This is a genomic window from Enterobacter sp. 03-F-07-AD-ECC (genome assembly GCF_047530935.1).
Lineage (GTDB): Bacteria > Pseudomonadota > Gammaproteobacteria > Enterobacterales > Enterobacteriaceae > Enterobacter > Enterobacter cloacae.
Genome location: NZ_JBLKBZ010000010.1, coordinates 1 through 56,914, shown reverse-complemented (window position 1 = coordinate 56,914; position 56,914 = coordinate 1). Strand labels below are relative to the sequence as shown.

Genomic DNA, 56,914 nt, shown 5'->3' with positions numbered 1-56,914 from the left:
CCATCAGCGAAAAGTGCAGCGGCAGGGTAAAGCCCAGGATGACGCCGTTACTCAGAATTACGATCAGCCAGAGCGTCTGATGCGCCGGGCCGCCGGGCAGGAACCACATGCCAGCCGCGATCGCGGCGAGCACCAGGTTGGTGTAGTAGTAGAGTTTGACCGTATCAACACGGCGAGAGAGGGGGCTGACGATCACCGCCCCGAGGATCGCTGCGAAGGTCACCATGGTGAAAAACAGCGAGGTGTAGGCGGTACTGCCCTGAAGCACATAGGTGATGAAGTACATGTATCCGCCGCCACGGATATTGAAGACGTTGATCAGCAAAAACGACATCACCAGCATCAGCAGCAGCTGGTCATTTTTGCGCAGCCCTGCCAGGTGTTCGCGCAGGGTGAATTTACCCATCAGCGCCAGTGGGACGCGTTCACGGACCCAGAAGAAGCAGCAGAGAAACATCACCACGGCGAGGGTGCACAGGACGCCAACGCCCAGCTGATAACCCCGGGCGGCGTTGCCTTGCCCCAGCGCTGCCACCAGCCACGGCAGGCCGACGGAGACCAAAAATCCCGCAACGCCGCACAGCACAAAGCGCCATGACTGGCAGGAAATGACCTCGCTGTGGCGGGTGGTCATGGTGTTGATCAGCGCGCAGTAGGGCACGTTGATGGCGGTATAGCCGACGGACAGCAGCAGGTAGGTGCCGAATGCCCACGCAATCTTCACGCCCATGCTGGCTTCAGGTACGGTGAAGGTCAGCACGCCGATGATGCCAATAGGGAATGCCACCCACAGCTGCCAGGGACGAAAGCGCCCCCATCGGCTTTGGGTGCGGTCGGCAATCACGCCCATGACAGGGTCAGAAATCGCGTCAAATACGCGCAGGGCAATAAACAGCGTGCCGACAAGCGCCGGGGTCAGGCCAAAAATATCGGTATAGAAAAAGGTCAGGAAATTCATTATCAGGCAGGTAATTACTGTGCCGCCCGCGTCGCCCAGGCCGTAGCCAATTTTCTCGCGAACGGACAAACGTTCTTCTCTCACCCGTTGTGCAACGTCAGACTCGGTAATCGGTGTGGAAGTCATGAGATAACTCCTCGGTAATCGATTTTTATCGTATTTGTGCAAGGTACCTCATTCATTCTGCACTGAACGCAAAGGGCAACAAGGGGAGGGGAAAGTATAAAAAGATGACGATTCCGACCTGATGAAGAAAGTGTGAGTTTGATCGGGCAGCTATAACGTTAATTGTTAATAATCAATGGATAAGTCAATTAAATGCGGCAATAAAAGCGGAATGGTGAATATCCATGCTCGAATTATCCATAGCGCTTCCGATTAAAGTGCAAAACGGCGGATTGTTTATTTCGCGGGGCGTGGGTCGCCACCCGGCGCGTAAATTAACGTCGTGGGAAATCATTTTCGTCGAAAAGGGGACATTAACGATCCAGGAGGAGAACCGTCTTTTTGAGGTGAAGGCGGGGGAGAGTTTATTGCTCTGGCCGAAGCGGCGGCATGTGGGTACAGAAGATTTTCCGGCCGATCTGCGATTCTACTGGCTGCATTTTGAGGTGAAACCTGGGCCTTCTGCTTTGCCGGAGGCTTCTCCGCTGACCATTGAACAACATTGCTGCGTGAGGGATGTCCCGTCGGTGATTGCGCTTTTTCGCCAGTTCCTCAGCGAGCAGGAAAAATTACAGCGCAGCGTGGCGCTGGAAATGCTTTTGCTACTGATTTTGCAGCAAATATCCCTCTCAGCAGGGTATGAGGACCGCCCCGATGAGGCCGGTGCAGCACTGGCCTGGAAGGCAAAACAGCTTATTCGCACGCAGTTTCATTTACCGCTCTCCACCTCGCTGCTGGCAAAATCGCTGCACTGTAATGCCGATTACCTGGGGCGCGTGTTTCGTCGGACATTTCATTTAACCCTGACGGAGGCGATTCATCGCCAGCGCGTCAGGGCGGCAGAAAAAATGCTGCTGAATGACTCAGCGTCATTAACGGAAGTGGCCACCCGCTGCGGTTTTAACGACGTGGGGTATTTCCGGCAGATATTTTCGAAGCATACCGGGTTAACACCCGCCGTCTGGAAACGGCGGTACTGTAAAGAACACATTAATTCCGGTTGATCACTGCCCGTAATAGGCATGCGCACCGTGCTTGCGCAGATAATGTTTGTCGAGCAGTTCCTGCTGCATAACCGGAAGCTGCGGCGCAAGCTGGCGCGAAAACAGGCCCATGTACGCGCACTCTTCCAGCACCACGGCGTTGTGTACCGCATCGGCGGCATCTTTACCCCATGCGAACGGTCCGTGGGAGTGCACCAGCACTGCCGGGATCTGCATGGGGCTGATGTCGCGCTCTTCAAAGGTTTTGATGATCACTTCACCGGTCTGATACTCGTAGTCTCCTGCGATCTCCGCCGTGGTCATCCGCCGCGTGCAGGGGATCGCGCCGTAGAAGTAGTCCGCATGCGTCGTGCCCCATGCGGGCAGATCCTGACCTGCCTGAGACCAGATGGTGGCATGGCGGGAATGGGTATGGACGATGCCGCCAATCTCCGGGTAGCGACGGTACAGCGCAAGATGGGTAGGCGTGTCTGACGACGGTTTCATGCTGCCCTCGACCACCTCACCGGTGGCAATATTCACCACCACCATATCCTCCGCCGTCATCACGTCATACTCCACGCCGGACGGTTTGATCACCATCAGACCGCTGTCGCGATCCACCGCGCTGACGTTACCCCAGGTGAAGGTCACCAGCTGGTGGGCGGGCAGTGCCAGGTTGGCTGCCAGCACCTCGGCTTTGAGTTGTTCTAACATGTCATGCCTCCTTCCTGCATACGGGCTTCAATCCAGCGGCGCGCCTGGATAATCTCCAGCACCGGCTCTTTTGCTTTTTCGGTCCACATTTCAATCAGAAACGCGCCGCGGTAGTTCAGCTTATTGAGCGTATTAAACACGCCAACGAAATCGACGCAGCCCTCGCCAAACGGCACGTCGCGGAACTGTCCTGGGCTTTGTGCCGTGACGGGCTGGGTATCTTTCAGGTGAATTGCCGCGATGCGGTCAATGCCCAGCGTCAGTTCGGCGGCCACATCGTTACCCCACGCGCTGAGGTTGCCGACATCCGGGTAAACGCTAAACCACGGCGAGGCCAGCATCTCGTCCCACTTTTTCCATTTGCTGATGGAGTTCATAAACGCGGTGTCCATGATCTCAACGGCCACCATCACCTGCGCGGCGGCGGCCTGCTCGACTGCCCATGCCAGCCCTTCAGCGAAGCGTTGCCGGGTGCCTTCATCATGCTCTTCGTAATACACGTCATACCCGGCCAGCTGGATGGTGCGAATACCCAAATCACGCGCCAGTTTAATGGCGCTGGACATGATCTCCCGGGCGCGGGCGCGCACGGTTTCATCCCGACTGCCAAACGGGAAGCGGCGGTGGGCAGACAGGCACATGGAGGGGATCGACACACCGGTCTCCAGCATCGCTTCCACCAGCGATGCACGCTGTGTGGTGCTCCACGCCAGGCGCGACAGGCGTTCGTCCGTTTCATCTACCGACATTTCAACAAAATCAAAGCCACAGCTTTTTGCCAGCACCAGGCGCTCCGGCCAGGTGAGGGATTTCGGCAGCGCTTTTTCGTAAATACCTAACGGATGCTGACGCATGATTACGCTCCCCAGATGTCACGGATTTGCGAATGGAAGGCCTCGGCCACCTGCGGTGGATTGGCAGCGTCTGCCAGTGCGCGACCGGCGATAAAGGCTTTGACGTTGATCTGCTTAAACAGCGGCAGGTCGGCCGGGGTGATGCCGCCGGTGACGGACAGCTGCAAACCAATGTCGGAGAGCGCTTTCATTCGGGCGAGATCTGCCTCACCCCACTGCTGGCCGCTGGCCTGCGCGTCGCGTCCCCGGTGGTAGATAGCCTGCTTCACGCCGATGCGGTGCCAGGCGCGGGCATCGTCCAGCGTCCAGTTGCCAAACAGCTCCATCTGAATTTCCCCACCGCAGCGCAGCGCCACCGCGTGGCCTTTTTCAACCGTGGCCAGCGGCGCGGCGCAGATGATGGTCATCCAGTTCGCACCTGCGCCAAACGCCTGCTCTGCCAGCGTTTCTCCGGCATCGGCCACCTTCCAGTCCGCCACGAGGGTTTTCCCTGGACACTGCTCGCGCAGCGCACGCACGGCGTTAAGCCCTTCGGTCAGACATAAAATGGTGCCCGCTTCGATAATATCGACGTGATCGGAAAGCCTGGCGACATCGCGCTGGGCAGCCTGAAGTGAGGTGTGGTCGAGCGCCAGCTGCAGTAATGGTCGGCTCATAGGTCGTGCTCCTTAACACGGGCGTGATAACCCTGTAGTGCTGAAATCAGTAACTGGTAGCGCTGATACTTGCGCTGATAGGCCGCATGGGCGTGCATGTCGGGTTCAATGACCCGAATGTCGTGTCTGAGCGCGTGCTGCGCTGCGTAAAAATCGGGATAAACGCCGGTGCCGACCAGGGCGGCCAGCGCCGCGCCGGAACAGCCAGTCTCTTCCACCTGCGGGAGCGCAATCGCCAGACCGCTGACATCCGCCAGCATCTGCATCCATACGTCAGAGTGGGTCGGGCCGCCGGTGACGCGCAGTGCCTGTACGTCGGTAAAGCGTTCGAGCATGCGGTTTAGATGGGTCATATGGCTGAACACCACGCCTTCGTAAACTGCCTGTAAAAGATGCGCGCGAGTATGCAGCGCCTGCATGCCGTAGAAACCGCTCGTCATCTCCAGCCCGGCGTTGCTGCCATAGAGAAACGGCAGAAATAACAGATCGCTTTCGGCTTTCGGCAGGCTGGCCACGGCGCGGTTGATCTCACTGAAAGACATTTCTCCCCACTGGGCGGTCAACCACTCAAGGTTGCCGGAAGAGGTGGGGCTGGCTTCGTGGACGATGTACTGCTGCGGGTGGACGTAACGCCCATAGACATAGGGATGCGGTTCGTTGTCCCGAAGCGCATTGGCAATCCCGCTGGTGACGGCCCAGGTGCCCATGACGGCGTTCAGCGTATGTTCGTCGTGCAGTCCGGCACAGATCGCGGTGGAAACCACATCAAACAGCCCACCAACGACGGGGGTTCCCGTCGCGAGACCGGTAAGTGCGGCAGCCTGAGCGGTGATTTCCCCGCAGATTTCTGCTGAACCGACAACGGGCGGCAGAGCGTTGTCGATTTCACTGATACCCAGCCAGCGTGTGATCTGCGGATCGTACTGGCCGGTGTTCATGTTGTAGAGATTGGATTCAGAGATGTTGCTCTCTTCGCAGCCTTTTACGCCGGTGAGGCACCAGCGCAGGTAGTCGTGCGCCATCATCACGCAGCCAATCTGCTGATAGCGCTGTGGTTCATTCTCTTTGACCCAGCGCAGAAGTGAGGCCGGATGCCCGGTCCAGAGCGTCTGTCGCGTGTGCGGATAGAGTTTTTCGGGAATACCGTCCTGCTGCCAGCGCTGCACGATGTCCAGTGCCCGACGGTCTGAGGAGAGCATCGCATTGCCCAGAGGACGATCCTGTTTATCGAGAAGAAACAGCCCCTTGCCCTGCGCTGAAATGCCCACGCCTTTGATCTGCTCGCCGCTAACCCGGGCGTTGTTGAGCAGAAGAGCGACGGTGGTGTGACACTGCTGCCACAGCTGGTTCATGTCCCGCTCCGCATAGCCTGCTCGCGGGCTGAGCGTGGCAACCGTGCGGCGTTCAATACAGACTTCTTTGCCCTCGCGGGTGTATAAACCGGCTTTCAGATAAGTACCGCCACAATCGATACCCAGCCAGAAGGGTTCTTTTTCACTCATCTTTGACTCTCTCGTCTTGCTTCCTCTCCCCGTGGGAGAGGGCGGGGGTTCTCGTCTTGCTCCCTCTCCCTGTGGGAGAGGGCTGGGGTGAGGGCATCAGGCCGCACGCTTATGCGGATTCACCGTAGGGTTAGGCTCCGCACCAGCATCGCACTTCGCCGGTAGAAGCAGGGCCAGCAGAGAGGCCAGTGCCAGTGACACAGCCAGGCAGTAAACGCCCGCATCTTTGCTGTACAAGGTGATCAGCACGCCGACCGCATAAGGGCCACAGAACCCGCCGAGGTTACCCAGGGCGTTAATCACACCCCGCGCACCGCCTGCCATCTCCGCGCTGAACAGGCGTGCCGGAATGGTCCAGAACACGCCCGCCGCCGACTGCAGGAAGAACCCACACCCCACCAGTGCGGCGTAGGCCAGCCAGGTATGCTCTTTCAGCGCCACGGAGAGGAACATGCAGAGCGCAAAACCAATCAGCGGCAGGGAGACAAACAGTTTGCGCTTACCGGTACGGTCAGAGAGCGAAGAGAAGAGGAACATACCCGCAATGGCCCCGATATAAGGCAGGATCGCGAGCACGCCTACCTGGCCGATGCTGGTGTGCGTGAGCTCTTTGAGAATGGTGGGTAGCCAGAGGGTGTAACCGTAAATGCCGGTCTGGTAGAAGAAGTTCAGGGCAATCAGCTGCCACATGGTTTTGTCGGACAGCACCGCGCTCAGCGAGGCGTTTTTCACCTCTTTACCGGCAATGGCCTGCTGTTCTGCGGCCAGGGTTTTGACCAGATAATTTTTTTCCGCTTCAGAAATCCAGCGTGCTTCCTGCGGGCGGTCGTACACCGTGAAGGCCCACAGCACCAGCACAACGATGGACATCAGCCCTTCAATGATGAACAGCCAGCGCCAGTCGAGTGCGGTAATAATCCAGCCCGACAGGGGCGCGGTGATGATCCCGGCAATGGGGACGAACATAATTACAATCGCATTGGCACGACCGCGTTCAGCGTCAGGGAACCAGTTACTGATCATCGTCAGCACAACCGGCAGCATCCCGCCTTCTGCTACCCCGAGTAAGAAACGCAGCACCAGCAGTTGATACTGGCTGGTGACGAGCCCGGTCAGGACCGAAATCACCGCCCAGGCGACCAGCGACCAGCCGATAAATTTCTTCCCGCTACCATGAACGGCAATCTTGCCGCCAGGCACCTGCAAAAACAGATAGCCAATAAAGAAGATCCCACCCGCCAGGCCTGCCATGGTGGCAGAAATACCTAACTCTTCATCCATACCGCCGGGCATGGCAAAAGCAATATTCACACGGTCCATATAAGAAATAATGCAGGCGATAAGAATCGGGGGAATAATTCTTAGCCAGCGCTGGCGCGGAATGTCCGCATGTAGAGCTTGAGTAGACGTATTCATATTTAATATCTCAGTGTAGGTAACCGGAATAAGATTTTTTTATTGTTATTGCGTTGCTTTTTTCATTTGGCTAATGCCGTCGTGCAAAATAGCGATGCGATGGCTGATATCAGCATTAGCATTTATTTCCAGTAATTTAATACCGGAAAATTTCAATGTTGCGGCGCTCGCCGCAGTAAAGAGTGCTTTTGCATGTTCAGTGGTCAGCAAACTGTCGGCACAGTACGATGAAAACGGTGCGTGCAGATCCTGCCATTCACCGTACTCTCCGCGGATGGTGGTGCCGGAGAACATTAGCGCGGCCAGTTTTCCGGCCTGAAGGGCGGTCTGAACGTGCTCAACCGGAAGCGTGGTGTTGCGCCCTTCAATGGCTGAGCGCGCCCAGTTAATACAGATGCTGATATCTGTCTCTTTTATCACCTCCAGCACCTGCTCTAAGGGTAAAAATCCCTTACGCGGTGCGGGACCGGTCATGGCATCGCAGTGCTCAAGCACCAGATCGCAGGACCAGTCCCAGCCCGCGATTTCACGAATGGAACGGGCGAACGCCTCGATAGCCTGCTCGACTGAAGCATTGCCCGCCTGCGGTGCGGCCTGCATCTCCAGGGCAATAACTTTCCCGGGAAAACGGGCGTTAACCGCAGCAATCTTCTGCTGCAGATGGCGGTAATATTCCACGCACGCTTTACGCTGATCTTCATCGGCGGAGGCCAGGCCAAACGCACCGTTTGTGCCACGGCGACGCATGGTTTCCATCACTGCCGTGACGACGATTTGCCAGTCTCCAGGCGTATGGCGGAACAGCCATTCATCCCCATAAGGATGGAGATGTTCAAGGCAGGGTTGTTCCAGCCCGCGAATGTGTGGCGTGTCAGAAAGTTCCCGCCAGAAGGTTTGTTCTTCTTGTTCCCCTTTCTGGTGAAACGAGGGTGCGCAGGGGTACGCACCAATAATAAAACCGGTGTTGGTCATTTCGCGTTCCTGTATTTATACCCGTCATACTTCAAGTTGCATGTGCGTTGGCTGCGCTCGTTCACCCCAGTCACTTACTTATGTAAGCTCCTGGAGATTCACTCTCTTGCCGCCTTCCTGCAACTCGAATTATTTAGGGTATATCAGAAAATTAATCTAATTCGCTGATTGCCACTTTCACCACAATTTTGCGAATTGCAGTTTCCTTGTTTTTAATACAGGCAGGACGGTGTACATCCTGCGGGAAAAATATGGCATAACTGCCAGGTACCATTTCAATGAACGATTCATTTTCACTGTTGTGATAAAAAATAATATCCCGTTGTTCCAGTAATGATTCGCTGATGTTGTTATTGCCGGTATCGATAGCAATACCGATTTTTTCTTCACCCCACGCCAGAAATTGAATATCAAGATAGCGGCGATGCACTTCGGGGCGATTCTCATGCGGCTCTTTGGTGGTCAGGTCGAGGATCTGGGCAAAGAGGTTGCGCCCCTCAATTTCAACGACACCCGGTTTTAGCATGCTGAAATCCGTGGTACGCAGAAAATCTAACGCTTTTTCAATCGCCCGCGGCAGGCGACACGGATTTGGCTGTGAAATATGTCCGAATATCATGGCCCACTCCTTACAGCGCCTGGATTTTCGCCCACACGCTGTCGTCAATGGTGATGCCGTTGCGGCGGTTCTCTTCAAGCAGTCGCGTAAATTCATGCCCCGGCAGACGGACAGCGACGTTTTCGTCTGCCCGCTCGGCGGTGGTGATGAAGTCCATAATACGCTGCAGTTTGGCATCGCGGGTTGGGCCGTCGATCAGGCGGTCGACCTCGATGGCGATAAAGATCTGCGACACGCCATACTCGTCGCTGTTGTCCTGGGTAACTTTCGCCACGGAGGAGCCGTTAGAGAGCAGGGTGGCGATCATGTCGAGCACAATCGATAAGCCGGAACCTTTCCAGTAGCCCATCGGCAGAATACGGCGATTTTTCTCAATCACGCCAGGCTCTTTGGTCAGATTGCCCTCGTCGTCGAATCCGCCGTCGACCGGTAACGTGCGTCCGGCCAGTCGGTTCACTTCCAGCATGCCGTAGGAGAACATCGACATCGACATATCGACCATGGTGATTGGGGAGGAGGGGATCGCCACGATCAGCGGGTTGGTGCCGATGCAACATTCTTTTGACCCCCACGCGGGCATCACCGCAATGGAGTTGGTCCAGCAGATCCCGATGTAGCCCTTCTCTGCGGCTTGCCAGCCATAGCTCCCTCCGCGCATCCAGTGGTTAGCGTTACGCAGCGCAACCAGACCGATACCGTGATCGGAGGCCAGTTCGGTGGCGCGATCCATCATTTTTTTCGCCGTCAGGTTACCGATGGCGCGTTGGGCATCCCACTGTTCGATGGCCCCTAATGTGGTCACCCGTTTTGGCTGGGCATCAGGAATGATGTCGCCCGCGTCCAGTTGCTGAATAAAACGCGGGAAGCGGTTCACGCCGTGGGAATAGACGCCAGATTCCGTGGTGCGGGCAAACATCTCCGCGCAGGCATCCGCCGTTTCTGCTTTTACACCGCGATCGAGCAGAACCCGATTGAACGCTGCTTTCAACTCTTCGAATGTCACTTTCATCCCTGTTCTCCTGTTCTTCGTAGGGGCAAGTGCGAGTGCTTTTTTATCGCTAAATTTCACTATGCGAAATCTGATTTCAAATATAGCGATCAAATTTTGCCAGATCAACGACATTCATGATTTTCAAAATCGATTAAAATCAACTGGTTGTGTTTTTTCTGTTGAGATCGTGAACTGAACCACACTTTGCGCTACCATCAGGGCGCGATAAAAAGGAGCCATGGGATGAGCATGAAAGAGAGCGACATGACGCAAGAAAAAGAGAGGCCAGCAGGTAGCCAGAGCTTGTTTCGCGGTCTGATGCTGATTGAGATCCTCAGTAACTATCCGAACGGTTGTCCTCTGGCCCATTTATCGGAACTGGCCGGGCTGAATAAAAGCACCGTGCACCGGTTACTGCAGGGATTGCAGTCGTGCGGGTACGTCACCCCGGCACCGGCGGCGGGCAGCTATCGTCTGACCACCAAATTTATCGCCGTCGGGCAAAAGGCGCTGTCGTCGCTGAATATCATCCACGTGGCTGCTCCGCATCTTGAGTCGCTGAATATCGCCACCGGCGAGACGGTGAACTTCTCCAGCCGCGAAGACGATCACGCGATCCTGATTTATAAGCTTGAGCCGACCACCGGTATGCTGCGCACGCGCGCCTATATCGGCCAGCATATGCCGCTTTACTGCTCGGCAATGGGCAAGATCTACATGGCATTCGGTCACCAGGACTATGTGGCTAGCTACTGGGAAAGCCACCAGGATCAGATTCAGCCGCTGACCCGCAACACCATCACTGAACTGAGCGCGATGTATGATGAGCTGGCGGAAATCCGCGAGCACAGCATGGCGATGGATAAAGAAGAGAACGAGTTGGGGGTCTCCTGTATCGCGGTGCCGGTGTTTGATATTCATGGCCGCGTGCCGTATGCGATCTCAATTTCGCTGTCGACCTCCCGCATGAAGCAGATTGGCGAAAAAAATCTGCTTACACCTCTGCGTGAAACGGCGGACGCGATCTCCAGAGAGCTGGGTTTTAACGTGCGCGAGGGATAACAGATGAACCGGTTCATCATGGCGGATTCGGCAAAATGCATCGGCTGTCGCACCTGCGAAGTGGCGTGTGTCGTGTCGCATCAGGACGCCATCTCAACAGGCGCCTTTACGCCCCGCATTCGGGTAGTCAAAGGAGACGCTTTCACCACGGCGGTGGGTTGCCATCAGTGTGAAGATGCCCCTTGCGCGAATGTCTGCCCAACGCAGGCGATTCGCCGTGGCGAGGGAGCCTGGCAGGTTGAGCAGGCGCGGTGTATTGGGTGTAAACGCTGTATGGTGGCGTGCCCGTTTGGGGCGATGCAGGTGCAGTGGGCAGGAGATACGCTTCAGGCGCTGAAATGCGATTTATGCGCACACCGCGCGGACGGACCGGCCTGTGTGGAAGCCTGTCCGACCCACGCGCTGAGCTGTGTCGATCCCGCCAGATTACGCACCGAGCGGTTGCGTCATCTGGCGTAGGTTCTTACTGGGCGTCTTCGCGCCAGGCGAATTCGATCTCTTCGGCGAGAATTTTTACCCCGGCTTCGATTTTTTCCGGATCGGGCACGTAGTTCATACGCATACATTGATGCGTATGCGGCCACGGCTTGTCCAGCCCCGGGAAGAAGTAATCACCCGGCACCATCAATACGCCTCGCTTCTTCAGGCGCTGGTAAAGCAGCTCGGTGGTGATCGGCAGATCTTTAAACCACAACCACAGGAAAATCGCCCCTTCAGGTTTGTGGATCAGGCAGCGTTCTTCCGGTAAATAGCGGCGAAGTATGGCAATCGTCTCCTGAACGCGCTGATAATAGAACGGCTTAATCACGTCATTAGACAGGCGCAGCAGATCGTTGCGTTTAATCATTTCGCACATCATCGCCGGGCCAATACCGCCAGGAGAAAGGCTGATAATGCCGTTCATGTTGGTAATGGCGGTGATGATTTTTTCATTGGCGACGATGATCCCGCAGCGGCTGCCCGGCAGGCCGAGCTTGGAGAGGCTCATACACAGGACGATGTTCGGGTTCCACAGCGGGCGTGCTTCGCTGAAGATAATACCCGGGAACGGCACGCCATAGGCGTTATCGATCACCAGCGGGATGCCATGCTGATTTGCCAGCGCATCCAGTTTCATCAGCTCGTCGTCGGTGATGACGTTGCCCGTTGGGTTGGTTGGACGTGATACGCAGATCATGCCCGTCTCTTCACCAATGTGCAGATGTTCAAAATCGACGTGGTATTTGAACTGACCTTCCGGCAGCAGCTCAATGTTCGGGCGCGCAGAGACGAACAGATCCTCTTCCAGACCGGAATCGGCGTAGCCGATATACTCCGGTGCCAGCGGGAACAGTACTTTTTTGGTGGTGCCGTCGGCGCGACGTCCTGCGAAAAGGTTAAACAAGTAGAAAAACGCGCTCTGACTGCCGTTTGTCAGTGCAATATTCTGCGGTTCGATATCCCAACCCAGCTCTTCACGCAGCATGTCGGCGAGGAGTTTCAGCAGTTCGGTTTTACCCTGAGGGCCGTCGTAATTGCAAAGCGCATCGGTTGCTTTGCCGTTTTCCAGCATCTGAGCGAGCAGCGTCTGGAAATAGGTATTCATCTCCGGGATTTGAGCCGGGTTTCCGCCGCCGAGCATGATGGCGCCCGGTGTGCGCAGCCCGTCGTTGAGGTCCTCCATCAGGCGGGTAATGCCTGAATGGCGGGTAAATTTGTCGCCGAAAAGTGAAAACGTCATAGCAGGTGATCTGTCGAGCTTGTTTTGAAAGTGGGTAACCATAACGCTAGCACCGTGCGGGTGCAAATCGGCTGGTGTGGTCGGATTTGTGGTTTTATGTGGCGGGTGTGGGTTTTTGTAGTGAATAGTTCTGATGAGTGCCCCTCACCCCGGCCCTCTCCCGGTGGGAGAGGGAGAAAACCGCGATGAGGGGGCTATTGGTTCCCCGCCCAGACGACCATGACCTTATCGCCATCATGTTCACGTACGAATCCATACCCCTCTTTCAGCGAAAGCGTGGTTTGCTTGCCTTCACCTATCGCCGGATGGCGGGCGCGGAACTGACCCAGCGTTTGCCAGTAGGCGACGGTTAACGCCTGTTTGCCCGTTACATCCTGCCAGTTCATATCCGAGCGTGTTCCCTGCAGAGGGTCGGAACCCGTCGGCCCGAACGGACGCTCTGATTCATCCCCATAATAGATTTGTACGCTGCCTGGCGCTAACAGCAGCAGTTCTGCCGCGCGCTGGCCCCCTTCGCGGAACAGGCGGGTGTCATGCGAGGAGAGATAGCTCAGGACATTAAAGCTTTGCAGTTTTTCCGCCATCTGCTGCCAGGTCAGATCGATATCGGCCAGGCAGTTCACCGCTTTTGCCGCCTGCTCCTGATAATCGAAGTTAATCATCGCATCGAAGCCGTGGCGGTAATAATCGCTCTGCATGACCCCGTGGCCCCAGGATTCACCCGTCATCCAGAACGGCGCATTGTCGAGTTTTTTGTCCGGGTGAGCACCTTTCCAGGCCGCCAGCGCCTGGCTTGCCTGGTCCTTCAACTGCTGCCAGGCCGCCAGTTCCACGTGTTTTGCCGTATCAACACGGAAACCGTCAATGCCATACTCGCGTACCCACTGGCTGAGCCAGTGGGTCAGGTAATCGCGCGGGGTGTATCCCGGGATAGCTTTTGCCTGGGTATCGGGCTTGTGCTGATAAAAGTTTGGCAAACCGGACGGCGTGGTGGATTCCGTTTTCAGGTCGGGTAAAAACGCCAGTGACATGGTCAGGTCGTCAAAGCCCGGGTTGTCGTAATCGCCAATATCGGTGCGGATCCATTTTTTACCCCACCATTTTTCCCATGCGGCTTTATCGCTGAAGTTGATGTAATCATTAAAGCTGTGCCAGCTTTGTCCCGTGCCCGGCTTCCAGTCGGTCCAGCGTTCACCCAGCGTCTTCTTCAGCTCATCACCCTGCAGATAGAGCGCGCCAAACTGGTACTCCTGCATGTCGGCAAGCGTTGCGTAGCCCACATGGTTCATGACGATATCGAACAGAATGCGGATGCCGCGCTTGTGCGCTTCATCGACGAGATGACGTAAATCATCTTCGGTGCCCATGTTGGCATCGAGCCTGGTCCAGTCCTGCGTGTAGTAGCCATGGTAGGCATAGTGGGGGAAATCCCCTTTAGTGCCACCGCCGACCCAGCCATGGATCTGCTCCAGCGGGGAGCTTATCCAGAGCGCGTTTACCCCCAGTTGCTGCAGATAATCAAGCTTGCTCGCAAGCCCTTTCAGATCGCCGCCGTGGAAAGTGCCAATCTCCTGCATGCCGTCTTTGTGGCGGCCATAGCTATTGTCATTCGTGGGGTCACCATTCACGAAGCGGTCGGTCAGCACGAAATAGACCGTAGCGTTTTGCCAGCTAAACGGCGCGGGTTTGTCGGTTTCGGCGCGCTCAAGCAGCAGCAGGCCGTTGCTGTTGGCGGCAGGCTGAAGGGTAATTTTTCCCTGCTGCACCGTCGCGGTTTGTTTGCTGTAGAAATCTCGCACCACGGAGCCTTCCGGGAAGGTGTTTCCCACCTCCAGCGTCAGGGGTTTTCCATCCCATTTTGGGCACTGGCGGATAACGTCTGCCACCGGTTGTTCTGCTGTGCTCTTGATGGTCAGCATCAGGGTTGGCGTGCCGGAACGGGTATCGACACGCATCTGGTACTCTCCGTCGCGGAACAGACGCCACTGCGGCGGCGTGCCGTCACACGGTTTGAGTGACAGCATCTCGTTGAGTTTTATCGCTTCTGTTGGCTGCCAGCACGTGTTGTCAAAACTCACTGTTAAAGGACGCGTACCCTTCGCAAGCTTTGCCTGGCTGGTGAACATTCCGGTGCCTTCGGCGCTGAACGCGTTAAATCCCGGCGATGACCAGTCAGCGTGTGCCAGTGCGGGTAACATCAGAAAAGCTACGGCGGTGCGTTTCATTCCATCTTCCTGTCGCGGCATTTTTGACCAGTGTGCCATCAGGTGAGGCGTAAAAACTCATCCCCCGGCGCTTTCTGCAAGGATGACGCGAGAGGATGAGTGATCCCGCGCAAAATTAGGCAGTTATCTGCGAGATCGCACACAAATTTTCAGAATTGATGCTTAAGTGAGCACGTTTCAGGTGACATAGTTTCGGAATTGGACTATTTCTATACGTGCTCTTGAAGTCTATTTTTGATATGATTCGAGATTCCGCTCTCAAATTTGTGAAAAAAATAAGGTGTTGGAATGTTTATATCCGACCAGGAGACCTAATGATATCGACTCCCATTCGACGATATGGGGCCGCGATACTCATGTTACTCACCACGACATTTTCGGGTGGGGTGCTTGCAAAGACGCACACGGATACAACGAGTAAGAAAGCCCACGTAATAAAGACGACAAGCAGTAAGGTTAGCAGTAAACAAGAGTATTCTCGCAATAGTGCAAAGAGTAGTTCACTTCCTGATTTGCGAAAATACCCTTCCGGAACACCAAGGAAAAAAGCGTTTCTCCGGACAGTAATGCCTTACATCACAAGTCAAAACGCCGCGATTACGGCAGATCGTAACTGGTTGATCGCCAAACAGTACGATAGCCGCTGGACGCCGTCCGAGCGCGCGCGCCTGAAAGATATCGCAAAGCGCTACAAGGTAAGCTGGAACGGTAACACCCGTCGTGTGCCGTGGAACTCGCTCCTTGAGCGTGTCGACATCATCCCGGGCAGCATGGTTGCGACAATGGCTGCAGCCGAAAGTGGCTGGGGAACCTCGAAGCTGGCGCGCAACAACAACAACCTCTTCGGCATGAAGTGTGTGAAGGGGCGTTGTAAAAATGCGCCGGGCAAGGTGAAGGGCTACTCGCAGTTTGAATCGGTGAAAGACTCAGTAAATGCCTATGTGGTAAACCTGAACACCCATCCGGCCTACTCGTCGTTCCGTAAGTCACGCGCACAGCTGCGTAAAGCGGATCAGGAAGTGACGGCCAGTACGATGATCCACAAGCTGAAAGGTTATTCCACCCAGGGTCAGCGCTATAACAACTATCTGTTTGCGATGTACCAGGATAACCAGCGACTTATCGCCGCCCATATGTAATCCCAATAACGCCTTCCACTGGAAGGCGTTTTCTTTTCTACATCATGACTTCGCTGTGGCGTTCCCGATACTCTTTCGGTGTGTTGTCATACTCTTTACGGAACACCGAATAAAAATACTGCAGCGACGGATAGCCGCACATCTGCGAGATTTCGTTGATCGACAGCGACGTGGAGATGAGCAAACTGCGCGCTTTCTCCAGCTTCTCTGCGTGAATGACCGCATGAATGGTTTCGCCCACTTCCTCTTTAAAACGCTTCTCCAGATTTGAACGGGAAATACCCACGGAATCCAGCACCTGATCGACCTTGATACCTTTGCAAGCGTGGTTGCGGATAAAGTGCATCGCCTGAATGACTGCCGGGTCGTTTAAGGAGCGGTAATCCGTTGAGCGACGTTCTACCACGCGGACCGGGGGAACCAGCAGGCGCTGAAGCGGCAGGGATTCGTTATCCAGCAGACGATGCAGTAATTTTGCGGCCTGATACCCCATCTGTCGGGTGCCCTGCGCCACAGAGGAGAGAGCCACGCGAGAAAGGTAGCGGGTCAGCTCTTCGTTATCGATGCCAATCACGCACATCTTCTCCGGCACAGGAATGTGCAAATGCTCGCAGACCTGCAATACGTGGCGCGCACGGGCGTCCGTCACGGCAATAATGCCGGTTTGCGGCGGCAGCGTCTGCAGCCAGTCAGCCAGACGGTTTTGCGCGTGCTGCCAGTTTTCCGGCGCGGTTTCCAGCCCCTGATAGACCACGCCGCGGTACTTCTCCTGGGCGACAAGCTGACAAAAGGCGTGTTCGCGCTCAACGGCCCAGCGCTTGCCGCTGGAGGCTGGTAAACCATAGAACGCAAAGCGATGGACGCCTTTCTCCTTTAAATGCAGAAACGCGCTTTCAACCAGCGCATGGTTATCGGTGGCGATATAGTGGACGGGAGGATAGTGCTCGGGCGAATGGTAAGAGCCGCCGACGCCCACAATCGGGACGTCGACGTCAGTCAGTAATTGCTCAATGACCGGGTCGTCATAGTCAGCGATGACGCCATCGCCCAGCCAGTCTTTGATGTTCTCGAGTCGGGTGCGGAAATCCTCTTCGATAAAGATATCCCACTCAGATTGCGACGCCTGCAAATATTCACCAACGCCCTCTACCACCTGTCGGTCGTAAGCTTTGTTGGCATTGAATAACAACGTAATGCGGTGACGCTTTTCAAACATGGCTCGCTTCCCAAATAAGTCACAATACGGTTATCAGGTACGCCGCTTGGTGGCAGAGTCCATCCAGACTGCCAGCAAAAGAATGGCCCCCTTGACGATATACTGCCAAAACGTCGGGACGTCCATCATACTCATCCCGTTATCCAACGAAGCCATGATAAATGCCCCCATCACCGCGCCCGCCACGCTGCCGACACCGCCTGCGAGGCTGGTACCGCCAATGACGCAGGCGGCGATAGCATCCAGCTCGGCAATGTTCCCGGCAGACGGGGAACCCGCCCCGAGACGCGAGCTGAGGATCAACCCTGCGATAGCAACCATCAGGCCGTTAATGGCAAAGACCGCCAGTTTGGTGCGCTCTACGTTAATGCCTGACAGACGGGCGGCCTCAAGGTTACCGCCGATGGCGTAAATACGGCGGCCAAACGCGGTGCGCGTGGCCATAAACATGCCGCCCAGCAGCAGGAGGGCCAGCAGGAGAACTGGCGTAGGGACGCCGCGATAGTCATTCAGGAGCCAAATCGCGCCGAGCACGATCACCGCAGTCAGTGCCTGACGTCCCACCACGGATGTTGATGGAGAGGAGGCCAGCCCCAGCGACTGACGGCGCATACGGCCACGCCATTGCCAGGCCACGAACGCCAGCAGCCCGACCACGCCGATGGTAAAGCCCACGCTGTCGGAGAGGTAGCTCTGACCAATCTGTGACATGGCGGCGCTGGTGGGAGAGACGGTGGTGCCGTTGGTGATGCCAATCAATACGCCGCGGAAGGCCAGCATTCCTGCCAGAGTAACAATGAACGACGGGACCTTCCGGTAGGCAACCCACCAGCCGTTCCAGGCACCCAGCACCAGACCTAATACTAGCGTCACCGCCACGGTCAGCGGCAGCGGCCAGCCGAGCCAGACGTCAAAAATGGCCGCGACGCCGCCGAGCAGGCCCATCATCGACCCCACCGACAGGTCGATTTCCGCCGAAATAATGACGAAGACCATGCCCACGGCCAGAATGCCGGTGATGGCAGTCTGGCGCAGCAGGTTAGAGACGTTACGCGCGCTCAGGTAGGAGCCATCGGTCATCCAGGTAAAAAACAGCATGATGGCGATAATGGCCGCGATCATCACGAATACCTGCAGGTTCAGCGCTTTTAACCCCGCGAATGCGCCGGGCGTCTGAACAGCGACTTTGATATCAGACGGATTGCTTTTCGACATGACGTTCGCTCCTTAAAGCGGCTTCCATCACCTGCTCCTGCGTCAGGTTCTGGTTAATCAGATTGGCTTTCAGTTTGCCCTCGTGCATGACCAGCACACGGTCGCTCAGGCCGAGCACTTCGGGTAATTCAGAGGAGATGACAATGACGGCGATCCCTTGCTGTACAAGCTGATTAATCAGTTTGTAGATTTCGTACTTCGCACCGATATCAATGCCGCGCGTCGGCTCATCCAGGATCAAGATGCGTGGATTGAGGAGCAGACAGCGCGCCAGAATGGCTTTTTGCTGGTTGCCTCCGCTCAGGCGTCCAATGGCCAGTTCCGGTGAGGATGTTTTCACTTTGAGGCGGGCGAGAGATTGCAAAATGCACTGCTGCTCTGCGGCATCATCAAGGCTGCTCAGCGCGCCGGAGAACTGATCGAGTGCCGCGAGCGTGATGTTTTTACCCACCGCCATTACCGGCACGATGCCGTCTTTTTTGCGGTCTTCCGGCACCATGGCAATTCCGTGGGCAATTGCCTGCTGGCAGTTGTCGATTTTCACCGGCTTGCCATCAATATAAACCGTGCCTTCCCAGCGCCCTGGCCAGACGCCGAACAGGCACTGCACGGCTTCAGTACGTCCGGCGCCGACGAGCCCGGCAACACCGAGAATTTCACCCCGGTGCAGGGAAAAGGAGATGTTGTTTACGCGTTTGATATGGCGATTTACCGGGTGCCACGCGGTCAGGTTTTCTACGCGTAACACTTCATCACCCGTTGTGTGAGGTTCATTCGGGTAGAGCGCAGTCAGTTCGCGGCCCACCATCATGGTGATGATGTCATCCTCGCTCATGCCTTCGGCTTCGCGTGTGCCGATGTGTTGACCATCGCGGATCACGCAGATGGTGTCTGAAATGGCTTTGACCTCGTTGAGTTTGTGAGAAATGTAGATGCAGGCGATACCGTGATTTTGCAGATCGCGGATGATATCCAGTAGGACGGCCGTTTCCTGTTCGGTGAGAGAGGCCGTGGGTTCGTCGAGGATCAGCAGCCTGACCTGTTTGTTCAGCGCCTTAGCGATTTCAACCAGCTGTTGCTGCCCCAGACCCAGGTCTCCCACGCGGGTATCCGGCGAAATGGCCAGACTGACCTGCGCCAGCAGTTTTTCACAGCGTAGCGTCATGGTGTCGTAATCCAGCACGCCGTGGCGCGAAATTTCGGCCCCGAGGAAAATGTTCTCCAGCACGGTGAGATGCTTCACCAGCGCCAGCTCCTGGTGAATGATGGCGATACCCTTACGTTCAGTATCGCGAATGTGGGTGGCCTGAATGACCTCGCCGGCAAAGACAATTTCACCTTCGTAGCTGCCATGCGGATAGATCCCGCACAACACTTTCATCAGCGTCGACTTACCCGAACCGTTTTCGCCGCAGAGCGAAACCACTTCACCAGGATTTAGCCGCAGGCTCACGTTATCGACCGCTTTCACCGCGCCAAAACGCTTGGTGATGCTCTTCATTTCAAGTAAATAAGGCATAACTGCTCCACATGACCCGAGGTAAAAACAGTACAAGTCGATGCGCCCCCGCAGGGCAGGGGCTGCGCTGGATTACAGTTCACTCTTCTTGTGGAAACCGTCTTTGATAACGGTGGCGTCAATGTTCTCTTTATTGACTTCAATTGGCGTGAGCAGGCGTGCCGGCACATCTTTCAGACCGTTGTTCAGCGTCGCGTCGGCTTTCGGTTGTTTACCGTTCCCCAGCTCTACGGCGATCTCTGCAGCCGTGTTGGCCAGTTCAGTGATGGGCTTATACACCGTCATGGTCTGGGTGCCCGCAATGATGCGTTTTACACCGGCGAGATCCGCATCCTGGCCTGAAATGGCCACTTTCCCGGCCAGCCCCTGCGCGCTCAGCGCCTGAATGGCACCCCCGGCGGTGGCGTCGTTGGAGGCGACGACGGCATCAATTTTGTTGTTATTCGCGGTTAGCGCGTTTTCCATAATTTTTAGCGCGTTTTCAGGCAACCAGCCGTCCGCCCACTGATCGCCAACCACTTTAATCTTGCCGCTGTCGATATACGGCTTGAGGACTTTCATCTGACCTTCGCGGAACAATTTGGCGTTGTTATCCACCGGTGAGCCGCCCATCAGGAAATAATTGCCCTGCGGCACTTTATCGATCAGGCTTTTTGCCTGCAGTTCGCCCACTTTTTCATTGTCGAACGAAATATAATAATCAATGTCCGCATTATTAATCATGCGGTCATACGCCAGAACTTTAATCCCTTCTTGCTTCGCTTCTTTCACGACGTTACTTAATACCTGGCCGTTATAAGGGATAATGACCAGTACATCAACGCCACGGTTAATCATATTCTCAATTTGCGACATCTGCGTTTCTTCGTTGCCATTTGCAGACTGCACAAACACATTTGCGCCAAGTGATTCCGCTTTTTTAACAAAAATATCGCGATCTTTTTGCCAGCGCTCCAGACGCAGATCGTCAATCGCCATGCCAATTTTGACCTCTTTGGCATGTCCTGCAAAGCTTGCAAGGAGGAGAGTAGTGCAGAGCGTTAGGGTCAGGTTCTTTATCTTCATAATTATTAGGCCTTTTGTAGGGGTATGTGTTGCTGAGATAAAAGAAACATTCACTGCTTAGACGCAGCAAATTTTTAACGCGGAAAGGCGGGCTGGCAATTACAGATTTTTATCTTCTCATTACGATATTTGGTTTATTTCTGAATTTATGACCGCGATCGGATTTTAAAATACGTAAGGTCTTAATTACATTTGATTATGGAATCTGCACCGAAAAATAGTTTGCTTGCGCATTATTTTGCGAGCCAGCGCACAGTTGCGCATTCTCTCAATAGCAGTGTGAAATAACGTAATTGAGCAACCCAAAATGTCTATTCACTATTACTCCTGTATCAACGACTCGCCGCATACCCTGATTATGGAGCTCAATATGCAAGCTTATTTCGACCAACTCGATCGTGTTCGTTACGAAGGCCCGAAAACGACCAATCCTTTAGCATTTCGTCACTACAACCCGGATGAGCTGGTGCTGGGTAAGCGCATGGAAGATCATCTGCGCTTTGCCGCCTGTTACTGGCATACCTTCTGCTGGAACGGCGCCGATATGTTCGGTGTGGGTTCCTTTGACCGCCCGTGGCAACAGCCGGGAGAGGCTATCGAGCTGGCGAAGCGCAAAGCGGATGTGGCATTTGAATTCTTCCACAAGCTGAACGTGCCGTATTACTGCTTCCATGACGTGGATGTGTCGCCGGAAGGCGCATCGCTGAAAGAGTACCTGAACAACTTTGCGCAGATGGTGGATGTGCTGGCGGCGAAGCAGCAGCAAAGTGGCGTGAAGCTGCTGTGGGGCACGGCCAACTGCTTCACGAACCCTCGCTATGGTGCCGGGGCAGCAACTAACCCGGATCCAGAAGTGTTTAGCTGGGCGGCCACGCAGGTCGTGACCGCAATGAACGCCACGCATCAGTTGGGCGGCGAGAACTATGTTCTGTGGGGCGGCCGTGAGGGTTATGAAACCCTGCTGAATACCGATCTGCGTCAGGAGCGCGAGCAGATTGGCCGCTTCATGCAGATGGTGGTTGAGCATAAGCATAAAATCGGTTTCCGCGGCACGCTGCTGATTGAACCGAAGCCACAGGAACCAACCAAGCACCAGTACGATTACGACGTCGCGACCGTGTACGGCTTCCTGAAGCAGTTCGGCCTGGAAAAAGAGATTAAAGTTAACATTGAAGCCAACCATGCCACCCTGGCGGGCCACTCTTTCCATCACGAAATTGCGTCTGCCATTGCGCTGGGCATCTTCGGCTCGGTCGATGCTAACCGTGGTGATGCGCAGCTGGGCTGGGATACCGACCAGTTCCCGAACAGCGTGGAAGAGAATGCGCTGGTGATGTATGAAATTATCAAAGCGGGTGGTTTCACTACCGGCGGCCTAAACTTTGACGCCAAAGTGCGTCGTCAGAGCACCGATAAATACGATCTGTTCTACGGCCACATTGGCGCGATGGATACCATGGCGCTGGCGCTGAAAGTCGCTGCGCGCATGATTGAAGACGGTGAGCTGGATAAACGTGTCGCGAAGCGTTATAGCGGCTGGAACAGTGAGCTGGGCCAGCAAATTTTGAAAGGCCAGTTATCGCTTGCGGAAATCGCGAAGTACGCTGAACAACATCAGCTGGCGCCGCAGCATCAGAGCGGACACCAGGAACTGCTGGAAAATCTGGTTAATCACTATTTGTTCGACAAGTAAAAACGTAGGCCCGGTAAGCGGAAGCGCCACCGGGCATTTCTGTCAAAGGAGCCACCACAATGTATATCGGGATTGATCTTGGCACATCGGGTGTGAAAGCCATCCTCTTAAGCGAGCAGGGTGACGTGTTGGCAACGCAGACTGAAAAACTGCAGGTTTCGCGTCCGCATCCGTTATGGTCGGAACAGGATCCGGAGCAGTGGTGGCAAGCGACGGATCGCGCAATCAAGGGGTTAGGTGAACAGCACAGTTTGCGTGAGGTCACCGCGCTGGGTATCGCCGGACAGATGCACGGCGCTACGCTGCTGGACAGCCAGCATTGTGTGCTGCGCCCTGCGATCCTCTGGAACGATGGCCGCTGTGCGGAAGAGTGCGCACTCCTTGAAGAGCGAGTGCCTGCGTCCCGTGACATCACCGGCAACCTGATGATGCCCGGCTTCACCGCGCCGAAGCTTCTCTGGGTGCAACGCCATGAGCCGGAGATTTTCCGTCAGGTGGCGAAGGTCTTACTGCCAAAAGATTATCTGCGTTTTCGCATGACGGGGGATTTTGCCAGCGACATGTCCGACGCCGCTGGCACCATGTGGCTCGACGTGGCGAAACGCGACTGGAGCGAGGCGATGCTGGATGCCTGTTATCTCACCCGTGAGCATATGCCCGCACTCTTTGAAGGCAGCGAAATTACCGGCACCTTACAGTCCGCCGTTGCGGAACGCTGGAACATGCCTGCTGTGCCGGTGGTGGCTGGCGGCGGGGATAACGCGGCGGGCGCCGTGGGTGTCGGCATGGTTGATGCGGGCCAGGCCATGCTGTCTCTCGGCACCTCTGGCGTCTATTTTGCCGTCAGCGACGGATATCGCAGCAACCCGGAAAGCGCGGTGCACAGTTTCTGCCATGCGCTGCCAGGAAAATGGCATTTGATGTCGGTGATGCTCAGTGCAGCTTCTTGCCTGGACTGGGCGGCGAAGCTGACCGGGATGGCCGATGTTCCGGCATTGATTACCGCAGCACAGCAGGCGGATGAAAACGCTGGTACCGTCTGGTTTTTACCGTATCTCTCCGGTGAGCGTACGCCGCACAACAACCCGGAAGCGAAAGGGGTATTTTTTGGCTTAACCCATCAGCACGGTCCTGCGGAACTGGCGCGTGCGGTTCTGGAAGGCGTGGGCTATGCGCTGGCGGATGGAATGGACGTGGTCCATGACTGCGGCCTGAAACCAGCAAGCATCACCCTGATCGGCGGCGGCGCACGCAGCAGCTACTGGCGCCAGATGCTCTCTGATATCAGTGGATTGCAGCTGGACTATCGTACCGGGGGCGATGTGGGCCCGGCGCTTGGTGCTGCGCGGCTGGCGCAGATAGCCATGAACCCGGAAAAACCGCTTTCGCAACTGTTGCCACAACTCACGCTGGAACAGGCTCATCTGCCCGACGCAACTCGCCACGCGCGATATGCTGAAAGGCGCGATGTGTTCCGCAAAATTTATCAGCAGTTGCTGCCGCTGATGTCATAAGCGTGATTGTCTGTCAGAGGCACGAGGATGTCCTTTTTTGGTCTGTCCGCGTGCCTGTTTCCTCGCCAGTATGTATTTATACCCACTGGCGAGGAGCACCATCATGTCACGTATTGCATTAATCAACATCGATACCCAACAGTCTTTTCATCACCGCGATTACTGGCAGGAGCAAGATGTTCCGGCCTTTCAGCAGGCAATGCTGGGGCTGACAGAAGGCTGCCAGTCGCGCGGTATTCCCGTCGTCGATATTTTCCATGTGGATGAAAAAGGCCCTTTCTCACTGCAAAGCGGCTATGTCAAACCGATGGCCTTTTTACGTCATCAGCCGGATGTGGTTTTCCAGAAACACGTTCATAATGCCTTCACGGATACGGGCCTGGATCGCTGGCTGCGCGAGCGTGATATCAACCAGCTGATCCTATGCGGTATTCGCACTGAACAGTGCTGCGAAACCACCGCACGGGTGGCATCCGATCTGGGTTATGCTGTGACCTTTGTTAGCGAGGCAATGCTCACGTTTCCTATGACGTACAAGGGCATAACCCTTAGCGCTGCGGAAATTCGTCATCGTACCGAAACGGTACTGTCAGGGCGATTTGCCGCGATTAAAACGGTAGCGGAGACGCTGGAGTCACTGTAATGCGCATCGACGTTTGGTTCGTTATGTTGCCCGGGGTGTTGTCATTAGACATGACTGGCCCGGCAGAAACCTTTGTCCTGGCAGGCGATGCGTTTTGTCTGCATTACATTGGTCCGCAACCTGAGGTGCAAACGTCGATTGGTTTGATGATGAGCGGTATCGCGCCATTACCGGAAAGGCTTCCGGAAGGGAGCCTGCTGGTTCTGCCTGGTGTAAGCGACTCCCGCGTTCAGTTTTCTACGCCGCAGGCGATGCAGATCCAGCACTGGCTGATGCGCCTGCAGCCGGCTATTCAGCGTCAGGATATCACCGTGATGTGCGTCTGCTCAGGGGCTTTGCTGGCAGCAAAATCAGGGCTGCTGAACAACCGGCAGTGCACAACGCATCATGAGGTTATCGGCCGTTTACGCGTTGCCGCCCCCACGGCGACGATCAAAGAGAACCGGATATTCGTGCAGGATGAGAATGTCTGGACCAGCGCAGGGATCACCTCGGGTATCGACCTGGCGCTGCATATGATTAACCGTCTGTGCGGGCCAGAAAAGGCGCTGGCCGTGGCACGCGAGATGGTGGTCTGGTTCCGCCGGTCCGGGGACGATCCGCAGCTATCGCCATGGTTACGCTATCGCAATCATCTTCATCCGGCTATCCACCGTGCTCAGGATGCGCTAACCGCAGACCCGCAAAAAGCGTGGAACGTGCCGGATATTGCCGCGCTGGCGCATGTCAGCCCGCGCCATTTAACCCGTCTTTTCCAGACGCATTTGGGGATAAGCGTTCGCGATTACCTGGAGCAGTTGCGTCTGGCGGTGGCGGAGCAGTGGCTATTGCAGGGGCGCGGCGTGGAGCAGGCCTCACTGGCGGCAGGGTTTTCCTCCCCGCGCCAGTTTCATCGGGCCCGACAGCGCGTCGTCAACTGACGAAGCGGCGGGTGTCTAGCTTCTGTAGCAGCATCGACAGCAACAGGCTCACGACCAGTGTGACGGAGAAAATCCAGACGATATCCAGCACTGGCCAGCTTTTGAGTTCAACGCCTCTCGTGCGTAGTGCGTGGATCACCAGCGCGTGAAAACCATAAATCCCCAGCGAGTGCCGCGAGATAAAACCCAGCACGGGAAGAGGGCGCGCGTTCAGGGTGTTCTTAACGAGCGTCAGCAGGGAAACGGCACAAATGAAGACCATCGGCCCGCAGTACAGGTACCAGGTATCGGCAAAATTGCCGCGCCATTGCAGCTCATGCAGCGTCCCGCGTGAAATGATAATCACCCCGATGATAAACAACGCGCCACATAGCCAGCTGATACCCCGCTTTTGGGTATCCATCATCCCGATGGCGCGCCCCAGCATGCCGTAGAGCACGTAGTAAAACGTATCGCCATTGATGTAGAGGTTTACCGGTAGCCACTCAAAACCGTCGATTTTCTGTGAGACGGTATTCGGATTGGCGATGATGCCTATCACCACCATCAGAGCCAGAAGCATCTTTCCGCTGACGTTTTTTACCTGAATCAACGGTGATACCAGGTAGATAACGATAATGGCGAAGAAAAACCACAGGTGGTAAAACACCGGCTTTTGCAGCAGATATTTGAGTGACAGGCCGGGGCTAATGGAGGTAAACAGCGTGATGTAAATTAGCGCGACGGCGCTATAAAACCCGAGACACGCGGCGATACGAATAAAATGTCGCGGTTGTGCGCTACGCTCGCCAAAAAAGAGAAAGCCGGAAATCATAAAGAACAGCGGAACGCTGACACGCGACGCGGAGTTGAGAATATTCGCGACATCCCAGTTAACAGGGCTGATACTGTGTGCGTTCGTAACATACCAGGTCGTCGTGTGGATCATCACCACCATCAGACACGCTATTCCTCGCAGATTATCAATCCAGCTAATTTTTGACTGCATCAGTTCCTCTTTTTCCCTGTAAATAGAGTGTGACTGCTATTGTGTAAAAGTCTTTCCTTGGAAAAATCTGAGTTTTATAACGCGGACTTGTCTGGCCATCGCGAGATTCGCAGAATGCCAGACCGTAATCTATAAAAGCTTTGCTACTAAAAATAACAGCCACTGACCGGGTCGGTAATAAAAATGATGATGAAGCGTGTGGGGTCACTCTTTCTGCTGGTGGTACTGGCCGGATGCAGTACGCCTCAGGAAGCACCTGCGCAAAAAGCGCAGCAGGGCAAAATGAGCCCGGAACGTTCGCTGAATATGGAACAGCTGTGTAAAGATCAGGCGGCTCACCGCTATAACCTGGATACTCAGAAAATTGATGTCACCGGCTTTGAGCGTTTTCAGGGCAGCTATGAGCTTCGGGGCCATACCTCTCGTAAAGAGGGCTTTGTCTGCTCGTTTGATGCGGACGGCCAGTTTTTACATCTCTCCATGCGCTAATCTGCTCGCATAATCGACAGCCAGACGCTCGCCGCGTTCTGGCTCGAACGCTTATTTCCCAATTTTCCCTAAACAACCCCGTTTCGTACTGTATATCTTGCAGCCAGCGGGTATACTGGTCCCTTCCATTTAAAACCACACGTATCCAGCACGAAATACTATGCAAAAGTTTGATACCAAGACCTTCCAGGGCCTGATCCTGACCTTACAGGATTACTGGGCTCGCCAGGGCTGCACCATTGTTCAACCTTTGGACATGGAAGTCGGCGCAGGCACCTCACACCCGATGACCAGCTTACGCGCGTTGGGGCCAGAGCCAATGGCGACTGCTTATGTGCAGCCTTCCCGTCGTCCGACCGATGGCCGTTACGGCGAAAACCCAAACCGTCTGCAGCACTACTATCAGTTCCAGGTGGTCATTAAGCCATCGCCAGACAATATTCAGGAACTGTACCTTGGGTCACTGAAAGAGCTGGGTATGGATCCGACCATTCACGACATTCGTTTCGTGGAAGATAACTGGGAAAACCCAACGCTGGGTGCCTGGGGTCTGGGTTGGGAAGTGTGGCTGAACGGCATGGAAGTGACGCAGTTCACCTACTTCCAGCAGGTTGGTGGTCTGGAATGTAAGCCGATCACCGGTGAAATCACCTACGGTCTGGAACGTCTGGCAATGTACATTCAGGGCGTAGATAGCGTTTACGACCTGGTCTGGAGCGACGGCCCGCTGGGTAAAACCACTTACGGCGACGTGTTCCATCAGAACGAAGTGGAACAATCCACCTATAACTTCGAATACGCGGACGTGGACTTCCTGTTCACCTGCTTCGAGCAGTACGAGAAAGAAGCGCAGCAGCTGCTGGCGCTGGAGACTCCGCTGCCGCTGCCTGCCTACGAGCGTATTCTGAAGGCCGCCCACAGCTTCAACCTGCTGGACGCCCGCAAAGCGATCTCCGTGACTGAACGTCAGCGCTACATTCTGCGTATTCGTACCCTGACCAAAGCCGTTGCAGAAGCTTACTATGCGTCCCGTGAAGCCCTTGGCTTCCCGATGTGCAACCGAAACAAATAAGAGGCGGCCATGTCTGAGAAAACTTTCCTGGTGGAAATTGGCACCGAAGAGCTGCCACCAAAAGCCCTGCGCAGCCTGGCTGAATCTTTTGCTGCGAACGTGACTGCCGAGCTGGATAACGCTGGCCTGGCGCACGGTAAAATTGAGTGGTTTGCTGCTCCGCGTCGTCTGGCGCTGAAGGTGGCAAATCTGGCGGCATCCCAGCCAGATCGTGAAGTGGAAAAACGTGGCCCGGCGATTGCCCAGGCGTTCGACGCGGAAGGCAAGCCAAGCAAAGCGGCAGAAGGTTGGGCGCGTGGTTGCGGTATTACCGTTGACCAGGCCGAGCGTCTGACCACTGACAAAGGCGAATGGCTGCTGTATCGCGCTCACGTAAAAGGTGAACGCGCAGAAGCACTGCTGCCAAACATGATCGCCACTTCGCTGGCTAAGCTGCCCATTCCTAAGCTGATGCGCTGGGGCGCGTCCGACGTACACTTCGTGCGTCCGGTACACACCGTGACCCTGCTGCTGGGCGACACCGTTATTCCGGCAACCATTCTGGGTGTGGCGTCCGATCGCGTCATTCGCGGCCACCGCTTTATGGGCGAGCCAGAGTTCACCATCGACAATGCCGACCAGTATCCGCAGATCCTGCTGGAGCGCGGTAAAGTCATTGCTGACTACGAACAGCGTAAAGCCAAAATCAAAGCCGACGCTGAAGAGGCGGCGCGCAAGATTGGCGGTAACGCTGACCTGAGCGACAGCCTGCTGGAAGAGGTCACCTCGCTGGTGGAATGGCCGGTTGTGCTGACCGCGAAGTTCGAAGAGAAATTCCTCGCGGTTCCGGCAGAAGCGCTGGTGTACACCATGAAGGGTGACCAGAAATACTTCCCGGTTTATGCCAATGACGGCAAGCTGCTGCCAAACTTTATCTTTGTGGCGAACATCGAATCGAAAGATCCGCAGCAGATTATCTCCGGTAACGAGAAAGTGGTGCGTCCACGTCTGGCGGATGCGGAGTTCTTCTTCAATACCGACCGTAAAAAACGTCTGGAAGATAACCTGCCGCGCCTGCAGACCGTGCTGTTCCAGCAGCAGCTGGGTACGCTGCGCGACAAGACCGACCGTATCGCGGAGCTGTCCGGCTGGATCGCCCGTGAAATTGGCGCGGACGTTAACCATGCCACCCGTGCGGGTCTGCTCTCCAAGTGCGACCTGATGACCAATATGGTCTTTGAGTTTACCGACACCCAGGGCGTTATGGGTATGCACTACGCTCGTCACGATGGCGAAGCGGAAGATGTGGCGGTCGCCCTGAACGAACAGTATCAGCCGCGCTTTGCTGGCGATGAACTGCCGTCTAACCCGGTTGCCTGTGCGGTCGCGATTGCTGATAAAATGGATACCCTGGCGGGGATCTTCGGTATCGGCCAGCATCCAAAAGGCGACAAAGACCCGTTCGCGCTGCGTCGTGCGGCGCTGGGCGTGCTGCGTATCATCGTTGAGAAGAACCTGAACCTCGATCTGCAGACTCTGACTGAAGAAGCGGTGCGTCTGTACGGTGATAAGCTGACCAATGCCAACGTGGTGGATGACGTGATCGACTTTATGCTCGGTCGCTTCCGCGCGTGGTATCAGGACGAAGGTTACACCGTGGATACCATTCAGGCGGTGCTGGCGCGTCGTCCAACGCGTCCGGCTGACTTCGATGCGCGTATGAAGGCGGTTTCTCACTTCCGTACGCTTGAAGCGGCATCTGCCCTGGCGGCGGCGAACAAGCGTGTCTCCAACATTCTGGCGAAATCTGACGAAACGCTGAACGAGCGTGTGAACGCCGCGACGCTGAAAGAGCCGGAAGAGATCGCCCTGGCGATGCAGGTTGTGGTGCTGCGTGACAAGCTGGAGCCATACTTCGCAGAAGGCCGTTATCAGGAAGCGCTGGTAGAACTGGCGGAACTGCGTGACGTTATCGACGCCTTCTTCGAAAAAGTGATGGTCAACGTGGAAGATAAAGATCTGCGTATTAACCGTCTCTCTATGCTCGAAAAACTGCGCGAGCTGTTCCTGCGCGTGGCGGATATCTCGCTGCTGCAGTAATGTGCCCGCCGGGCATGTACAGGCTAAAAACCCGCTTCGGCGGGTTTTTTTATGGCGTGCGGGTGAAAATTTAATCTTGAAATGGTCAACATATTACCGCTATCCTTAACGGCGTTAACTTTCTCCCTCAGGAGCGCATTCCGAAAATGAACAAACACGACTGATGAATTTCGATCCTTGCTAAACGCGACCGCGTCGGCAGGGGATGTTTTGATTTCATTCAGGAGTGCTTATGGCTCATTTTGCGCAGTCCCCTTCTTTTATTTTGCATCAGGTCACCTGTCAGTTTGCGACGGGCGATATTCTTTTTGGCCCGCTGAACCTCTCTCTGGAGACATCCCTGTGTGCGCTGGTTGGTCGTAATGGCAGCGGGAAAACGCGTCTGCTGCGCATGCTGGCGGGGCTGGATGAACCTGCCAGTGGTCATATTGAGCGTTTTGCCTCACATGTCTATGTGGCACAACAGCAGGATATCTCCCCACAGACAACGCTTGCTGAACTGCTCGGTTATGACGCGATTTTTGCAGCGCGTAAGCGCATCGATCGCGGCGATTACCAGCCTGACGATCTGGAGATGCTCGACGGCTACTGGGATTTAGCAGAACGCCTGAACGAGGCGTTTCTCCAGGCGAAACTGCCACCGTTTGACCCCGATAAACCTGCCGCCGAATTCAGCGGTGGCGAGCGGATCCGTGCCCTGCTGTGCGGTGCATTTACGGCTGAGGCGAATTTCCTGTTGCTGGATGAACCCACCAACCATCTGGATCGACAAGGCCGGGCGTGGTTTTACGACCAGTTGAGTCGTTATCAGGGCGGCGTGCTGGTTGCCTCTCACGATCGTGAGCTACTGGCGCAGGTGCCACGTATTCTTGAGCTGAGCGCCTCCGGGCTGCGCAGCTACGGCGGCAATTATGCAGACTATAAACAGCAACGGGATGCCGAACAGCAGGCTGCCCGCGCGGCGCTGGAGCATGCGGCAACGGAGCGCAAACGCACCCGCGCGCGAATGCAAAAAGAGCATGATGACAGCCAGCGGCGTTCGGCGAAGACCATACGCACGGTCGATACCCTGAATATCGCGTCGTTTGAGCGGGTCAAATATAAAGCGGCGGCAAAAGAGCGTATCGGCTCGTGGAAAAAACAGCACAGCGATCAAAACGATGCGCTGAATGCCGCGGTAAACAAGGCGCGGGAACGGGTTGAAGAGGACGCCCCGATCATGTTTACCCTGCCGGGAAGCCAGATTGCTGAGGGAAAACAGGTGCTGGTGCTGGAGGAACTGCAATTGCCGCATGTCTCACTTCCGCCAATGAACTGGCGGATGGACGGCCCGATGCGCGTGGCGCTCAGGGGGCCCAATGGCTGCGGTAAATCAACGCTGTTAAAAGTTATCCTCGGTGAAACCGCACCCCGTGCAGGCAGTTGTAAGGTATCGGTGACGTGTGCGTATCTCGATCAGCACCTGTCGCAGCTGGATCTGACGCAGTCGGTGATGGCACATCTCAATCTGAGCAATACGCCGCTGGAAGAGGGGACGCTGCGCACCCGCCTGGCACAGCTTCAACTGGGGGCGGATAAAGTCTCACTGCCGCTGGCAGAATTGAGCGGAGGTGAGCGTCTGAAAGCCGCCCTGGCCTGCGTGTTGTGGCGCGAGCACGCCACGCAGCTTTTACTGCTTGATGAACCGACCAACCATCTGGACCTGGCATCGGTCCAGGCGATTGAAGCGGCGCTGGCCGGTTTCCCCGGAGCACTGCTGGTGGTGTCCCATGATGAAAGCTTTCTGCAAGGGTTGGCGTTAACGCATGAACTGGTGTGGGAGGAGACGGGCTGGCGTTGTGAAGGCCTTTAAAACACAAACCCCCGCAAAGGCGGGGGCGGTAATTCACGGTACTGCATCACGCTATCTGTTTGCTGAGTGCAGGGTTGGCCTGAATCAGGCGCATCAGCTTTAACTCGGTTGGCGTGGGTTTCTCTCGTTTCGACTCCCACTCCAGCACCATCGCTACGCTGACACCCATCGCTCTGGCGAATTCATCTGTTTTTAAACCTGTCCCTTTGCGCAATTGCTCATATTCTGTAAAGGGATTGGATTTCTGTTGCAGGGTCACTGTCTGCGGTACATCTTTAAAAATAATCTGTTCCAGGCTGCTCAGCAGCTCAAACTCAGGATCTTTATATTCCATTGAGAACTCCTCTTAAATCACACACCGGGATCAAGAACATCAGAGAGCTCATTAAGAATAGTCCCTAATACAAACGAAGGATCATCACGCTTGTGATTAATCGTGCGGTAACGATCGCTTTATCCGTTTCAGCTATGCGGATAGTTATGCTAATTACCTGATTAACCATATGTCGGCTTCGCCAGGTATTTTTTTGTAAAGAGTAAGAAATAAAATGGCAATAGCCGTTTTGCATGAAAAGAGTATCTTGCAGCGCTGACCTGGACTATCCTTGTCAGCGTTGGGCACGCGTGTGCCGATGTGCGCTTTTTTGGGTGAAAGGAGTAATGAAATGGCGACAGGAAAGTCCTGCTCTCGCTGGTTTGCGCCTATTGCGGCGTTGTTGATGGTTGTTAGCCTGAGTGGGTGTTTTGATAAAGAAGGCGATCAGCGCAAAGCGTTTATCGATTTTCTGCAGAATACAGTGATGCGCAGCGGCGAGCGTTTGCCGACGCTGACTGCGGATCAGAAAAAACAGTTTGGCCCCTTCGTGTCTGATTACGCCATTCTGTATGGTTATTCACAGCAGGTAAGCCAGGCGATGGACTCCGGCATTCGTCCGGTTGTGGATAGCGTTAACGCCATCCGTGTCCCGCAGGATTATGTCACCCAACGTGAACCGCTTCGCCAGTCTAACGGTGCGCTCGGCGTGCTGAGTCAGCAATTGCAGAACGCGAAAATGCAGGCTGATGCGTCACGTTCCGCGCTGAAACAGGGCGACGATCTCAAACCGGTCTTCGACAAAGTGTATGAGAAAGTGGTGACCAAACCTTCGGATGCCCTGCAACCGCTGATCCCCGCCGCGCAGATCTTCACGCAGCAGTTGGTTCAGGTAGGGGATTTTATCTCCCAGCAGGGAACGCAGGTGAGCTTTGTTGCCAACGGTATTCAGTTCCCAACCTCGCAGCAGGCGAGTCAGTACAATACGCTGATTGGGCCGCTGGCCTCTCAGCACCAGGCCTTTAGTCAGGCGTGGAGCGCAGCCGTCGCTGCCACAGAATAAACCGAAAAAACCCCGCTTCAGGCGGGGTTTTTTACTTATGACTAAAATAACGCTTGTCATTCCTCTACCACATCGGTATAACTGTTCGCGTCGGTTTGTTACACAGACCTAAAGCAGTTTAGTAAAGCAGTCCAGATTGTTATCCATAGATACCCTTCGTAGTGACCCTTCCTTCATCGCTTAAAAATCTGTAACGCAACCCATCAAGCCGGAAGGCACAATATATTTGTTAATTAAGGTAATTCTATGTCTGCTAAAATGACTGGTCTGGTAAAATGGTTCAACGCTGATAAAGGTTTCGGCTTCATCACTCCTGACGATGGCTCTAAAGACGTGTTCGTACACTTCTCTGCTATCCAGAACGATGGCTACAAATCTCTGGACGAAGGTCAGAAAGTGTCCTTCACCATCGAAAGCGGCGCTAAAGGCCCAGCAGCTGGTAACGTTGTAAGCCTGTAAGCTTCCAACCCAGTAGCAAAGAATTTAAAAACCCGCCTTCTGGCGGGTTTTTTCGTTTCTACTGTTGAACCTGTGGATTGACGCAGTTTTTCTCCACGTTTCCGTTCAGCGCGGCGATCAGATTATCTACCGCGGTGGCCGCCATGTTGTAACGCGTCTCGTGCGTCGCAGAACCAATATGGGGCAGCGCGACCACGTTAGGCAGCGAAAGCAGCGGCGAATCCACCGGCAGCGGCTCCTGTTCAAACACGTCCAGACCGGCCGCATGGATCTCACCGTTTTGTAGCGCCTCAATTAACGCCTTCTCATCCACGACCGGGCCACGACCCGCATTGATGAAAATGGCGGATTTCTTCATTTTTTCAAACGCCGCTTTGCCAATCAGATGTCGGGTTTCGTCCGTCAGAGGCAGGATCAGACAGACAAAATCCGCTTCCTGCAACAGTGTATCCAACTCGCAATAGCGGGCGTTGAAGCGTTCTTCGGCTTCGCTGTGATGGCGACGCGCGTTATACAGAATCGGCATGTTAAAACCGAAATGCGCACGCTGCGCCAGTGCCAGGCCGATCCGGCCCATGCCAACAATCCCCAGCGTTTTGCCATGAACATCCACACCGAACCAGTCCGGGCCGATGCTTTTTGTCCACTCGCCCGCTTTGACGCGATCGGCCACCTCCACCACGCGGCGGGCAGTGCTGAGCATCAGCGCCATCAGCGTGTCGGCCACGGTCTCCGTCAGGGCATGTGGCGTATGCATCAGCAGGATGTTGCGCGCGTTGAGGGCGTCCACGTCAAAATTGTCGTAACCCACGGAAACGGTTGAGGTAGCACGAAGCTTCGGCATTTTTTCCAGCAACGCGACATCCACTTTTTCGCTTGAACCCAGCAGGCCTTCGGCCCGGGCGAACGCCCCGGCGTGTTGTGCCACCGTCTCCGGGCTTAGGTTCTTCACCTGCGTGACGGCGAAGTGTTCTTCCAGGCGTTTTTGCAGATCATCAGGCAGTGCTTTATACAAAATGACGGACGGCTTCATGCTTATCTCCGTTGATTTTTAATGATTCAGGCGTGGCGTGCGCCGACGGGGAGTTGTTGATTATTAGCAGGCTTAACAATCAGAGTAAGCCATACTGAGGCGAAAAGCGCCACTCCCATAAAGATGTATGAGGCTGACGGGCTGCCGGTTGCACCGTTCAGGTAACCAACGAACCAGGAGCCGCAGAACGAACCGAGCGCACCCATACTGTTAATCAGTGCCATCGCGCCGCCTGCCACATTACGCGGCAGCATCTCCGGGATGATGGCGAAGAAGGGACCATACGGGGCGTACATCGCCGCACCGGCAATCACCAGCAGCGTATAGGAGACCCAGAAGTGGTTTGCGCCCACGGCCCAGGAGCCGATGAAAGCAAAGGCAGCGATCAGCAGCAGTGGCCAGACAAACAGCTTACGATTTTGCAGTTTGTCCGATGCCCAGGAGACGATGATCATCGCGATAGTTGCCGCCAGATAGGGCACGGAGGAGAGCCAGCCGACTTCCACCATACCGAGATTTTCCCCGCCGCTGCGGATAATTGACGGCAACCACAGTACGAAACCGTACACGCCTATACTCCAGGTAAAATACTGCGCGCACAGCAGGATCACGTTGCGGGAGCGGAAGGCTTCGCCATAGTTACGCACCGCCTTCAGCCCTTGCTGCTCTTTATCCAGCTGCGCCTGCAGTGCGGCTTTTTCATCTTCGGAGAGCCATTTCGCCTGAGCAGGCTTATCTTTTACCAGCACCCACCAGCAGAAGGCCCAGATGATTGCCGGCACCCCTTCGATGATAAACATCTCACGCCAGCCGAAAGACTGGATCAGGTAGCCGGACACCACTGACATCCACAGTACGGTGACCGGGTTACCGAGGATCAGGAAGGTGTTCGCACGGGAACGTTCAGATTTGGTAAACCAGTTGCTGATGTAGATCAGCATTGCGGGCATCACCGCCGCCTCAACTACCCCAAGGATAAAGCGAATAGCGGCCAGGGCAGGGATATTATTGACCACGCCGGTAAGCGACGCGCAGGCGCCCCACAGGATCAGACAGACGAAGATCAGCTTACGCACGCTGCGGCGTTCGGCGTAGATCGCGCCGGGGATCTGGAAGAAGAAGTAGCCCAGGAAGAAAAGGGCGCCCAGCAGAGATGAAATACCTTTGGTGATCCCGAGGTCTTCGGTGATCCCCGCAGCGGATGCGAAACTGAAGTTGGCACGATCAAGGTACGCCAGGCTGTACGTGATAAACACGATTGGCATGATGTACCACCAGCGTTTTACTGCATTGGTCGAACTGTTCATAGGCTTGCCTCTGTTGTTGAGGTGGTTACCGCCGTTGTCTGTAGGGTACACGGTGGTTTAATTATATGTGCGGGTCGTTGCCCTCACCCTGGTCCTCTCCCACGGGAGAAGGGATTTATTCGTTAAGCTGCGCGCGCGTCGGCAATCCTTCACTGTCGCCCTGCACCTGAATGGCCAGCGAGCCGATCCAATTGCCCCGGGCGATGGCCTGCGGCAGCGGTTTGCCTTCCAGCAGGGCGCTAATGACCCCGACAGCAAAGCCATCGCCCGCGCCGACGGTATCGACTACGTTCTCAACCTTCACGGCCGCGACCGCGCCCTGTTCACCATCCGCGGTTTTAAACCATGCGCCATCGGCACCGGTTTTCAGTACCACCGCTTTTACCCCTTTATTCAGGTAAAAATCGGCAATCCCTTCCGGCGTATTTTCACCGGTGAGGATCACGCCTTCTTTCACCCCCGGCAGAACCCAGTCCGCCTGGAATGCCAGACGGTTCAGCTTCTCGACCATCTCCGCCTCGCTTTTCCACAACACCGGGCGCAGGTTAGGATCGAAAGAGATCGTTTTCCCCTGAGCCTTCATGGTGGTCGCGGCATGATCGAGCAGCTCATACGAGCTGGCCGACAACGCGGCTGCCACACCGCTCAGGTGCAGATGGCGTGCACTCGCGAAGTAGTCGGCGTGATAATCTTCCACCGAGAGATGGCTTGCTGCCGACCCTTTGCGGAAGTATTCCACGATGGGATCGGTTCCATTTACGGCTTTAGATTTAAGCTGAAAGCCGGTCGGGAAGCGTCCATCGAGCGTTACGCCTGCGGCATCAATCCCCTCTTTTTTCAGCGAATCAAGAACGAAGTGACCAAAGCTGTCGTCACCCACGCGGCTGACCCAGCCTGTTTTCAGGCCGAGGCGTGCCAGCCCCGTTGCCACATTCAGCTCTGCGCCTGCCACGCGTTTGATAAAGTGCTCAACCGTGCTCAGCTCACCGGTTTCGGTAGCGACAAACATCGCCATGGCTTCACCGATAGTGATCACATCCAGTGTCTTGTGCATGGTTTACTCCTCGCGCAGCAGGTTAACGTAATGCCGGGTGACAGCGGTTAAGTCCGCCCCTTCCAGCGGGAACTCGATCCCGCGTGGGGCATCGGCAGGCAACTGACTGAGCAGAGCCAGCCAGCGCGCATCGGCGCGATCCGGCGCGACGGCGCGGAACTGTGCTTTATGCGGTATGGCGGCTTTCACGTGGATATAGCTGACCGCCGGAGCCAGACGGGTTGCCGCTTCTTCCGGCGAGTCGCCGACCCACAGCCAGTTACCCATGTCGAAGGTCAGCGTGACGGGGAGCGCCATTTCCCGGCAGGCGGCCTGGAAGCGCTGCATCGGCGCAAGCTGGCCGCAGTCGGTCTGGTCGTTTTCCACCACCAGCGCCATGCCGCTCTCATTGAGCAAAGCGCGCAGGGCGGTAAGCGGCCGGGTGCCGTTGAAATGACCCAGGGATACCTTCAGCCACAGCGCGTTGAGCGTGCTGGCTTCGGAAAGGTAGCGGGGAAGGTCGGGGTTGAGGGTACCGTCGGGCATAAACAGGGGGGCGGGTGCGGAATAACACGCCAGCAGGCCCAGCAGCTCAATGGATTCACCCAGCGCAGGCAGCGCCTGTAGCTCTTCACTGTTGAACAGCTCCCGGCGGATCTCTACGCCGTCGGCACCCGCACCGGCAATCACGGGCAGCATCGCCCGTTGGCCGCCAGCCTGTCGCACCTGATCCGCACCATATGCGGCGGTGACCACCATTATTTTTCTGCCCATTCAGGAACTCCATCAAACGTACATCGATACTATTACGCTAGATGGAACCGGTTCCAAAGAAAAGTTCAGGATGTTGAATTTATGATCGTCATCACAAGGGGAAATTAACGGGCGGTGGAGCCGCGGACAATCAGCTCGCCAGAAAAGACCTGCTCGCGTACGGCATCGCTGATCCCTTCAATGCGACGAACCACTTGTTCAACAGCGGCATAGCCGATTTGCCAGGTCGGCTGTTTGAGCGTGGTGATGCCTACCCCGGCCAGTTCTGCCCACTCCAGTTCATCGAAGCCCAGCAGGCCGATATCGCTGCCCCAGTGCAGGCCAATGCGTTTGAGCGAGCGGGCGACCTGAAGCGTCAGCGCCCCGTTGGCCGAAATCACAGCTTTGCGCATCCCGCGATGGCGCGTGTGGAACTGACGCAGGGTATTGTCGAGCTGGTCGGCTTCATGAAGCGGAGTTTCGGCGTTTTCGGCGATCACACCGGGATAACGCTCCAGGGTGGCACGAAATGCGTTCAGGCGCTCGCGACGGGTATTCACCATGCCCAGCGGCTCGCTCAGGAACAGAATTGCTTCGAAGCCCTGTTCGATCAGATGTTCGGTGGCAGTCGTGGCCGCCTGGGTATTATCCAGCCCGACAACGTCGCAGGCGAATTCCGGGATTTTACGATCGATGAGCACCATCGGCAGGGAAGACTGTTGCAGCCGGTTTAACCCTTCCTCGCGCATACCCACGGCATTGACCACGATACCTTCCACCTGGTAGCTGCGCAGCAAATCGAGATAATGCAGCTCCTGGTCCACCTCGTTGTTGGTGTTACAGACCAGCGGGGTAAAACCTTTCTCGCGACAGGCGGCTTCGATACCGCTCAGCACGTTTACCGAGTAGGGGTTGGTAATATCGGCGATGATAAGCCCAATAAGGCGGGTACGGCCACGTTTAAGTCCGCGCGCCATGATGCTGGGGCGGTAGTCGAGATCGGCAATGGCCTGCTCAATACGTGCCAGCAGCGCATCGGAAAGCAGGTGTTTCTCGCCGTTGAGATAGCGTGAAATACTGGTTTTACCGGTTCTGGCGGCTTTCGCCACGTCGCTGATGGTGGCCCGCGTTGGTTTGCTCATCACTGAATTCCCTGACTTTAGTGAGAATACCTTAGCGGGAAAATCAACGATGGCAAGTGGTTCATGTCGGGGTGTGCGGTCTGATGCCCTCACCCCGACCCTCTCCCACGGGGAGAGGGGGAAATGCGATTACTGAATTGGACTTAACGTAATCTCAACGCGGCGGTTCTGCGCTTTGCCCTCCGCCGTGCTGTTGCTGGCGATAGGGTTTGCCGGGCCCATACCGCTGGTGCGGATACGGTTCGCTTCAACGCCCTGGGTGATCAGCGAGCTGGCCACGGAATCCGCACGCTGCTGAGACAGACGCATGTTCAGCTCCTGGCTGCCGGTGCTGTCGGTGTAGCCAATCACATTCACGGCGGTCTTGTTGTACTCTTTTAGCACCATCGCCACGCCGGTTAGGGTATTCGCACCGGCAGGTTTCAGCGTTGCGCTGCTGCTGTCGAAGGTCACGTTGTTAGGCATATTCAGGATGATGTTGTCACCGCTGCGCGTGACGCTCACGCCTGTGCCTTTCATTTTGTCGCGCAGCTTCGCTTCCTGCACATCCATGTAATAACCCACGCCGCCGCCGAGCGCTGCGCCTGCCGCTGCGCCAATCAGCGCGCCTTTACCGCGGTCTTTTTTGGAGGAGGAGAGCGCGCCTACACCCGCCCCGACCAGTGAACCGATACCCGCGCCGATGCCGGATTTACCCGCTTCGCGTTCACCGGTGTATGGGTTTGTTGTGCAGCCAGAAACCGCCAGTGCACCGCTCACCAGAGCGGCAATAACGAGTACGCGTTTTTTCATCTTCTTTCCTTAATCCTTTTTATTCTTTGCCACGACGGACGTGGCAGTTGATTATGACGTCCGGATACGGAGAAAATTCCGGGGATAACTCTGAAATTTGTGACAAACCATAAACGGCCTCAATAACAAGACCGTAAACCTGCACGCAACCAGGAGCGCACGCTTTGAGCACCTCAACAAAAACCATTCTGACCGCCGCCCACTGGGGGCCGATGCTGGTCGAAACCGACGGCGAAAATGTCCTGTCTTCCCGTGGGGCATTGCCAACACAACACCCTAACTCTTTACAGACCGTCGTTCGCGATCAGGTGCACAGCAAAACCCGTGTACGCTGGCCGATGGTGCGTAAAGGATTTCTGGCTTCGCCGGACAAGCCGCAGGGCATTCGTGGTCAGGATGAGTTTATGCGTGTGAGCTGGGATGACGCGCTGGCGCTGATCCACGCCCAGCACAAGCGCATTCGCGACAGCTATGGGCCTGCATCCATTTTTGCCGGCTCTTACGGCTGGCGTTCTAACGGCGTACTGCATAAAGCATCGACATTGCTGCAGCGCTACATGAGCCTGGCCGGCGGCTACACGGGCCATCTGGGGGATTACTCCACCGGCGCGGCGCAGGCGATCATGCCGTACGTCGTCGGCGGTAATGAGGTTTATCAGCAGCAGACCAGCTGGCCGCTGGTACTGGAGCATACCGACGTGGTGGTGCTGTGGAGTGCCAACCCTCTCAACACGCTAAAAATTGCCTGGAATGCTTCCGACGAGCAGGGTATTGGCTATTTTGATGCGCTGCGCAAGAGCGGTAAGCGCATCATCTGTATTGACCCCATGCGCTCTGAAACCATGGATTTCTTTGGTGACAGTGCCGAATGGCTCGCCCCGCATATGGGTACTGACGTGGCGATGATGCTGGGTATCGCCCACACGCTGGTAGAGAATGGCTGGCACGACGCCGACTTCCTCGCGCGTTGCACATCGGGCTTCGACAAATTCGCCGATTATCTGACGGGTAAAACGGATGGTGTTGCCAAAACGGCAGCGTGGACAGCCGATATTTGTGGCATTCCGGCTGACAAGCTCCGTGAACTGGCCGTGTTGTTCCATGAAAACACCACGATGTTGATGTCCGGTTGGGGCATGCAGCGCCAGCAGTTTGGCGAGCAAAAACACTGGATGCTGGTGACGCTTGCCGCGATGCTCGGGCAAATTGGTACGCCGGGCGGCGGGTTTGGGCTCTCTTATCACTTCGCCAATGGCGGCAACCCCACCCGTAAAGCCGCCGTGCTGGCCTCCATGCAGGGATCGGTGAAGGGCGGCGTTGATGCCGTGGATAAAATTCCGGTGGCGCGTATTGTTGAAGCCCTGGAAAACCCGGGCGGGTTTTATCAGCATAACGGTCTGGACCGCCATTTCCCGGATATTAAGTTTGTCTGGTGGGCGGGTGGGGCGAATTTCACGCACCATCAGGATACCAATCGTCTGATCCGCGCCTGGCAGAAGCCGGAGCTGGTGGTGATTTCGGAATGCTTCTGGACCGCCTCCGCCAAACATGCCGATATCGTGCTGCCGGCCACGACTTCGTACGAGCGTAACGATCTCACCATGACCGGTGACTACAGCAATCAGCATATGGTGCCGATGAAGCGTGTGGTCGCACCGCGGGATGAAGCGCGTGATGATTTTGACGTATTTGCAGAACTGAGCGAACGGTGGGAAGCGGGCGGTCGTGAGCGTTTCACTGAAGGGAAAACCGATCTTGAGTGGCTGGAAACGTTCTATCAGATAGCCGCTCAGCGCGGTGCGGCCCAGGGGGTGACGCTGCCGCCGTTTGCGGAATTCTGGGAAGCGAACGCGATTTTCGAAATGCCAGAGAGCGAGCAGAACGCGCAGTTTGTCCGTTTCGCCGATTTCCGTCGCGACCCGGAGAACCATCCGCTGAAAACTGAGAGCGGAAAGATTGTGATTTACAGTGAGCGCATTGCCCGCTTTGGGTACGCGGATTGTCCTGCGCATCCCACATGGCTTGAACCGGATGAGTGGCACGGCAATGCCCAGCCGGAGCAGCTCCAGGTGTTATCCGCGCACCCCGCGCATCGCCTGCACAGCCAGCTTAACTATTCGTCGCTGCGCGAGCAGTATGCGGTCGCCGGGCGGGAGCCGATCACGCTTCATGCTGAAGATGCGAAAGCGCGCGGGATTGCGGATGGCGATCTGGTGCGCGTCTGGAACCATCGTGGGCAGGTGTTGGCCGGAGCGGTGGTGAGCGACGGAATCAAACCAGGCGTGATCTGCATCCACCAGGGCGCGTGGCCGGACCTGGACGAGAGCGGTATTTGTAAAAACGGTGCCGTTAACGTACTGACCAAAGATCTCCCCAGCTCGAAGCTGGGGAATGGCTGCGCAGGCAATACGGCGCTGGCATGGGTTGAGAAATATCAGGGCCCCGAGCTTACTCTGACGGCGTTTGATCCGCCTGCCAGCTCATGATCCACGTCGGGTGTTGGGTGTCATCCTGCCAGGCGCTGTCTTCGATACGAAAGCCCTGAGCATGGTAGAAATTCACCGCCCGGACATTTTTTTGATACACCTCCAGGCTTAAGTGCGGGAAGCGCTGTTGAACGTGGTTCAGCAGCGCGCGTCCGATGCCTTTGCCGATGTACGCCGGTGCGACAAATAGTGCGCCGACAAACTGAGACTGCATCACGCTGATAAACCCGTAAGGTTCGCCATCCTGTTCCCAGACCCAGGTTTCGGCCGACGGCAGATAAACGTCCCGCACCATGGCTTCGTTCTCTTTCCAGTAGCTCGCCTCAATAAACGGATGCGCTTCCGTGGTACTTTCAAGCCATAGGCTCAACAGCGACGCGGTATTCTCACTTTGCCATTTGCGGATCATGATGGCCTCCCGGATGACAGAAGCAGCCGGTAACATGGTCATTGACCAGGCCACAGGCCTGCATAAAGGCGTAGCAGATGGTGGAGCCGACAAACTTAAAGCCGCGTTTTTTCAGCGCTTTCGAGAGTGCGTCCGAGGCCGGAGTCGAGGCGGGAATTTCCGCGAGCGTGGCGGCCTGCGTGATTTGCGGATCGTTATTCACAAATGTCCAGACAAACTCTGAGAACGATTCACCGTTTTGTTCCATTGCCAGGTAAGCGCGTGCGTTACCGATAATGGCCTGGATCTTACCGCGATGGCGGATGATGCCTGCATCCTGCACCAGTCGCTCCACGTCGTCGTCGGTCATCGCGGCGACCCGGACGGGATCGAACTGATGAAAGGCATTGCGGTAGTTTTCGCGTTTCTTCAATACCGTAATCCATGACAAACCCGCCTGCTGACCCTCCAGGCAGATCATCTCGAAAAGTTTTTTGCCGTCCGTTTCCGGCACGCCCCATTCCCGATCGTGATAGTCGATATAGAGCTGATCCTGGCTTACCCAACCGCAACGTTGCATCGGTTATCTCCCTTATGACACGGTTATCGCAAAAATTTCATTCCGTCAGGCTTGACGTGTGACCTGTAAAGACAATAGTTAATACAGGGCCATAAGCCCTAAAAACCTCTTCCTGAACAATGATAAAAATCGCCGAATTCGGCTCTCTCTGGAGTCGCTTTGATGATAAAAAAAATCAGTGGTCGCCATGCTGTTTCTGGCCTGGTGGGGATTTCAGCCTGTCTGCTTTCTGGTCACTCAGCATTTGCCTGGCAACAGGAATATATCGTTTCAGACCCGCAAAGTAATACGGCGGAACGCTATACATGGGATGCGGATCACCAACCGCGTTATGACGATATCCTGGCGGAGCGCATCCAGTCTTCGCAAAATGCGCCGGGGCTGGCTCTGAATCTGCCCTCTGGCTCGTCCTCCGCGGGGGCGATGAGCGTCGGCTGGAATTTTCCGCTGGCGGGTCATGTCTCGACCGGCCCGGTGGTGGCATGGCGTTATGACGGCACCACGCCCATGATGATTAATGAGTTTGGTGATAGCGTGACAACCCAGGCGCTGACCGATCCCCTGTGGCATGCCAGCGTGAGTACGCTAGGCTGGCGCGTGGATACGCAATATGGCGAACTTCGTCCCTGGGCGCAGATTAGCTATAACCAGCAGTATGGTGAAAATCAGTGGAAATCCCAGTTCGGGATGCCGCAAACGCCTGCCCCGGCTCAAAATGGCAACTGGATGGATGTCACCGTAGGCACCGATATTCCTTTCACCTCGCACATGGCGGCGTATGCTTCCTTAGCGCAAGGGGAGGACAGCACGACGGGAGAGCAGTTTTTGTACACGCTGGGCGTAAGTGCAAATTTCTAACGTTGTTACTATTTTAAACGTCACGTTAACATCTTGAATACAATAACTGTGGGGGTTGTAGCGATAGCGAGCACTAACATTCTGTCGCTTCATTCCCCGGCAAGGTCGTTCATTCCCGATTCCAGGCATTTCATTCCGTTTCTCCTGCATCTCATGCCGTTTTCCCCCAGCGGGATCAGGGTTTTGTTTATCGTTGTCCTCAGCAAATTCCCTTACTTTCTCTTGCAGGACAACTGCCATGAATACATCTTCCTACAATCGTACACGCTGGCTGACGCTCTTTGGCACCATCGTCACCCAGTTTGCGTTGGGCTCGGTCTATACTTGGAGCCTGTTTAACAGTGCCCTTTCCGACAAGCTCGGTGCGCCGATCAGTCAGGTGGCGTTCTCTTTCGGTTTGCTAAGCCTTGGGCTGGCGCTGTCCTCTTCGGTTGCGGGCAAGTTGCAGGAGCGGTTCGGCGTGAAACGCGTCACGATGGCCTCGGGGATCCTGCTGGGATTGGGCTTTTTCCTGACGGCGTATTCAAACAATCTGATGATGCTCTGGCTGAGCGCCGGGGTACTGGTTGGTCTGGCGGACGGTGCCGGTTATCTGCTTACTCTGTCAAACTGCGTCAAATGGTTCCCGGAGCGTAAAGGGTTAATCTCCGCGTTTGCCATCGGTTCTTATGGCCTGGGCAGCCTCGGATTTAAATTTATCGACTCTCATCTGCTGGCGTCGGTTGGCCTCGAAAAAACCTTCATGATCTGGGGGGCTATCGTCCTGGTGATGATCCTGTTTGGCGCGACCCTGATGAAAGACGCACCGCAGCAGGAAGTGAAAACCGTTAACGGCGTGGTGGAGAATGACTTCACCCTGGCTCAATCCATGCGTAAACCCCAGTACTGGATGCTGGCGGTGATGTTCCTGACGGCCTGCATGAGTGGCCTGTATGTGATTGGTGTGGCGAAAGATATCGCGCAGGGCATGGTTAAACTGGATGCCATGACGGCGGCAAACGCGGTGACCGTGATCTCTATCGCTAACCTGTCTGGTCGTCTGGTGCTGGGTATCCTGTCCGATAAAATTGCCCGCATCCGCGTGATTACCCTTGGACAGGTGGTTTCACTGGTGGGTATGGCGGCCCTGCTGTTTGCGCCCCTGAATGAAGCGACTTTCTTTGCTGCGATTGCCTGCGTGGCCTTTAACTTCGGCGGCACCATCACGGTGTTCCCGTCACTGGTGAGCGAGTTCTTTGGTCTGAACAACCTGGCGAAAAATTACGGCGTGATTTACTTAGGCTTTGGCATCGGCAGCATTTGCGGCTCGTTAATTGCCTCGCTGTTCGGCGGATTCTATGTCACCTTCTGCGTGATATTCGCCCTGTTGATTATTTCGCTGGCCCTGTCGACGACGATTCGGCAGCCGCAGCGCGAAGTGTTTAATGAAGCACATGCTTAACTTAAATTAAAGAGGCCTTAACGGCCTCTTTAACTTTTATTTGATATGCTTCCAGACTTGTTATTTTGTAAAAATTTGCACCGATCACATTCTCCGCTGCCACTTTTCTCTCCCGCTGTGGTCTACTTACGGCGCTTGTAGACGTTTCTGATAACGCTTTCTTACGCATTTACTTACTCTGTCCGCTTTCTCACTGAGATTCGGCGGGTCTTTATACCCCTTCCCCCAGGGTTGTTTGCATGAAATACATTAGGTCTATTACCCAGCAAAGATTGTGTCTGATGCTGGCTGTCTATATCGGATTATTTCTGAATGGCGCGGTGCTGTTCAGACGAGTGGAAGGTTATTTCGAAGACCTCACCGTAAGAAATGGAATTTTTGCCGCTATTGAAGTGTTCGGCTCCGTCCTCGCGACATTTTTCTTGTTACGCCTGTTATCTCTCTTCGGCCGTCGCACGTGGCAAATTCTGGCCTCGCTGGTGGTAATAATTTCCGCCGCCGCCAGCTATTACATGACCTTTATGAACGTCGTCATTGGCTACGGTATCGTTGCGTCGGTAATGACCACTGACATTGATCTCTCGAAAGAGGTTGTGGGTAAAGGCTTTATCGTCTGGACAATTTTAACCTGTCTGCTCCCACTCTTCTTTATCTGGAGTAATACCTGCCGCTATACGTTGTTACGCCAGTTGCGCACTCGTGGACAGCGGATCCGCACTGTCGCCGTGGTCCTGCTGGCTGGTTTGCTGGTATGGGCGCCTATCCGCCTGATGGAAAAACAGCAAAGAAAAGTCGAAAAAGTGACGGGCGTGGATATGCCAAGCTACGGCGGCGTAGTCGCCAACTCTTATCTGCCGTCCAACTGGCTGTCGGCGTTAGGTCTTTATGCCTGGGCGCAGGCGGACGAATCCAGTGATGTGAAATCGCTGGTTAACCCGGCCAAAAAATTCACTTACCAGGCTCCTGCTGATGGGCTGGATGATACTTACGTGGTTTTTGTTATCGGCGAAACGACGCGCTGGGATCATATGGGCATTCTCGGTTATGACCGCGATACCACCCCAAAACTGGCGCAGGAAAAGAATCTGGTGGCTTACCGCGGCTACTCCTGTGATACCGCTACGAAGCTGTCCTTGCGCTGTATGTTTGTGCGTGAAGGTGGTGCGAGCGATAACCCTCAGCGTACCCTCAAAGAGCAAAACGTGTTTGCTGTGCTGAAGCAGCTTGGCTTTAGCTCCGATCTGTTCGCCATGCAAAGCGAGATGTGGTTCTATACCAACACGTTGGCGGATAACATCGCGTATCGCGAGCAGATTGGCGCCGAGCCACGTAACCGTGGAAAGAGTGTCGATGATATGTTGCTGCTCCAGGAAATGTCACAGTCTCTAAAAAATCATCCAAAGGGAAAACATCTCATCATTCTGCATACTAAAGGATCACATTACAGCTATTACCAGCGTTACACGCGAGATTTCGCGAAGTGGCAACCGGAGTGTGTCAGCATTAATGCGAGCTGTAGCAAGGAAGAGTTAGTAAATGCTTTCGATAATACTGTTCTGTATGTGGATACGTTCCTGAGCCGTGTGATTGATGAGTTGCGTGATAAGAAAGCGATTGTCATCTATGCGGCAGACCACGGTGAATCCATTAACGAAAAGGAACATTTGCACGGTACGCCGCGTAAGCTGGCGCCGCCGGAGCAATTCCGTGTACCGATGATTATGTGGATGTCAGATAAGTACCTGGAGAACCCTGACAAAGCCAAAATGTTTGCTCATCTGAAACAGCAGGCAGAAATTAAGGTACCGCGCCGTCACGTTGAGTTGTACGACACCATCATGGGGTGCCTGGGTTATACCTCTCCGGACGGGGGGATTAACGAAAATAACAACTGGTGCAAACTGCCTGAAAGCAGCCAGAAAGCCGCGCAGTAGCTTGCCTGGCGAGTTTATCGCCAGTTGGATGGCTTTTTTAAATTAAGGGATTGACGGGGGCGCACCTCAGCAGTAAGATGCGCTCCGCATTCGGCGAGTAGCGCAGCTTGGTAGCGCAACTGGTTTGGGACCAGTGGGTCGGAGGTTCGAATCCTCTCTCGCCGACCACATTCAAAAAAGGGCTAACCGCAAGGTTAGCCCTTTTTGCATTAACGCTTTATTCGTCCAGATTAGCCAAAACACCTCTTAGTCCTGCTTCTTCCTGCCTGTTCGTGATTTTGTGACATAATCCATTGTATTTTTTTATATATAGATTGATCTTTTTTCGCGTTGCTTATGGATAACCTCAGCATTTTTCGCTGTGCGTTTTAACGTTCGCGGTATTTAGTGCTCAGATAATCACCGTTCTGCAAGAAAATTTACCCATTCTGAATAAAAGTTAATCACTGATTGTTGCGAAATATGAAGATATTTGTGCTGCAACATGACGAGTAGCATAAATTTCCCTGCTGAAAACTGGCGTACATAGTTTTTTTAATCTTTGTTTGCGGTTTCTCACACTCAGCGTAAATCCCCGTCACCTGTATTGACGTTTTCACATTCTGTTGACAGATTGTAGGGCACGAGGGGCATTTCAGGGACGATCTGCGCTGCAACTCCAACGCTCTTCTGAAAGGATTCTCCATCCCTTTAACGCCTTCGGGCATCACCGACCGGACCGGGTAAAAAATAAATAAAGGTCAGGCGGCGTAACACAACAAAGCAAAACATCACATTGGAGCAGAATAATGAGTATTTCCTTGAAGAAGTCAGGGATGCTGAAGCTTGGTCTGAGCCTGGTGGCTATGACCGTGGCAGCAAGCGTACAGGCAAAAACCCTGGTTTACTGTTCTGAAGGCTCGCCGGAAGGCTTTAACCCACAGCTCTTTACCTCTGGTACGACTTACGACGCAAGCTCTGTGCCGATCTATAACCGTCTGGTTGAATTCAAAACCGGCACCACGGAAGTGATTCCTGGCCTGGCGGAGAAGTGGGACGTCAGCGAAGACGGTAAAACCTATACCTTCCACCTGCGCCAGGGCGTGAAGTGGCAGGACAGCAAAGAATTCAAACCAACGCGCGACTTCAACGCCGATGACGTTGTGTTCTCCTTCGATCGTCAGAAAAACGCTCAGAACCCGTACCACAAAGTGTCCGGCGGCAGCTATGAGTACTTCGAAGGGATGGGTCTGCCAGACCTGATCGCTGAAGTGAAAAAAGTGGACGATAAAACCGTTCAGTTCGTGCTGACTCGCCCGGAAGCGCCATTCCTGGCGGACCTGGCCATGGACTTCGCCTCTATCCTCTCTAAAGAGTACGCAGACAACATGCTGAAAGCCGGCACGCCGGAAAAAGTGGACCTGAACCCAATCGGTACCGGTCCGTTCCAGCTGCTGCAGTACCAGAAAGACTCCCGTATTCTGTACAAAGCGTTCCCGGGCTTCTGGGGTACCAAACCACAGATCGACCGTCTGGTCTTCTCCATCACGCCTGACGCGTCTGTGCGTTACGCAAAACTGCAGAAAAACGAATGCCAGGTTATGCCATACCCGAACCCGGCTGATATCGCCCGCATGAAGCAGGACAAGAATATCAACCTGATGGAGCAGGCTGGCCTGAACGTGGGCTATCTCTCATTCAACACCGAGAAGAAACCGTTTGATGACGTGAAAGTGCGTCAGGCGCTGACTTATGCGGTGAACAAAGAAGCGATCATCAAGGCCGTTTACCAGGGCGCCGGCGTTGCGGCTAAAAACCTGATCCCGCCAACCATGTGGGGCTATAACGATGACGTTAAAGACTACACCTACGATCCAGAGAAAGCGAAAGCGCTGCTGAAGGAAGCAGGGCAGGATAAAGGCTTTACCGTTGAACTGTGGGCGATGCCGGTACAGCGTCCGTACAACCCGAACGCACGCCGTATGGCTGAAATGGTTCAGGCTGACTGGGCGAAAATCGGCGTTCAGGCCAAGATTGTCACCTACGAGTGGGGCGAGTATCTGAAGCGCGCCAAAGCGGGTGAGCATCAGGCAGTGATGATGGGCTGGACCGGTGACAACGGGGATCCGGACAACTTCTTCGCCACCCTCTTCAGCTGCGCGGCGGCAAAAGACGGCTCTAACTACTCTCGCTGGTGTTATAAGCCGTTTGAAGACCTGATCCAGCCGGCACGTGCCACCGACGATCACAACAAACGTATTGAACTCTACAAGCAGGCACAGGTTGTTATGCACGATCAGGCTCCGGCTCTGATTGTTGCTCACTCCACTGTGTACGAGCCAGTGCGCAAAGAAGTGAAAGGCTACGTGGTTGATCCGCTGGGCAAACACCACTTCGAAAACGTATCTGTCGAATAATCAGTAGGGCGTTCTCCCTCTCCCTGTGGGAGAGGGCAGGGGTGAGGGGCGTGCCATGCTAGCCCTCACCCTAACCCTCTCCTGCGGGAGAGGGAATTTACATTTGTGAGCAATACAGACGCCACGCCACTGGTCGTGCGTCTTCAGAGAGAATCCGGGTTATGTTGCAGTTCATCCTCCGACGTCTGGGACTTGTCATCCCCACGTTTATCGGTATCACCCTTCTCACTTTTGCCTTCGTCCATATGATCCCCGGCGACCCGGTAATGATTATGGCGGGCGAGCGTGGTATTTCCCCTGAACGTCATGCGCAGCTGCTGGCTGAACTCGGCCTCGATAAGCCGATGTGGCAGCAGTACCTCCACTATATCTGGGGCGTTATGCATGGTGACTTAGGGATTTCACTGAAAAGCCGTCTTCCGGTGTGGGACGAGTTCGTGCCGCGTTTTAAAGCGACACTGGAGCTTGGCATCTGCGCCATGATTTTTGCCACTGCGGTGGGTATCCCTGTCGGGGTGCTGGCTGCCGTTAAACGTGGCTCTATTTTTGACCATACCGCTGTGGGCCTGGCGCTGACCGGCTACTCCATGCCGATCTTCTGGTGGGGCATGATGTTGATTATGCTGGTCTCGGTGCAGCTTAACCTGACGCCGGTCTCCGGACGCGTCAGCGATATGGTCTTCCTCGATGATTCCAACCCGTTGACCGGCTTTATGCTGATTGATACGGCGATCTGGGGCGAAGAGGGCAACTTTATTGATGCGGTCGCGCATATGATCCTGCCGGCAATGGTGCTTGGCACGATCCCTCTGGCGGTAATCGTGCGTATGACCCGTTCGTCAATGCTGGAAGTGCTGGGCGAGGATTATATTCGTACCGCGCGTGCCAAGGGCCTGACGCGTATGCGAGTCATCATCGTTCATGCGCTGCGTAACGCCATGCTGCCGGTGGTGACCGTTATCGGTCTGCAGGTGGGTACGCTGCTGGCAGGGGCGATCCTGACCGAAACCATCTTCTCCTGGCCGGGACTTGGCCGCTGGCTGATTGACGCGCTGCAACGCCGTGACTATCCGGTCGTGCAGGGCGGTGTATTGCTGGTCGCGACGATGATTATTCTCGTCAACCTGCTGGTCGATTTGCTGTACGGCGTGGTGAACCCGCGTATTCGTCATAAGAAGTAAGGGGCCATCATGTCACACGTTTCTGAAAATAAAGTGGTTGCTGCACCGGTTCCAATGACGCCGCTGCAGGAATTCTGGCACTACTTCAAGCGTAATAAAGGCGCGGTAGTGGGGCTGGTCTATGTCTCTGTCATGATCCTGATTGCCGTGTTTGCAAACGTGCTTGCACCGTATAACCCGGCGGATCAGTTCCGTGACGCGCTGCTGGCCCCCCCTGCATGGCAGGACGGCGGGAGCCTGGCTCACCTGTTGGGTACCGATGATGTAGGTCGCGACGTGTTGTCGCGTCTGATGTACGGCGCGCGTCTGTCGCTGCTGGTGGGCTGCCTGGTGGTGGTGCTGTCCCTGATCATGGGGATCATCCTCGGCCTGGTTGCGGGTTATTTTGGCGGCATTGTTGATAACATCATCATGCGTATCGTCGACATCATGCTGGCGCTGCCAAGCCTGCTGCTGGCCCTGGTGCTGGTAGCGATATTTGGCCCGTCGATCGGTAACGCCGCGCTTGCGCTGACCTTCGTGGCACTCCCTCACTACGTGCGTTTAACCCGTGCGGCAGTGCTGGTGGAAGTGAACCGCGACTACGTCACCGCGTCCCGCGTGGCCGGTGCCGGTGCGATGCGCCAGATGTTCGTCAATATCTTCCCGAACTGCCTTGCGCCGCTGATTGTTCAGGCGTCGCTCGGCTTCTCTAACGCCATTCTTGATATGGCCGCTCTTGGCTTCCTGGGCATGGGTGCGCAGCCGCCAACACCGGAGTGGGGCACGATGCTCTCCGACGTGTTGCAGTTCGCACAAAGCGCCTGGTGGGTTGTCACCTTCCCGGGTCTGGCAATTCTGCTGACGGTGCTGGCATTTAACCTGATGGGTGATGGTCTGCGCGATGCACTTGATCCCAAACTGAAGCAGTAAGAGGCACGAGATGGCGTTATTAAATGTAGATAAATTATCGGTGCACTTCGGCGATGAAGGCACCCCGTTTCGCGCCGTGGACCGCATCAGCTACAGCGTAAATCAGGGCGAAGTGGTTGGCATTGTTGGGGAATCCGGTTCCGGTAAGTCCGTAAGCTCACTGGCGATTATGGGGCTGATCGATTATCCGGGCCGCGTGATGGCGGAAAACCTGCAGTTCAATGGTCAGGATCTGAAGCGCATTTCCGAGAAACAGCGCCGCCAGCTGGTGGGCGCGGAAGTGGCGATGATCTTCCAGGACCCGATGACCAGCCTGAACCCCTGCTACACCGTGGGCTTCCAGATTATGGAGGCGATCAAGGTCCATCAGGGCGGTAACAAGAAAACCCGTCGTCAGCGGGCGATCGACCTGCTGAACCAGGTGGGGATCCCTGACCCGGCATCGCGCCTTGATGTCTACCCGCATCAGCTTTCTGGCGGGATGAGTCAGCGTGTGATGATCGCGATGGCAATTGCCTGTCGGCCAAAACTGCTGATTGCCGATGAGCCGACCACAGCGCTGGACGTGACCATCCAGGCGCAAATCATCGAGCTGCTGCTGGAACTGCAGCAGAAAGAGAACATGGCGCTGGTGCTGATTACGCACGACCTGGCGCTGGTGGCTGAAGCAGCACACAAAATCATCGTGATGTATGCAGGACAGGTGGTGGAGACCGGAAGTTCGCACGATATCTTCCGCGCACCGCGTCATCCGTATACCCAGGCGCTTTTACGTGCGCTGCCGGAGTTTGCCCAGGATAAAGCGCGTCTGGCGTCGCTGCCGGGTGTGGTACCGGGTAAATATGACCGTCCGCAGGGCTGCCTGCTGAATCCGCGTTGCCCGTATGCGACGGATAAATGCCGTGCAGAAGAGCCTGAGCTGAACCAGCTGGCTGACGGTCGTCAGTCGAAATGCCACTACCCACTCGATGATGCCGGGAGGCCAACACTATGAATACGCAACAGGCCACCACGCAACAACCGCTGTTGCAGGCTATCGACCTGAAAAAACACTACCCGGTGAAGAAGGGGATTTTTGCCCCTGAGCGCCTGGTGAAAGCGCTGGACGGCGTCTCCTTTACCCTCGAACGCGGTAAAACGCTGGCGGTGGTCGGGGAGTCGGGCTGCGGCAAATCAACCTTAGGCCGTCTGCTGACGATGATTGAAACGCCTACCGGCGGCGAGCTCTATTATCAGGGACAGGATCTGCTCAAGCACGATCCGCAGGCGCAGAAGCTGCGTCGCCAGAAAATCCAGATTGTGTTCCAGAACCCGTACGGTTCATTGAACCCGCGCAAGAAAGTGGGGCAGATACTGGAAGAGCCGCTGCTGATTAACAGTAATCTCAGCAAAGAGCAGCGTCGTGAAAAAGCGCTGGCGATGATGGCGAAAGTCGGCCTGAAAACCGAGCATTACGATCGCTACCCGCATATGTTCTCTGGCGGTCAGCGCCAGCGTATCGCCATCGCCCGTGGCCTGATGCTCGATCCGGATGTCGTGATTGCCGATGAACCGGTCTCAGCGCTCGACGTTTCCGTACGCGCACAGGTGCTGAATCTGATGATGGATCTGCAGCAGGAGCTGGGGCTGTCTTACGTATTTATCTCCCACGACCTGTCGGTGGTAGAGCATATCGCTGATGAAGTAATGGTAATGTATCTGGGGCGCTGCGTGGAGAAGGGGACGAAAGATCAGATCTTTAATAACCCTCGCCACCCGTACACCCAGGCGCTGCTCTCTGCGACACCTCGCCTGAACCCGGACGATCGTCGTGAGCGTATTAAGCTGACCGGTGAATTGCCAAGTCCGCTGAATCCACCTCCGGGATGTGCGTTCAACGCCCGTTGCAGTCGCCGCTTTGGCCCTTGCACCCAGCTACAGCCGCAGCTGAAAGATTATCGCGGTCAGCTGGTCGCCTGCTTTGCGGTCGATCAGGATGAAAACGGCGAAAAGCCGCAGGCGTAAACAAAAAAACCGGCGTTAAGCCGGTTTTTTTATGTCTGCTAACCTATTTCCGCAAACGAATCTGGTCGACAGCGTGTTTCTCGCTCTTGGTGAGGATCAGGCTCGCCCGCTCGCGGGTAGGGAGAATGTTCTCTTTCAGGTTTACGTAGTTGATCTCGTTCCACAGGCCTGTCGCCACCTTCACCGCCTCTTCTTCAGAAAGCTGGGCGTAGTGATGGAAATAGGAGTCCGGGTCGGTGAACGCCCCTTCGCGGAACTTCAGGAAGCGGTTGATATACCAGCTTTGCAGCAAATCTTCCGGTGCATCGACATAAATAGAGAAATCGACGAAGTCAGAGACAAACACGTGATGCGGATCGTGAGGATAATCCATCCCACTTTGCAGCACATTTAACCCTTCCAGAATCAGAATGTCTGGCTGCACCACCGTTTTGTCTCCGCCCGGAATGCGATCGTAGATCAGGTGCGAATAGACCGGCGCCGTGACGTTAGGCACGCCGGATTTCAGGTCTGAGACAAATTTCACCAGACGGTGCATGTCATAAGAGAGCGGGAAGCCCTTCTTCTTCATCAGCCCACGTTCTTTTAACACCTCATTGGGGTGCAGAAAGCCGTCGGTGGTGATCAGCTCCACGCTGCGGTGTTCTGGCCAGCGGCTCAGGAGAGCCTGCAAGACACGCGCGGTTGTGCTTTTACCTACCGCCACGCTGCCAGCAATACTGATGATATAAGGAATGCGTTGACCATTGGTTCCAAGGAACTGCTCCAGCACCGCCTGACGGCGCAGGTTGGAACTGATATAGAAGTTAAGCAAGCGTGAGAGGGGGAGATAAATTTCTGCCACTTCTTCCAGGGACAGATCTTCGTTTATCCCTTTTAACCGTGCGATTTCACCTTCCGTCAGCGTCATAGGGACGGAATCACGCAGGGCAGCCCACTGGCTGCGGTTAAAGTGAAGATAAGGCGTCATTAACGTTTGCTCTTTTTTGCTCATAAGCATGCTTCAGTGAGCCAGCATCATATTGCCGGATCGTGGCTCATCACACAGTTAATTTTGGACAATGGGCAGGAGGTTAACACCAGATGACAGGAATAATAAGAAAAAAGATGGAAAGCGCTGCGTTACGCGGAAGCCGTCACGCTACGGTGTATGCGATGCAATTCGCTCATATATGTTGAATATTTGACCGCGAATGACTACTTTTACAGCGCTTGATGCGTGGTTAGCATAAAATGTGAGCGAAAGAACGTTTTATGCAAATTTTTAGTTGCATGACCGCGCAGGTATCCATAGAATGCGCGCTACTTGATGCCGACTTAGCTCAGTAGGTAGAGCAACTGACTTGTAATCAGTAGGTCACCAGTTCGATTCCGGTAGTCGGCACCATCAAGTCCGGTGGGGTTCCCGAGCGGCCAAAGGGAGCAGACTGTAAATCTGCCGTCACAGACTTCGAAGGTTCGAATCCTTCCCCCACCACCACTTTCTGGCAGCGTAAATGCCGCCGGAGCTGGTTTAAAAGCTGAATCAGCTCGAACTTAAAAAGAGAGAAATCTCTTTTTTTGTTACAGAAAGAACTGGGTAGCCGAGTTTCAGGATGCGGGCATCGTATAATGGCTATTACCTCAGCCTTCCAAGCTGATGATGCGGGTTCGATTCCCGCTGCCCGCTCCAATACGTGCTGATATGGCTCAGTTGGTAGAGCGCACCCTTGGTAAGGGTGAGGTCCCCAGTTCGACTCTGGGTATCAGCACCACTTCACTTCTCCTTCCCGTTTCTCTCTGTTTCAATTTTACTTGATTCAACAGTTCAGGCATTTCGCCTGGTTGATGTGGTGATATCACCGATTTATCCGTGTCTTAGAGGGACAATCGATGTCTAAAGAAAAGTTTGAACGTACAAAACCGCACGTTAACGTCGGTACTATCGGCCACGTTGACCATGGTAAAACAACGCTGACCGCTGCAATCACTACCGTTCTGGCAAAAACCTACGGTGGTTCTGCTCGTGCATTCGACCAGATCGATAACGCACCAGAAGAAAAAGCTCGTGGTATCACCATCAACACCTCTCACGTTGAGTATGACACCCCGACTCGCCACTACGCACACGTAGACTGCCCAGGCCACGCCGACTATGTTAAAAACATGATCACCGGTGCTGCGCAGATGGACGGCGCGATCCTGGTAGTAGCTGCGACTGACGGCCCAATGCCTCAGACTCGTGAGCACATCCTGCTGGGTCGTCAGGTAGGCGTTCCTTACATCATCGTGTTCCTGAACAAATGCGACATGGTTGATGACGAAGAGCTGCTGGAACTGGTAGAGATGGAAGTTCGTGAACTGCTGTCTCAGTACGATTTCCCAGGCGACGATACCCCAATCGTTCGTGGTTCCGCGCTGAAAGCGCTGGAAGGCGACGCAGAGTGGGAAGCGAAAATCATCGAACTGGCTGGCTACCTGGATTCTTACATCCCAGAACCAGAGCGTGCGATTGATAAGCCATTCCTGCTGCCAATCGAAGACGTATTCTCCATCTCCGGTCGTGGTACCGTTGTTACCGGTCGTGTAGAGCGCGGTATCATCAAAGTGGGTGAA

At 55.2% G+C, this 56,914-nt stretch carries 51 protein-coding genes and 5 tRNA genes (1 of these 56 cut by a window edge); 29 read left to right on the top strand and 27 right to left on the bottom strand.

All coding sequences use genetic code 11. The annotated features are described in order from the left end of the window. Window positions 1–1,084, bottom strand: the 5' portion of a protein-coding gene (locus tag ACMWKA_RS15930) for an MFS transporter (protein WP_038982539.1). It extends 317 nt beyond the left edge of the window; 1,084 of the gene's 1,401 nt are visible here — the first part of the coding sequence; it begins with the start codon at window positions 1,082–1,084; the stop codon falls past the left edge of the window. Between the two features lie 224 nt (window positions 1,085–1,308). Here ACMWKA_RS15930 and ACMWKA_RS15925 point away from each other — a divergent pair, with 224 nt between their 5' ends. After that, window positions 1,309–2,127, top strand: a complete 819-nt coding sequence (locus ACMWKA_RS15925; RefSeq protein WP_020686525.1) for a helix-turn-helix domain-containing protein — start codon at window positions 1,309–1,311, stop codon at window positions 2,125–2,127. Here ACMWKA_RS15925 and araD read toward each other — a convergent pair whose 3' ends face one another. The 8 genes from araD to yiaK all read right to left on the bottom strand — a co-directional run bounded on the left by araD (window position 2,128) and on the right by yiaK (window position 9,851). Further along, complete coding sequence (gene araD / locus ACMWKA_RS15920) at window positions 2,128–2,823, bottom strand: L-ribulose-5-phosphate 4-epimerase (RefSeq protein WP_048972676.1); 696 nt, start codon at window positions 2,821–2,823, stop codon at window positions 2,128–2,130. It abuts the gene before it with no gap. Further along, complete coding sequence (locus ACMWKA_RS15915) at window positions 2,817–3,677, bottom strand: L-ribulose-5-phosphate 3-epimerase (RefSeq protein WP_020686527.1); 861 nt, start codon at window positions 3,675–3,677, stop codon at window positions 2,817–2,819. The genes araD and ACMWKA_RS15915 overlap by 7 nt, the downstream gene beginning before the upstream one ends. Window positions 3,678–3,679: 2 nt before the next feature. Then, window positions 3,680–4,333 carry a 3-keto-L-gulonate-6-phosphate decarboxylase UlaD gene (gene ulaD / locus ACMWKA_RS15910; protein ID WP_062730041.1) on the bottom strand — a complete coding sequence of 218 codons (654 nt, stop codon included), beginning with the start codon at window positions 4,331–4,333 and terminating at the stop codon, window positions 3,680–3,682. Next, window positions 4,330–5,835 carry an FGGY-family carbohydrate kinase gene (locus ACMWKA_RS15905; RefSeq protein WP_414760411.1) on the bottom strand — a complete coding sequence of 502 codons (1,506 nt, stop codon included), beginning with the start codon at window positions 5,833–5,835 and terminating at the stop codon, window positions 4,330–4,332. The genes ulaD and ACMWKA_RS15905 overlap by 4 nt, the downstream gene beginning before the upstream one ends. Window positions 5,836–5,931: 96 nt before the next feature. Next, complete coding sequence (locus ACMWKA_RS15900) at window positions 5,932–7,251, bottom strand: MFS transporter (RefSeq protein WP_029881926.1); 1,320 nt, start codon at window positions 7,249–7,251, stop codon at window positions 5,932–5,934. A 45-nt stretch (window positions 7,252–7,296) separates the two neighbouring features. Beyond that, the gene (locus tag ACMWKA_RS15895; protein WP_250020668.1) at window positions 7,297–8,223 is read right to left on the bottom strand and encodes a DUF4862 family protein; all 927 of its coding nucleotides are present in this window, start codon (window positions 8,221–8,223) and stop codon (window positions 7,297–7,299) included. A 151-nt stretch (window positions 8,224–8,374) separates the two neighbouring features. Further along, window positions 8,375–8,842, bottom strand: coding sequence for a YhcH/YjgK/YiaL family protein (locus ACMWKA_RS15890; protein WP_029881928.1), 468 nt, complete (start codon window positions 8,840–8,842; stop codon window positions 8,375–8,377). Window positions 8,843–8,852: 10 nt separating this feature from the next. Then, a complete protein-coding gene (gene yiaK / locus ACMWKA_RS15885; RefSeq protein WP_250020666.1) occupies window positions 8,853–9,851 on the bottom strand; it encodes a 3-dehydro-L-gulonate 2-dehydrogenase in 999 nt (332 codons plus the stop codon). Window positions 9,852–10,076: 225 nt separating this feature from the next. Here yiaK and yiaJ point away from each other — a divergent pair, with 225 nt between their 5' ends. Both yiaJ and ACMWKA_RS15875 read left to right on the top strand, forming a co-directional pair. Beyond that, window positions 10,077–10,895, top strand: coding sequence for an IclR family transcriptional regulator YiaJ (gene yiaJ, locus ACMWKA_RS15880; protein ID WP_013094955.1), 819 nt, complete (start codon window positions 10,077–10,079; stop codon window positions 10,893–10,895). A gap of 3 nt (window positions 10,896–10,898) precedes the next feature. After that, complete coding sequence (locus ACMWKA_RS15875) at window positions 10,899–11,354, top strand: 4Fe-4S dicluster domain-containing protein (protein WP_095907219.1); 456 nt, start codon at window positions 10,899–10,901, stop codon at window positions 11,352–11,354. 4 nt (window positions 11,355–11,358) lie between these two features. Here the strand turns inward: ACMWKA_RS15875 and avtA are convergent, their stop codons facing one another. Beyond that, complete coding sequence (gene avtA, locus ACMWKA_RS15870; RefSeq protein ID WP_020686533.1) at window positions 11,359–12,615, bottom strand: valine--pyruvate transaminase; 1,257 nt, start codon at window positions 12,613–12,615, stop codon at window positions 11,359–11,361. Between the two features lie 194 nt (window positions 12,616–12,809). Next, window positions 12,810–14,840, bottom strand: coding sequence for an alpha-amylase (locus tag ACMWKA_RS15865; RefSeq protein WP_414760410.1), 2,031 nt, complete (start codon window positions 14,838–14,840; stop codon window positions 12,810–12,812). A 314-nt stretch (window positions 14,841–15,154) separates the two neighbouring features. On the opposite strand from ACMWKA_RS15865, the gene ACMWKA_RS15860 reads away from it, so the two are divergent. Further along, window positions 15,155–15,979: a protein bax gene (locus ACMWKA_RS15860; RefSeq protein ID WP_014830204.1), complete on the top strand. Its 825-nt coding sequence runs from the start codon at window positions 15,155–15,157 to the stop codon at window positions 15,977–15,979. 37 nt (window positions 15,980–16,016) lie between these two features. Here the strand turns inward: ACMWKA_RS15860 and xylR are convergent, their stop codons facing one another. The 4 genes from xylR to xylF form a co-directional block, all read right to left on the bottom strand. Further along, window positions 16,017–17,195, bottom strand: a complete 1,179-nt coding sequence (gene xylR / locus ACMWKA_RS15855) for a D-xylose utilization transcriptional activator XylR (RefSeq protein WP_414760409.1) — start codon at window positions 17,193–17,195, stop codon at window positions 16,017–16,019. A gap of 33 nt (window positions 17,196–17,228) precedes the next feature. Further along, window positions 17,229–18,410: a xylose ABC transporter permease XylH gene (xylH, locus tag ACMWKA_RS15850; protein ID WP_020686536.1), complete on the bottom strand. Its 1,182-nt coding sequence runs from the start codon at window positions 18,408–18,410 to the stop codon at window positions 17,229–17,231. Continuing rightward, window positions 18,388–19,929: a xylose ABC transporter ATP-binding protein gene (locus tag ACMWKA_RS15845; protein WP_013094962.1), complete on the bottom strand. Its 1,542-nt coding sequence runs from the start codon at window positions 19,927–19,929 to the stop codon at window positions 18,388–18,390. Before ACMWKA_RS15845 ends, xylH begins: the two co-directional genes overlap by 23 nt. A gap of 72 nt (window positions 19,930–20,001) precedes the next feature. Next, a complete protein-coding gene (gene xylF, locus ACMWKA_RS15840; RefSeq protein WP_414760408.1) occupies window positions 20,002–20,994 on the bottom strand; it encodes a D-xylose ABC transporter substrate-binding protein in 993 nt (330 codons plus the stop codon). Between the two features lie 370 nt (window positions 20,995–21,364). Between xylF and xylA the strand changes: the two genes are divergently transcribed. The 4 genes from xylA to ACMWKA_RS15820 all read left to right on the top strand — a co-directional run bounded on the left by xylA (window position 21,365) and on the right by ACMWKA_RS15820 (window position 25,764). After that, window positions 21,365–22,687 (top strand): xylose isomerase, encoded by a 1,323-nt coding sequence (xylA, locus tag ACMWKA_RS15835; RefSeq protein WP_014830210.1) that lies wholly within the window; start codon window positions 21,365–21,367, stop codon window positions 22,685–22,687. Between the two features lie 59 nt (window positions 22,688–22,746). Further along, window positions 22,747–24,201 carry a xylulokinase gene (gene xylB, locus ACMWKA_RS15830; protein WP_414760407.1) on the top strand — a complete coding sequence of 485 codons (1,455 nt, stop codon included), beginning with the start codon at window positions 22,747–22,749 and terminating at the stop codon, window positions 24,199–24,201. A gap of 103 nt (window positions 24,202–24,304) precedes the next feature. Then, on the top strand, window positions 24,305–24,844 hold the full coding sequence (locus ACMWKA_RS15825) for an isochorismatase family protein (protein WP_058679181.1): 540 nt from the start codon (window positions 24,305–24,307) through the stop codon (window positions 24,842–24,844). Then, complete coding sequence (locus tag ACMWKA_RS15820) at window positions 24,844–25,764, top strand: GlxA family transcriptional regulator (RefSeq protein WP_040020961.1); 921 nt, start codon at window positions 24,844–24,846, stop codon at window positions 25,762–25,764. The genes ACMWKA_RS15825 and ACMWKA_RS15820 overlap by 1 nt, the downstream gene beginning before the upstream one ends. Here the strand turns inward: ACMWKA_RS15820 and ACMWKA_RS15815 are convergent. Beyond that, window positions 25,757–26,752 carry an acyltransferase gene (locus ACMWKA_RS15815; RefSeq protein ID WP_013094968.1) on the bottom strand — a complete coding sequence of 332 codons (996 nt, stop codon included), beginning with the start codon at window positions 26,750–26,752 and terminating at the stop codon, window positions 25,757–25,759. The two genes, ACMWKA_RS15820 and ACMWKA_RS15815, sit on opposite strands and share 8 nt — an antisense overlap. A 183-nt stretch (window positions 26,753–26,935) precedes the next feature. On the opposite strand from ACMWKA_RS15815, the gene ACMWKA_RS15810 reads away from it, so the two are divergent. From ACMWKA_RS15810 to ACMWKA_RS15795, 4 genes are all read left to right on the top strand, one after another. Then, window positions 26,936–27,241 carry a YsaB family lipoprotein gene (locus ACMWKA_RS15810; protein WP_023620070.1) on the top strand — a complete coding sequence of 102 codons (306 nt, stop codon included), beginning with the start codon at window positions 26,936–26,938 and terminating at the stop codon, window positions 27,239–27,241. A gap of 160 nt (window positions 27,242–27,401) precedes the next feature. After that, window positions 27,402–28,313: a glycine--tRNA ligase subunit alpha gene (gene glyQ / locus ACMWKA_RS15805; protein ID WP_003860141.1), complete on the top strand. Its 912-nt coding sequence runs from the start codon at window positions 27,402–27,404 to the stop codon at window positions 28,311–28,313. A gap of 9 nt (window positions 28,314–28,322) precedes the next feature. Further along, a complete protein-coding gene (gene glyS / locus ACMWKA_RS15800; protein WP_013094970.1) occupies window positions 28,323–30,392 on the top strand; it encodes a glycine--tRNA ligase subunit beta in 2,070 nt (689 codons plus the stop codon). A gap of 232 nt (window positions 30,393–30,624) precedes the next feature. After that, a complete protein-coding gene (locus ACMWKA_RS15795; protein WP_161670303.1) occupies window positions 30,625–32,244 on the top strand; it encodes an ABC-F family ATP-binding cassette domain-containing protein in 1,620 nt (539 codons plus the stop codon). Between the two features lie 46 nt (window positions 32,245–32,290). On the opposite strand, the gene ACMWKA_RS15790 is transcribed toward ACMWKA_RS15795, so the two are convergent. Beyond that, entirely contained in the window at window positions 32,291–32,578 is a 288-nt protein-coding gene (locus tag ACMWKA_RS15790; RefSeq protein WP_013094972.1) for an HTH-type transcriptional regulator, read from the bottom strand. Window positions 32,579–32,909: 331 nt separating this feature from the next. Here ACMWKA_RS15790 and ACMWKA_RS15785 point away from each other — a divergent pair, with 331 nt between their 5' ends. Further along, window positions 32,910–33,620, top strand: coding sequence for a DUF3053 domain-containing protein (locus ACMWKA_RS15785; RefSeq protein ID WP_013094974.1), 711 nt, complete (start codon window positions 32,910–32,912; stop codon window positions 33,618–33,620). Window positions 33,621–33,866: 246 nt separating this feature from the next. Next, window positions 33,867–34,079: an RNA chaperone/antiterminator CspA gene (gene cspA / locus ACMWKA_RS15780; protein WP_003860775.1), complete on the top strand. Its 213-nt coding sequence runs from the start codon at window positions 33,867–33,869 to the stop codon at window positions 34,077–34,079. Between the two features lie 58 nt (window positions 34,080–34,137). Here the strand turns inward: cspA and ghrB are convergent, their stop codons facing one another. The 6 genes from ghrB to ACMWKA_RS15750 form a co-directional block, all read right to left on the bottom strand. Next, on the bottom strand, window positions 34,138–35,112 hold the full coding sequence (ghrB, locus tag ACMWKA_RS15775) for a glyoxylate/hydroxypyruvate reductase GhrB (RefSeq protein ID WP_045901963.1): 975 nt from the start codon (window positions 35,110–35,112) through the stop codon (window positions 34,138–34,140). Between the two features lie 26 nt (window positions 35,113–35,138). Beyond that, complete coding sequence (locus ACMWKA_RS15770; protein ID WP_013094976.1) at window positions 35,139–36,419, bottom strand: MFS transporter; 1,281 nt, start codon at window positions 36,417–36,419, stop codon at window positions 35,139–35,141. A 115-nt stretch (window positions 36,420–36,534) separates the two neighbouring features. Next, the gene (locus ACMWKA_RS15765; RefSeq protein WP_414760406.1) at window positions 36,535–37,473 is read right to left on the bottom strand and encodes a sugar kinase; all 939 of its coding nucleotides are present in this window, start codon (window positions 37,471–37,473) and stop codon (window positions 36,535–36,537) included. A 3-nt stretch (window positions 37,474–37,476) separates the two neighbouring features. Continuing rightward, window positions 37,477–38,226 carry a sugar phosphate isomerase/epimerase family protein gene (locus ACMWKA_RS15760; protein WP_414760405.1) on the bottom strand — a complete coding sequence of 250 codons (750 nt, stop codon included), beginning with the start codon at window positions 38,224–38,226 and terminating at the stop codon, window positions 37,477–37,479. 104 nt (window positions 38,227–38,330) lie between these two features. After that, on the bottom strand, window positions 38,331–39,347 hold the full coding sequence (locus ACMWKA_RS15755; protein ID WP_013094979.1) for a LacI family DNA-binding transcriptional regulator: 1,017 nt from the start codon (window positions 39,345–39,347) through the stop codon (window positions 38,331–38,333). A 129-nt stretch (window positions 39,348–39,476) separates the two neighbouring features. Beyond that, window positions 39,477–40,139, bottom strand: a complete 663-nt coding sequence (locus tag ACMWKA_RS15750) for an OmpA family lipoprotein (RefSeq protein ID WP_013094980.1) — start codon at window positions 40,137–40,139, stop codon at window positions 39,477–39,479. A 164-nt stretch (window positions 40,140–40,303) separates the two neighbouring features. Between ACMWKA_RS15750 and ACMWKA_RS15745 the strand changes: the two genes are divergently transcribed. Continuing rightward, complete coding sequence (locus ACMWKA_RS15745) at window positions 40,304–42,625, top strand: molybdopterin guanine dinucleotide-containing S/N-oxide reductase (protein WP_414760404.1); 2,322 nt, start codon at window positions 40,304–40,306, stop codon at window positions 42,623–42,625. Here ACMWKA_RS15745 and ACMWKA_RS15740 read toward each other — a convergent pair. Both ACMWKA_RS15740 and tag read right to left on the bottom strand, forming a co-directional pair. After that, window positions 42,588–43,034 (bottom strand): N-acetyltransferase, encoded by a 447-nt coding sequence (locus tag ACMWKA_RS15740; protein ID WP_013094983.1) that lies wholly within the window; start codon window positions 43,032–43,034, stop codon window positions 42,588–42,590. The two genes, ACMWKA_RS15745 and ACMWKA_RS15740, sit on opposite strands and share 38 nt — an antisense overlap. Then, complete coding sequence (gene tag / locus ACMWKA_RS15735) at window positions 43,012–43,593, bottom strand: DNA-3-methyladenine glycosylase I (protein ID WP_020686549.1); 582 nt, start codon at window positions 43,591–43,593, stop codon at window positions 43,012–43,014. Before tag ends, ACMWKA_RS15740 begins: the two co-directional genes overlap by 23 nt. Before the next feature lie 159 nt (window positions 43,594–43,752). On the opposite strand from tag, the gene ACMWKA_RS15730 reads away from it, so the two are divergent. Continuing rightward, window positions 43,753–44,451 (top strand): autotransporter domain-containing protein, encoded by a 699-nt coding sequence (locus ACMWKA_RS15730; RefSeq protein WP_346721022.1) that lies wholly within the window; start codon window positions 43,753–43,755, stop codon window positions 44,449–44,451. Between the two features lie 238 nt (window positions 44,452–44,689). After that, window positions 44,690–45,892, top strand: a complete 1,203-nt coding sequence (locus ACMWKA_RS15725) for an MFS transporter (RefSeq protein WP_029882721.1) — start codon at window positions 44,690–44,692, stop codon at window positions 45,890–45,892. Window position 45,893: 1 nt separating this feature from the next. Here ACMWKA_RS15725 and ACMWKA_RS15720 read toward each other — a convergent pair whose 3' ends face one another. Next, window positions 45,894–46,061, bottom strand: coding sequence for a hypothetical protein (locus ACMWKA_RS15720; protein WP_013094987.1), 168 nt, complete (start codon window positions 46,059–46,061; stop codon window positions 45,894–45,896). A gap of 70 nt (window positions 46,062–46,131) precedes the next feature. Between ACMWKA_RS15720 and eptB the strand changes: the two genes are divergently transcribed. The 7 genes from eptB to dppF all read left to right on the top strand — a co-directional run bounded on the left by eptB (window position 46,132) and on the right by dppF (window position 54,319). Continuing rightward, a complete protein-coding gene (eptB, locus tag ACMWKA_RS15715; protein WP_058661794.1) occupies window positions 46,132–47,826 on the top strand; it encodes a kdo(2)-lipid A phosphoethanolamine 7''-transferase in 1,695 nt (564 codons plus the stop codon). Between the two features lie 91 nt (window positions 47,827–47,917). Beyond that, a tRNA-Pro gene (locus ACMWKA_RS15710) sits at window positions 47,918–47,994 on the top strand. A gap of 620 nt (window positions 47,995–48,614) precedes the next feature. Then, complete coding sequence (gene dppA / locus ACMWKA_RS15705; protein ID WP_414760403.1) at window positions 48,615–50,222, top strand: dipeptide ABC transporter periplasmic-binding protein DppA; 1,608 nt, start codon at window positions 48,615–48,617, stop codon at window positions 50,220–50,222. A gap of 161 nt (window positions 50,223–50,383) precedes the next feature. Continuing rightward, window positions 50,384–51,403, top strand: coding sequence for a dipeptide ABC transporter permease DppB (dppB, locus tag ACMWKA_RS15700; RefSeq protein WP_014830232.1), 1,020 nt, complete (start codon window positions 50,384–50,386; stop codon window positions 51,401–51,403). Window positions 51,404–51,412: 9 nt separating this feature from the next. Further along, the gene (gene dppC, locus ACMWKA_RS15695; protein WP_020684504.1) at window positions 51,413–52,315 is read left to right on the top strand and encodes a dipeptide ABC transporter permease DppC; all 903 of its coding nucleotides are present in this window, start codon (window positions 51,413–51,415) and stop codon (window positions 52,313–52,315) included. A gap of 10 nt (window positions 52,316–52,325) precedes the next feature. Then, window positions 52,326–53,309: a dipeptide ABC transporter ATP-binding protein gene (gene dppD / locus ACMWKA_RS15690; RefSeq protein WP_013094994.1), complete on the top strand. Its 984-nt coding sequence runs from the start codon at window positions 52,326–52,328 to the stop codon at window positions 53,307–53,309. Next, complete coding sequence (gene dppF, locus ACMWKA_RS15685; protein ID WP_155022568.1) at window positions 53,306–54,319, top strand: dipeptide ABC transporter ATP-binding subunit DppF; 1,014 nt, start codon at window positions 53,306–53,308, stop codon at window positions 54,317–54,319. Before dppD ends, dppF begins: the two co-directional genes overlap by 4 nt. Window positions 54,320–54,362: 43 nt before the next feature. Here dppF and coaA read toward each other — a convergent pair whose 3' ends face one another. Continuing rightward, window positions 54,363–55,313, bottom strand: coding sequence for a type I pantothenate kinase (gene coaA, locus ACMWKA_RS15680; protein WP_013094996.1), 951 nt, complete (start codon window positions 55,311–55,313; stop codon window positions 54,363–54,365). A gap of 317 nt (window positions 55,314–55,630) precedes the next feature. On the opposite strand from coaA, the gene ACMWKA_RS15675 reads away from it, so the two are divergent. From ACMWKA_RS15675 to ACMWKA_RS15655, 5 genes are all read left to right on the top strand, one after another. Beyond that, a tRNA-Thr gene (locus ACMWKA_RS15675) sits at window positions 55,631–55,706 on the top strand. Between the two features lie 8 nt (window positions 55,707–55,714). After that, window positions 55,715–55,799, top strand: a tRNA-Tyr gene (locus ACMWKA_RS15670). A gap of 117 nt (window positions 55,800–55,916) precedes the next feature. Further along, a tRNA-Gly gene (locus ACMWKA_RS15665) sits at window positions 55,917–55,991 on the top strand. A gap of 6 nt (window positions 55,992–55,997) precedes the next feature. Continuing rightward, window positions 55,998–56,073: transfer RNA gene (locus tag ACMWKA_RS15660), tRNA-Thr, on the top strand. Window positions 56,074–56,191: 118 nt separating this feature from the next. After that, window positions 56,192–56,914, top strand: a 723-nt coding sequence (locus ACMWKA_RS15655; RefSeq protein ID WP_414760402.1) for an elongation factor Tu, incomplete at its 3' end; no start/stop codon positions are given.

What these genes read in the sequence shown, in the direction of transcription:
- ACMWKA_RS15900 (WP_029881926.1), bottom strand. Translation starts at nt 7,251, where the DNA reads ATGAATACGTCTACTCAAGCTCTACATGCGGACATTCCGCGCCAGCGC.
- coaA (WP_013094996.1), bottom strand. Translation starts at nt 55,313, where the DNA reads ATGAGCAAAAAAGAGCAAACGTTAATGACGCCTTATCTTCACTTTAAC.
- ACMWKA_RS15915 (WP_020686527.1), bottom strand. Translation starts at nt 3,677, where the DNA reads ATGCGTCAGCATCCGTTAGGTATTTACGAAAAAGCGCTGCCGAAATCC.
- ulaD (WP_062730041.1), bottom strand. Translation starts at nt 4,333, where the DNA reads ATGAGCCGACCATTACTGCAGCTGGCGCTCGACCACACCTCACTTCAG.
- glyQ (WP_003860141.1), top strand. Translation starts at nt 27,402, where the DNA reads ATGCAAAAGTTTGATACCAAGACCTTCCAGGGCCTGATCCTGACCTTA.
- ACMWKA_RS15720 (WP_013094987.1), bottom strand. Translation starts at nt 46,061, where the DNA reads ATGCGTAAGAAAGCGTTATCAGAAACGTCTACAAGCGCCGTAAGTAGA.
- glyS (WP_013094970.1), top strand. Translation starts at nt 28,323, where the DNA reads ATGTCTGAGAAAACTTTCCTGGTGGAAATTGGCACCGAAGAGCTGCCA.
- ghrB (WP_045901963.1), bottom strand. Translation starts at nt 35,112, where the DNA reads ATGAAGCCGTCCGTCATTTTGTATAAAGCACTGCCTGATGATCTGCAA.
- dppA (WP_414760403.1), top strand. Translation starts at nt 48,615, where the DNA reads ATGAGTATTTCCTTGAAGAAGTCAGGGATGCTGAAGCTTGGTCTGAGC.
- ACMWKA_RS15905 (WP_414760411.1), bottom strand. Translation starts at nt 5,835, where the DNA reads ATGAGTGAAAAAGAACCCTTCTGGCTGGGTATCGATTGTGGCGGTACT.
- ACMWKA_RS15820 (WP_040020961.1), top strand. Translation starts at nt 24,844, where the DNA reads ATGCGCATCGACGTTTGGTTCGTTATGTTGCCCGGGGTGTTGTCATTA.
- ACMWKA_RS15755 (WP_013094979.1), bottom strand. Translation starts at nt 39,347, where the DNA reads ATGAGCAAACCAACGCGGGCCACCATCAGCGACGTGGCGAAAGCCGCC.
- dppB (WP_014830232.1), top strand. Translation starts at nt 50,384, where the DNA reads ATGTTGCAGTTCATCCTCCGACGTCTGGGACTTGTCATCCCCACGTTT.
- ACMWKA_RS15845 (WP_013094962.1), bottom strand. Translation starts at nt 19,929, where the DNA reads ATGCCTTATTTACTTGAAATGAAGAGCATCACCAAGCGTTTTGGCGCG.
- araD (WP_048972676.1), bottom strand. Translation starts at nt 2,823, where the DNA reads ATGTTAGAACAACTCAAAGCCGAGGTGCTGGCAGCCAACCTGGCACTG.
- yiaK (WP_250020666.1), bottom strand. Translation starts at nt 9,851, where the DNA reads ATGAAAGTGACATTCGAAGAGTTGAAAGCAGCGTTCAATCGGGTTCTG.
- xylR (WP_414760409.1), bottom strand. Translation starts at nt 17,195, where the DNA reads ATGTTTGAAAAGCGTCACCGCATTACGTTGTTATTCAATGCCAACAAA.
- dppC (WP_020684504.1), top strand. Translation starts at nt 51,413, where the DNA reads ATGTCACACGTTTCTGAAAATAAAGTGGTTGCTGCACCGGTTCCAATG.
- ACMWKA_RS15795 (WP_161670303.1), top strand. Translation starts at nt 30,625, where the DNA reads ATGGCTCATTTTGCGCAGTCCCCTTCTTTTATTTTGCATCAGGTCACC.
- ACMWKA_RS15810 (WP_023620070.1), top strand. Translation starts at nt 26,936, where the DNA reads ATGATGATGAAGCGTGTGGGGTCACTCTTTCTGCTGGTGGTACTGGCC.
- ACMWKA_RS15750 (WP_013094980.1), bottom strand. Translation starts at nt 40,139, where the DNA reads ATGAAAAAACGCGTACTCGTTATTGCCGCTCTGGTGAGCGGTGCACTG.
- ACMWKA_RS15925 (WP_020686525.1), top strand. Translation starts at nt 1,309, where the DNA reads ATGCTCGAATTATCCATAGCGCTTCCGATTAAAGTGCAAAACGGCGGA.
- ACMWKA_RS15770 (WP_013094976.1), bottom strand. Translation starts at nt 36,419, where the DNA reads ATGAACAGTTCGACCAATGCAGTAAAACGCTGGTGGTACATCATGCCA.
- xylF (WP_414760408.1), bottom strand. Translation starts at nt 20,994, where the DNA reads ATGAAGATAAAGAACCTGACCCTAACGCTCTGCACTACTCTCCTCCTT.
- cspA (WP_003860775.1), top strand. Translation starts at nt 33,867, where the DNA reads ATGTCTGCTAAAATGACTGGTCTGGTAAAATGGTTCAACGCTGATAAA.
- xylA (WP_014830210.1), top strand. Translation starts at nt 21,365, where the DNA reads ATGCAAGCTTATTTCGACCAACTCGATCGTGTTCGTTACGAAGGCCCG.
- ACMWKA_RS15785 (WP_013094974.1), top strand. Translation starts at nt 32,910, where the DNA reads ATGGCGACAGGAAAGTCCTGCTCTCGCTGGTTTGCGCCTATTGCGGCG.
- ACMWKA_RS15765 (WP_414760406.1), bottom strand. Translation starts at nt 37,473, where the DNA reads ATGCACAAGACACTGGATGTGATCACTATCGGTGAAGCCATGGCGATG.
- ACMWKA_RS15815 (WP_013094968.1), bottom strand. Translation starts at nt 26,752, where the DNA reads ATGCAGTCAAAAATTAGCTGGATTGATAATCTGCGAGGAATAGCGTGT.
- eptB (WP_058661794.1), top strand. Translation starts at nt 46,132, where the DNA reads ATGAAATACATTAGGTCTATTACCCAGCAAAGATTGTGTCTGATGCTG.
- ACMWKA_RS15790 (WP_013094972.1), bottom strand. Translation starts at nt 32,578, where the DNA reads ATGGAATATAAAGATCCTGAGTTTGAGCTGCTGAGCAGCCTGGAACAG.
- ACMWKA_RS15895 (WP_250020668.1), bottom strand. Translation starts at nt 8,223, where the DNA reads ATGACCAACACCGGTTTTATTATTGGTGCGTACCCCTGCGCACCCTCG.
- dppF (WP_155022568.1), top strand. Translation starts at nt 53,306, where the DNA reads ATGAATACGCAACAGGCCACCACGCAACAACCGCTGTTGCAGGCTATC.
- xylH (WP_020686536.1), bottom strand. Translation starts at nt 18,410, where the DNA reads ATGTCGAAAAGCAATCCGTCTGATATCAAAGTCGCTGTTCAGACGCCC.
- ACMWKA_RS15860 (WP_014830204.1), top strand. Translation starts at nt 15,155, where the DNA reads ATGATATCGACTCCCATTCGACGATATGGGGCCGCGATACTCATGTTA.
- ACMWKA_RS15890 (WP_029881928.1), bottom strand. Translation starts at nt 8,842, where the DNA reads ATGATATTCGGACATATTTCACAGCCAAATCCGTGTCGCCTGCCGCGG.
- ACMWKA_RS15865 (WP_414760410.1), bottom strand. Translation starts at nt 14,840, where the DNA reads ATGAAACGCACCGCCGTAGCTTTTCTGATGTTACCCGCACTGGCACAC.
- avtA (WP_020686533.1), bottom strand. Translation starts at nt 12,615, where the DNA reads ATGACGTTTTCACTTTTCGGCGACAAATTTACCCGCCATTCAGGCATT.
- dppD (WP_013094994.1), top strand. Translation starts at nt 52,326, where the DNA reads ATGGCGTTATTAAATGTAGATAAATTATCGGTGCACTTCGGCGATGAA.
- yiaJ (WP_013094955.1), top strand. Translation starts at nt 10,077, where the DNA reads ATGAGCATGAAAGAGAGCGACATGACGCAAGAAAAAGAGAGGCCAGCA.
- ACMWKA_RS15740 (WP_013094983.1), bottom strand. Translation starts at nt 43,034, where the DNA reads ATGATCCGCAAATGGCAAAGTGAGAATACCGCGTCGCTGTTGAGCCTA.
- ACMWKA_RS15825 (WP_058679181.1), top strand. Translation starts at nt 24,305, where the DNA reads ATGTCACGTATTGCATTAATCAACATCGATACCCAACAGTCTTTTCAT.
- tag (WP_020686549.1), bottom strand. Translation starts at nt 43,593, where the DNA reads ATGCAACGTTGCGGTTGGGTAAGCCAGGATCAGCTCTATATCGACTAT.
- ACMWKA_RS15760 (WP_414760405.1), bottom strand. Translation starts at nt 38,226, where the DNA reads ATGGGCAGAAAAATAATGGTGGTCACCGCCGCATATGGTGCGGATCAG.
- xylB (WP_414760407.1), top strand. Translation starts at nt 22,747, where the DNA reads ATGTATATCGGGATTGATCTTGGCACATCGGGTGTGAAAGCCATCCTC.
- ACMWKA_RS15725 (WP_029882721.1), top strand. Translation starts at nt 44,690, where the DNA reads ATGAATACATCTTCCTACAATCGTACACGCTGGCTGACGCTCTTTGGC.
- ACMWKA_RS15875 (WP_095907219.1), top strand. Translation starts at nt 10,899, where the DNA reads ATGAACCGGTTCATCATGGCGGATTCGGCAAAATGCATCGGCTGTCGC.